The organism is Wenzhouxiangella sp. XN201 (genome assembly GCF_011008905.1).
Classification (GTDB): domain Bacteria; phylum Pseudomonadota; class Gammaproteobacteria; order Xanthomonadales; family Wenzhouxiangellaceae; genus Wenzhouxiangella.
This window is the reverse complement of sequence record NZ_JAAIVI010000020.1, coordinates 115344-173014: the sequence shown is the minus strand read 5'-3', so window position 1 is coordinate 173014 and position 57671 is coordinate 115344. Positions and strand designations below refer to the sequence as shown.

The 57671-nt window shown below is 64.2% G+C and carries 53 protein-coding genes (2 of these 53 cut by a window edge); 29 read left to right on the top strand and 24 right to left on the bottom strand.

From position 1 onward, the window contains the following. The 6 genes from G4Y73_RS10225 to rluD all read right to left on the bottom strand — a co-directional run. Positions 1-1043: the 5' portion of a monovalent cation:proton antiporter-2 (CPA2) family protein gene (locus tag G4Y73_RS10225; RefSeq protein WP_164231541.1), read on the bottom strand. Its footprint begins 775 nt before the window's first position; the window shows 1043 of its 1818 coding nt (coding positions 1-1043); its start codon is at positions 1041-1043; its stop codon lies beyond the left edge, outside the window. 24 nt (positions 1044-1067) lie between these two features. After that, the gene (gene eno / locus G4Y73_RS10220; RefSeq protein WP_164231540.1) at positions 1068-2354 is read right to left on the bottom strand and encodes a phosphopyruvate hydratase; all 1287 of its coding nucleotides are present in this window, start codon (positions 2352-2354) and stop codon (positions 1068-1070) included. A 174-nt stretch (positions 2355-2528) separates the two neighbouring features. Beyond that, the gene (kdsA, locus tag G4Y73_RS10215) at positions 2529-3350 is read right to left on the bottom strand and encodes a 3-deoxy-8-phosphooctulonate synthase (RefSeq protein ID WP_164231539.1); all 822 of its coding nucleotides are present in this window, start codon (positions 3348-3350) and stop codon (positions 2529-2531) included. Further along, positions 3347-5002, bottom strand: coding sequence for a CTP synthase (locus tag G4Y73_RS10210; RefSeq protein ID WP_205596595.1), 1656 nt, complete (start codon positions 5000-5002; stop codon positions 3347-3349). The genes kdsA and G4Y73_RS10210 overlap by 4 nt, the downstream gene beginning before the upstream one ends. A 308-nt stretch (positions 5003-5310) precedes the next feature. Further along, positions 5311-5982: a peptidoglycan editing factor PgeF gene (gene pgeF, locus G4Y73_RS10205; RefSeq protein ID WP_164231538.1), complete on the bottom strand. Its 672-nt coding sequence runs from the start codon at positions 5980-5982 to the stop codon at positions 5311-5313. Beyond that, positions 5969-6919 carry a 23S rRNA pseudouridine(1911/1915/1917) synthase RluD gene (rluD, locus tag G4Y73_RS10200; protein ID WP_164231537.1) on the bottom strand — a complete coding sequence of 317 codons (951 nt, stop codon included), beginning with the start codon at positions 6917-6919 and terminating at the stop codon, positions 5969-5971. The genes pgeF and rluD overlap by 14 nt, the downstream gene beginning before the upstream one ends. Before the next feature lie 84 nt (positions 6920-7003). On the opposite strand from rluD, the gene G4Y73_RS10195 reads away from it, so the two are divergent. Together G4Y73_RS10195 and G4Y73_RS10190 are read left to right on the top strand one after the other, a co-directional pair. Beyond that, entirely contained in the window at positions 7004-7813 is an 810-nt protein-coding gene (locus G4Y73_RS10195; protein WP_164231536.1) for an outer membrane protein assembly factor BamD, read from the top strand. A 36-nt stretch (positions 7814-7849) separates the two neighbouring features. Beyond that, positions 7850-8737: a farnesyl diphosphate synthase gene (locus tag G4Y73_RS10190; RefSeq protein ID WP_164231535.1), complete on the top strand. Its 888-nt coding sequence runs from the start codon at positions 7850-7852 to the stop codon at positions 8735-8737. Here G4Y73_RS10190 and trmB read toward each other — a convergent pair. The 8 genes from trmB to G4Y73_RS10150 form a co-directional block, all read right to left on the bottom strand. Then, on the bottom strand, positions 8721-9404 hold the full coding sequence (trmB, locus tag G4Y73_RS10185) for a tRNA (guanosine(46)-N7)-methyltransferase TrmB (RefSeq protein WP_164231534.1): 684 nt from the start codon (positions 9402-9404) through the stop codon (positions 8721-8723). The genes G4Y73_RS10190 and trmB overlap by 17 nt on opposite strands. 46 nt (positions 9405-9450) lie before the next feature. Then, the gene (locus tag G4Y73_RS10180; RefSeq protein ID WP_164231533.1) at positions 9451-10245 is read right to left on the bottom strand and encodes a thiazole synthase; all 795 of its coding nucleotides are present in this window, start codon (positions 10243-10245) and stop codon (positions 9451-9453) included. A gap of 3 nt (positions 10246-10248) precedes the next feature. Further along, positions 10249-10449 (bottom strand): sulfur carrier protein ThiS, encoded by a 201-nt coding sequence (gene thiS / locus G4Y73_RS10175; protein WP_164231532.1) that lies wholly within the window; start codon positions 10447-10449, stop codon positions 10249-10251. Continuing rightward, positions 10427-11320, bottom strand: a complete 894-nt coding sequence (locus tag G4Y73_RS10170) for an EamA family transporter (protein ID WP_164231531.1) — start codon at positions 11318-11320, stop codon at positions 10427-10429. The genes thiS and G4Y73_RS10170 overlap by 23 nt, the downstream gene beginning before the upstream one ends. Then, positions 11317-12648, bottom strand: coding sequence for an amidohydrolase family protein (locus G4Y73_RS10165; protein ID WP_164231530.1), 1332 nt, complete (start codon positions 12646-12648; stop codon positions 11317-11319). Before G4Y73_RS10165 ends, G4Y73_RS10170 begins: the two co-directional genes overlap by 4 nt. Positions 12649-12776: 128 nt before the next feature. Next, entirely contained in the window at positions 12777-13367 is a 591-nt protein-coding gene (locus tag G4Y73_RS10160; protein ID WP_164231529.1) for a hypothetical protein, read from the bottom strand. Between the two features lie 73 nt (positions 13368-13440). Next, positions 13441-13725, bottom strand: coding sequence for a HigA family addiction module antitoxin (locus G4Y73_RS10155; protein WP_164231528.1), 285 nt, complete (start codon positions 13723-13725; stop codon positions 13441-13443). An 8-nt stretch (positions 13726-13733) separates the two neighbouring features. Further along, positions 13734-14012 (bottom strand): type II toxin-antitoxin system RelE/ParE family toxin, encoded by a 279-nt coding sequence (locus tag G4Y73_RS10150; RefSeq protein WP_164231527.1) that lies wholly within the window; start codon positions 14010-14012, stop codon positions 13734-13736. Positions 14013-14162: 150 nt separating this feature from the next. Here G4Y73_RS10150 and G4Y73_RS10145 point away from each other — a divergent pair, with 150 nt between their 5' ends. The 9 genes from G4Y73_RS10145 to G4Y73_RS10105 all read left to right on the top strand — a co-directional run bounded on the left by G4Y73_RS10145 (position 14163) and on the right by G4Y73_RS10105 (position 28441). Beyond that, complete coding sequence (locus tag G4Y73_RS10145; protein WP_164231526.1) at positions 14163-15101, top strand: magnesium chelatase domain-containing protein; 939 nt, start codon at positions 14163-14165, stop codon at positions 15099-15101. A gap of 222 nt (positions 15102-15323) precedes the next feature. Continuing rightward, the gene (locus G4Y73_RS10140; protein WP_164231525.1) at positions 15324-17300 is read left to right on the top strand and encodes a hypothetical protein; all 1977 of its coding nucleotides are present in this window, start codon (positions 15324-15326) and stop codon (positions 17298-17300) included. A 31-nt stretch (positions 17301-17331) separates the two neighbouring features. Next, complete coding sequence (locus G4Y73_RS10135; RefSeq protein WP_164231524.1) at positions 17332-18798, top strand: S1 family peptidase; 1467 nt, start codon at positions 17332-17334, stop codon at positions 18796-18798. A 390-nt stretch (positions 18799-19188) separates the two neighbouring features. Further along, on the top strand, positions 19189-20697 hold the full coding sequence (locus G4Y73_RS10130) for a YifB family Mg chelatase-like AAA ATPase (protein ID WP_164231523.1): 1509 nt from the start codon (positions 19189-19191) through the stop codon (positions 20695-20697). Between the two features lie 62 nt (positions 20698-20759). Continuing rightward, a complete protein-coding gene (locus G4Y73_RS10125) occupies positions 20760-22667 on the top strand; it encodes a BamA/TamA family outer membrane protein (protein ID WP_164231522.1) in 1908 nt (635 codons plus the stop codon). Then, on the top strand, positions 22664-26494 hold the full coding sequence (locus tag G4Y73_RS10120) for a translocation/assembly module TamB domain-containing protein (protein WP_164231521.1): 3831 nt from the start codon (positions 22664-22666) through the stop codon (positions 26492-26494). Before G4Y73_RS10125 ends, G4Y73_RS10120 begins: the two co-directional genes overlap by 4 nt. Positions 26495-26541: 47 nt before the next feature. Then, positions 26542-27384: a dienelactone hydrolase family protein gene (locus G4Y73_RS10115; protein WP_164231520.1), complete on the top strand. Its 843-nt coding sequence runs from the start codon at positions 26542-26544 to the stop codon at positions 27382-27384. Continuing rightward, positions 27381-27848: a PaaI family thioesterase gene (locus G4Y73_RS10110; protein WP_164231519.1), complete on the top strand. Its 468-nt coding sequence runs from the start codon at positions 27381-27383 to the stop codon at positions 27846-27848. Before G4Y73_RS10115 ends, G4Y73_RS10110 begins: the two co-directional genes overlap by 4 nt. Positions 27849-27922: 74 nt before the next feature. Beyond that, positions 27923-28441 (top strand): hypothetical protein, encoded by a 519-nt coding sequence (locus G4Y73_RS10105; RefSeq protein WP_164231518.1) that lies wholly within the window; start codon positions 27923-27925, stop codon positions 28439-28441. 5 nt (positions 28442-28446) lie between these two features. Here the strand turns inward: G4Y73_RS10105 and G4Y73_RS10100 are convergent, their stop codons facing one another. The 4 genes from G4Y73_RS10100 to G4Y73_RS10085 form a co-directional block, all read right to left on the bottom strand. After that, positions 28447-29043: a Yip1 family protein gene (locus tag G4Y73_RS10100; RefSeq protein ID WP_164231517.1), complete on the bottom strand. Its 597-nt coding sequence runs from the start codon at positions 29041-29043 to the stop codon at positions 28447-28449. A 128-nt stretch (positions 29044-29171) separates the two neighbouring features. Next, positions 29172-29375 (bottom strand): cold-shock protein, encoded by a 204-nt coding sequence (locus tag G4Y73_RS10095; protein WP_164231516.1) that lies wholly within the window; start codon positions 29373-29375, stop codon positions 29172-29174. 116 nt (positions 29376-29491) lie between these two features. Then, the gene (locus tag G4Y73_RS14290; RefSeq protein ID WP_164231515.1) at positions 29492-30895 is read right to left on the bottom strand and encodes a GTPase/DUF3482 domain-containing protein; all 1404 of its coding nucleotides are present in this window, start codon (positions 30893-30895) and stop codon (positions 29492-29494) included. Next, positions 30892-32361, bottom strand: a complete 1470-nt coding sequence (locus G4Y73_RS10085; protein WP_164231514.1) for a DUF2868 domain-containing protein — start codon at positions 32359-32361, stop codon at positions 30892-30894. The genes G4Y73_RS14290 and G4Y73_RS10085 overlap by 4 nt, the downstream gene beginning before the upstream one ends. A gap of 123 nt (positions 32362-32484) precedes the next feature. Between G4Y73_RS10085 and ccoN the strand changes: the two genes are divergently transcribed. The 10 genes from ccoN (at position 32485) to G4Y73_RS10035 (ending at position 41266) form a co-directional block, all read left to right on the top strand. Then, on the top strand, positions 32485-33912 hold the full coding sequence (gene ccoN / locus G4Y73_RS10080) for a cytochrome-c oxidase, cbb3-type subunit I (protein ID WP_164231513.1): 1428 nt from the start codon (positions 32485-32487) through the stop codon (positions 33910-33912). A gap of 29 nt (positions 33913-33941) precedes the next feature. After that, complete coding sequence (gene ccoO / locus G4Y73_RS10075) at positions 33942-34577, top strand: cytochrome-c oxidase, cbb3-type subunit II (protein ID WP_240451276.1); 636 nt, start codon at positions 33942-33944, stop codon at positions 34575-34577. After that, on the top strand, positions 34574-34732 hold the full coding sequence (locus tag G4Y73_RS10070; RefSeq protein WP_164231511.1) for a cbb3-type cytochrome c oxidase subunit 3: 159 nt from the start codon (positions 34574-34576) through the stop codon (positions 34730-34732). The genes ccoO and G4Y73_RS10070 overlap by 4 nt, the downstream gene beginning before the upstream one ends. Beyond that, entirely contained in the window at positions 34729-35637 is a 909-nt protein-coding gene (gene ccoP, locus G4Y73_RS10065) for a cytochrome-c oxidase, cbb3-type subunit III (RefSeq protein WP_164231510.1), read from the top strand. Before G4Y73_RS10070 ends, ccoP begins: the two co-directional genes overlap by 4 nt. Beyond that, a complete protein-coding gene (locus G4Y73_RS10060; protein WP_164231509.1) occupies positions 35624-35914 on the top strand; it encodes a hypothetical protein in 291 nt (96 codons plus the stop codon). The genes ccoP and G4Y73_RS10060 overlap by 14 nt, the downstream gene beginning before the upstream one ends. Further along, complete coding sequence (gene ccoG / locus G4Y73_RS10055; protein ID WP_164231508.1) at positions 35911-37299, top strand: cytochrome c oxidase accessory protein CcoG; 1389 nt, start codon at positions 35911-35913, stop codon at positions 37297-37299. Before G4Y73_RS10060 ends, ccoG begins: the two co-directional genes overlap by 4 nt. Positions 37300-37303: 4 nt before the next feature. Further along, positions 37304-37822: a FixH family protein gene (locus G4Y73_RS10050; protein WP_164231507.1), complete on the top strand. Its 519-nt coding sequence runs from the start codon at positions 37304-37306 to the stop codon at positions 37820-37822. Then, positions 37819-40233, top strand: coding sequence for a heavy metal translocating P-type ATPase (locus G4Y73_RS10045; protein WP_164231506.1), 2415 nt, complete (start codon positions 37819-37821; stop codon positions 40231-40233). The genes G4Y73_RS10050 and G4Y73_RS10045 overlap by 4 nt, the downstream gene beginning before the upstream one ends. Next, entirely contained in the window at positions 40230-40427 is a 198-nt protein-coding gene (ccoS, locus tag G4Y73_RS10040) for a cbb3-type cytochrome oxidase assembly protein CcoS (protein WP_164231505.1), read from the top strand. Before G4Y73_RS10045 ends, ccoS begins: the two co-directional genes overlap by 4 nt. A 125-nt stretch (positions 40428-40552) precedes the next feature. Further along, on the top strand, positions 40553-41266 hold the full coding sequence (locus tag G4Y73_RS10035; protein WP_164231504.1) for a sulfite exporter TauE/SafE family protein: 714 nt from the start codon (positions 40553-40555) through the stop codon (positions 41264-41266). A gap of 12 nt (positions 41267-41278) precedes the next feature. Here the strand turns inward: G4Y73_RS10035 and G4Y73_RS10030 are convergent, their stop codons facing one another. After that, positions 41279-41833: a phosphoribosyltransferase family protein gene (locus tag G4Y73_RS10030; protein WP_164231503.1), complete on the bottom strand. Its 555-nt coding sequence runs from the start codon at positions 41831-41833 to the stop codon at positions 41279-41281. Then, entirely contained in the window at positions 41826-44330 is a 2505-nt protein-coding gene (locus G4Y73_RS14285) for a S9 family peptidase (RefSeq protein WP_164231502.1), read from the bottom strand. Before G4Y73_RS14285 ends, G4Y73_RS10030 begins: the two co-directional genes overlap by 8 nt. Before the next feature lie 176 nt (positions 44331-44506). On the opposite strand from G4Y73_RS14285, the gene hemN reads away from it, so the two are divergent. Beyond that, positions 44507-45901, top strand: coding sequence for an oxygen-independent coproporphyrinogen III oxidase (gene hemN, locus G4Y73_RS10020; RefSeq protein ID WP_164231501.1), 1395 nt, complete (start codon positions 44507-44509; stop codon positions 45899-45901). Between the two features lie 63 nt (positions 45902-45964). Here the strand turns inward: hemN and G4Y73_RS10015 are convergent, their stop codons facing one another. Next, complete coding sequence (locus G4Y73_RS10015) at positions 45965-46990, bottom strand: CPBP family intramembrane glutamic endopeptidase (RefSeq protein WP_164231500.1); 1026 nt, start codon at positions 46988-46990, stop codon at positions 45965-45967. Positions 46991-47102: 112 nt separating this feature from the next. Further along, positions 47103-49655, bottom strand: a complete 2553-nt coding sequence (locus G4Y73_RS10010) for a M14 family zinc carboxypeptidase (RefSeq protein ID WP_164231499.1) — start codon at positions 49653-49655, stop codon at positions 47103-47105. A 75-nt stretch (positions 49656-49730) separates the two neighbouring features. On the opposite strand from G4Y73_RS10010, the gene G4Y73_RS10005 reads away from it, so the two are divergent. From G4Y73_RS10005 to ntrC, 5 genes are all read left to right on the top strand, one after another. Beyond that, positions 49731-50360: a YbhB/YbcL family Raf kinase inhibitor-like protein gene (locus G4Y73_RS10005; RefSeq protein WP_164231498.1), complete on the top strand. Its 630-nt coding sequence runs from the start codon at positions 49731-49733 to the stop codon at positions 50358-50360. A 166-nt stretch (positions 50361-50526) separates the two neighbouring features. Next, positions 50527-51936 (top strand): type I glutamate--ammonia ligase, encoded by a 1410-nt coding sequence (gene glnA / locus G4Y73_RS10000; protein ID WP_164231497.1) that lies wholly within the window; start codon positions 50527-50529, stop codon positions 51934-51936. Positions 51937-52031: 95 nt separating this feature from the next. After that, complete coding sequence (locus G4Y73_RS09995) at positions 52032-52544, top strand: DUF4124 domain-containing protein (RefSeq protein WP_164231496.1); 513 nt, start codon at positions 52032-52034, stop codon at positions 52542-52544. After that, on the top strand, positions 52545-53564 hold the full coding sequence (locus G4Y73_RS09990) for an ATP-binding protein (RefSeq protein WP_164231495.1): 1020 nt from the start codon (positions 52545-52547) through the stop codon (positions 53562-53564). Continuing rightward, entirely contained in the window at positions 53557-54918 is a 1362-nt protein-coding gene (gene ntrC, locus G4Y73_RS09985; protein ID WP_164231494.1) for a nitrogen regulation protein NR(I), read from the top strand. Before G4Y73_RS09990 ends, ntrC begins: the two co-directional genes overlap by 8 nt. 212 nt (positions 54919-55130) lie before the next feature. On the opposite strand, the gene G4Y73_RS09980 is transcribed toward ntrC, so the two are convergent. Together G4Y73_RS09980 and dtd are read right to left on the bottom strand one after the other, a co-directional pair. Further along, positions 55131-56003 (bottom strand): hypothetical protein, encoded by an 873-nt coding sequence (locus tag G4Y73_RS09980; protein WP_164231493.1) that lies wholly within the window; start codon positions 56001-56003, stop codon positions 55131-55133. A 36-nt stretch (positions 56004-56039) separates the two neighbouring features. Next, positions 56040-56480 (bottom strand): D-aminoacyl-tRNA deacylase, encoded by a 441-nt coding sequence (dtd, locus tag G4Y73_RS09975; RefSeq protein ID WP_164231492.1) that lies wholly within the window; start codon positions 56478-56480, stop codon positions 56040-56042. Between the two features lie 75 nt (positions 56481-56555). Here dtd and G4Y73_RS09970 point away from each other — a divergent pair, with 75 nt between their 5' ends. Together G4Y73_RS09970 and G4Y73_RS09965 are read left to right on the top strand one after the other, a co-directional pair. Continuing rightward, positions 56556-57488: a lysophospholipid acyltransferase family protein gene (locus G4Y73_RS09970; protein ID WP_164231491.1), complete on the top strand. Its 933-nt coding sequence runs from the start codon at positions 56556-56558 to the stop codon at positions 57486-57488. A 55-nt stretch (positions 57489-57543) separates the two neighbouring features. Next, positions 57544-57671: the 5' portion of an efflux RND transporter periplasmic adaptor subunit gene (locus tag G4Y73_RS09965; RefSeq protein WP_164231490.1), read on the top strand. It continues 1120 nt past the right edge of the window; only the first 128 of its 1248 coding nucleotides appear in the window; the start codon lies at positions 57544-57546; its stop codon lies beyond the right edge, outside the window.

Sequence of the window (57671 nt, the reverse complement as noted above, 5' to 3'; positions counted from 1 at the left end):
TCGGTCACGGCCACCGCGAACAGGATGAAAGCGAACTCACCGGCCTGGGGCAGCGCCATGGCCAGCGCCGCGGTCGAGGCCCGGTTCAGGCCGGCGATGCGTCCCACCACCAGGAGGGCAAGCACCTTGACGCTCATGATCACGCCCACCAGACCGAGAATCGAAAGGGGTGAAGCCATCACCCGACCGAAATCGATCGACATGCCCACCGCGATAAAGAACAGACCCAGCAACAGGCCCTTGAACGGATCGATTGCGGCTTCGATCTCGTGGCGGTATTCCGAGTCGGCCAGCAGCACGCCCGCCAGGAAGGCACCCAGGGCCATACTCAGACCGGCATAGTCGGCCAGCGCCGCAGTCCCGAGCACCACCAGCAGCGCCATCGCCACGAACACTTCGGGCACGCCGGTGGCGGCGATGGCACGCAGGGTCGGGCGGAGCAGGAAACGACCGGCCAGGATCAGACCGGCAATCACGGCGGCCGCCTGCAGCAGTCCGAAGACAATGGAACCGTCCACCTCGGACCCGAGCTCACCGGCGGCAAACAGCGGAATGATGGCCAGCAGCGGAATGACCGCGATGTCCTGCATCAGCAGGATGCCGAAGGCCTGCCGGCCGTGGGGCGCGGCCAACTGCTTCTTCTCGGCCAGGATCTGCACACCCATCGCCGTCGACGACAGCGACAGGACGACGGCGATCAGCAGGCCGATCCACAAGCTGCCGGACCACCAGGCCGCTAGCGGCCACAGCAGCAGGGTCGTAATCAGAAGCTGCATCGAGCCGACAAAGAAAACGATGCGGCGAAGCACCCGCAGCCTGGAAGGCTTCAGTTCCAGGCCGATCAGGAACAGCAGCAGTACAACGCCGAGCTCGGAAAAATGCAGGATGGTATCGACATTGTCGATCAGGCCCAGCACCCAGGGACCGATCAGTACGCCGGCGGCCAGAAAACCCAGCACCGCACCCAGGCCCGACCAGCGGGCCAGCGGCACCATGACCACCGCGGCAGCCAGGAAGATGATGACCTCGGCCAGCATGCTCATGCCGGTCGAGTTTCCCCAGTTAGGTCAGTCGAGAAAACGCGCAAAGACATACCGGCCATCATAGCGCGCGGCATCTCCCAGGCGCGCGTTGATGCGCAGCAACTGGTTGTACTTGGCCACCCGGTCGGAACGACACAGCGAGCCGGTCTTGATCTGCCCGGCATTGCTGGCTACGGCCAGGTCGGCAATGGTCACGTCCTCGGTCTCGCCGGAGCGGTGCGAGATGATGGTCCCGAAGCCGGCATTGCGCGCCATGGCAATGGCGTCCAGGGTTTCCGACAGGGTGCCGATCTGGTTGGGCTTGATCAGGATAGCGTTGCCGATGTGCTCGTCGATGCCGCGTTTCAGGATGGCGGTGTTGGTCACGAACAGATCGTCGCCGACCAGCTGCACCTTGCCGCCGATGCTCTGCGTCAGTTCGGCCCAACCGTCCCAATCGTCCTCGCTCATGCCGTCCTCGATCGAAATGACCGGGTAGCGGTCGACGATATCGGCCAGGTAATCGACGAACTCGGTGCTGTCGAAGGCACGGCCCTCGGCGTCGAGTACGTACTGTCCGTCGCGGCAGAACTCACTCGAGGCCACGTCCAGGGCTAGGTAGATGTCTTTTCCGGGCTCGTAACCGGCCTCGGTGATGGCGGTCATCAGCAGTTCGAGTGCGGCCTCGTTGGACGACAGGTCCGGGGCGAAACCGCCCTCGTCGCCGACCGCCGTGTTGAGCCCGCGCTGGCGAAGGATCGCCTTGAGGGCATGAAACACCTCGGTACCGGCCTGCAGGGCGGACGGAAAGTCCGGCAGGCCCACCGGCATGATCATGAATTCCTGGATATCGACGCGGTTGTCGGCATGCGCCCCGCCATTGAGGATATTCATCATCGGCACCGGCAGGCTGGCCTGCTGGCCGGAGTTGGCGAGCAGGTATTCCCACAGGGCCTGGTCCTTTGCTGCCGCAGCCGCGTGGGCAACGGCCAGGGACACGCCCAGCAGGGCATTGGCGCCCAGGCGCGACTTGTTGTCGCTGCCGTCGAGATCGATCAGGGTCTTGTCGATGCCGGCCTGGTCGGTCGCATCCATGCCCTTGATTGCCGCGGCGATCTCGCCGTTGACGTGGGATACCGCCTGACGCACACCCTTGCCGCCATAACGCTTGTCCCCGTCGCGCAACTCGACCGCCTCGCGCGCGCCAGTCGAGGCGCCGGAGGGCACCGCCGCCCGACCGACGTGGCCACCCTCGACCGTGACCTCGGCCTCCAGCGTCGGGTTGCCACGAGAATCGAGAATTTCGAGTGCTTGGATGTGCGTGATCTTCATGGCTCTTCCAGTTTTAAGTCTTGTCGTTTTTGAAACCGCAGATTTCGCAGATTCCCGCAGATTCAAGTGAATTGAAGTTGCCAGCAAGGTCGATGCTCAATGACACACGGATCGAGATTCGCCTGTCATAAATCATCTGATTTCAATCTGCGTCAATCTGCGTAATCTGCGGTTTCACAAATTCCCATGCGACTTGACGACCCGATCGATGGCAACCAGCGATTCGAGCAGGCCTTCCATGTCGGACAGCCTCATCGAGTTGGGGCCGTCGCACAGGGCCTCTTCGGGCTTGGGGTGCGTTTCGCAGAACACGCCGGCCACGCCCACGCCGACTGCGGCGCGGGCCAGCACCGGGATGTATTCGCGCATACCGCCGGAGGACTCGCCCTGCCCGCCCGGCAGTTGCACCGAGTGGGTGGCGTCGAAAACTACCGGGCAGCCGGTCTCGCGCATGATCGCCAGCGAGCGCATGTCGACCACCAGGTTGTTGTAGCCGAAGCTGAAGCCGCGCTCGCACACCATCAGCTCGTCGTTACCGGTCTCGCGCGCCTTCTCGACGACCTTGCTCATCTCCCAGGGCGAGAGGAACTGACCCTTCTTGATGTTGACCGGCTTGCCGGCCCGCGCCACGTTCTGGATGAAGTTGGTCTGACGGCACAGAAATGCCGGTGTCTGCAGTACGTCGACCACCGCAGCGACTTCATCGATCGGCGTGTCTTCGTGCACGTCGGTAATCACCGGCACACCAATTTGTGACTGTACCGCCTGCAGAATCTTCAGCCCCTCTTCCAGGCCGGGCCCACGGTAGCTCTTGACCGAAGTGCGGTTGGCCTTGTCGAACGAACCCTTGAACACGTAGGGAATGCCCAGGCGCTGGGTGACTTCCTTGAGATGGCCCGCCACTTCCAGGCACATCGCCTCCGATTCCAGGGTGTCGGGCCCGGCAATCAGGAACAGCGGCTGGTCGAGGCCGACTTCGACTCCGGCGAGTTTCATGCCTCCACTGCCCTGGGTGGCTTGCCGCTCGCCTTGTCCTGCTGCGCCAGCGCTGCACGAATGAAGCCGGCGAACAGCGGATGGCCGTCGCGCGGCGTGGAGGTGAACTCCGGATGGAACTGGCAGGCGACGAACCAGGGGTGGTCAGGCAGTTCGACCATTTCGACCAGCATGTCGTCGACCGAGAAGCCGACCAGCTGCATGCCGCCCTCAACGATGCGCTCACGGTAAGCGTTGTTGAACTCGTAGCGATGGCGATGGCGCTCCACGATCTCGTCGGCGCCGTAGAGCTTGCGCGAGAGCGAACCGGAAACCAGCTTGCAGCGTTGCGCACCCAGGCGCATGGTACCGCCCAGGTCGACGTTCTCGTCGCGCAGCTCGCGCCGGCCCTTCTCGTCGAGCCACTCGGTAATCAGGCCGATGACCGGGTGCTTCGCCTCCAGCTCAAACTCGGTGGAGTTGGCACCCTCGAGGCCGCAGACATTACGGGCGAACTCGACCACCGCCGCCTGCAAGCCCAGGCAAATGCCGAGATAAGGAATGCCGTTCTCGCGCGCATAGCGAATGGCGGATATCTTGCCCTCGAAGCCGCGCTGACCGAACCCGCCCGGCACCAGGATGGCATCGGCATCTTCGAGGATGCCGACGCCGTTGGACTCGATCTCTTCGGATTCGACCGGCTTGATCTTCACCTTGACCCACTCCTCGAAGCCTCCGGCCAGCAGGGCTTCGTTGAGCGACTTGTAGGCGTCGGCGTGCTCGACGTACTTGCCCACCATTGCCACGGTCACTTCATGCTTGGGACGGGTCTGGCGCTCGACCACCTCTTCCCAGTCGGAGAGATCCGGCGGCGGCGCCTTGATACCGAGCCGCTCGAGCACAAATCGATCCAGGCCCTGGCGGTGGTAGAACAGCGGAATCTTGTAGATCGAGTCGACGTCTACAGCCGAGATGACCGCCTCGTAGGAGACGTTGGTGAACAACGCGATCTTCTTGCGCTCCTCGTCGGAAATCATGCGTTCGCAGCGACACAGCAGCACGTCGGGCTGGATGCCGATCGATCGCAGTTCCTTGACCGAGTGCTGGGTCGGCTTGGTCTTGATCTCATTCGCGGCTTTCAGGTACGGCACCAAAGTAAGATGCATAAACAGCGCCTGGCGACCGTACTCGCTGCCGAGCTGGCGAATCGCTTCGAGAAACGGCAGTGATTCGATGTCGCCGACCGTACCGCCGATCTCGATCAGGGCCACGTCGTAGCCCTCGACGGCCTGGTTGACCGAATCCTTGATCTCGTCGGTGATGTGCGGGATGACCTGGACGGTCGAACCGAGGTAATCGCCGCGGCGTTCCTTGGCGATGACGTTGGCGTAGATCTTGCCGGTGGTGAAGTTGTTGCGCTGGGTCATGCGCGTGCGCACAAAGCGCTCGTAATGGCCCAGGTCGAGGTCGGTTTCGGCACCATCCTCGGTGACGAACACCTCGCCGTGCTGGAACGGGCTCATCGTGCCCGGATCGACATTGATATAGGGATCGAGTTTCAGCAGCGTCACGCGCAGTCCGCGCGCTTCCAGAATGGAGCCCAGCGAGGCGGCTGAAATGCCTTTTCCCAGCGATGAAACGACACCGCCGGTAACGAAAATAAGAGAGGTCATGCCCGGACATCCGTGCTGCAGTGAATCCGGGAGAGCATTGTACCCCATATCCGCAAGAAAGCCCCTCCCGGAAGCTGGCTTCGTTGCAGCGGGAACAGCCCTTCGGCGCGGGCAGGCCGTTGCGCTCCCGCGACTTGTCCCGCCGCTTCGCGTCGGGATGCCCTGCGGTACTCGGTTCGGACGGGAGTTTCCTCAACTCGCTCCGGGCCTGACGGCCCTCCGCTCAAACATCGGAAACTCTCTTTCCGTCCGAACCTGCGTTCCTCGGCTGCGTCGAAGTCGCCCAACGGCCAGCCCGCGCCGAAGGGCTATCGAGACTTCCAGATCACCGACGCCATCCGCCCGGTCCCCCCATCCCGCCTGAAGGAATAGAAGGCATCGGACTCCTCGAAGGTGCAGCGGCCACTGTCGAACACCGATACGCCGGCCGCGCGCAACTGGTGGGCGGCGATCCACTTGAGATCGGCGCGCCAGCGATCGGCGTCGGCCTGGAACGCCGCGGCCAGCACCGGGTCGTGATCGACAAAAGCCGCGCGCACTTCGCCGCCGACCTGGTAGCAGCGTCCGCAGATCGCCGGGCCGATCCAGGCGCTCAGTTCCGTGCCGGGCACCGGCAGGGCCGACAGGGTGTTGTCGATAATGCCGGCAGCGAGCGAACGCCAGCCGCCGTGAATCCCGGCGACCACGCTGGCATCTCGGTCGGCCAACAGGATGGGCAGGCAATCGGCGGTCTTGATGACCACAACCTCGCCGTCGCGGTCGGTCCAGGCGGCATCGGCTTGGATGCCCGCCCGCCAGTCGTCCAGTTGGATAACGCGCGAACCGTGTACCTGTTCGAGCCAGCACGGCTCGGCCGGCAGCCTTTGGGCCAGTCCGGCCGGATGGGTGGAGTCGACTTCCGAATCGCCCCCGCCGTCGCGCGTGGTGGTGAAAGCACCGACCCGCTCGCCCAGCGACCAGTCGGGTTCAATGACTTTCATCGCCGGCCAGCAGGTCGATCAGTCGCTGCATGTCCTCGGGCAGTGGCGCTCTGGCGCAGACCCGCTCGCCGGTTTCCGGGTGGGCAAAGCTCAGTTCGCAGGCGTGCAGAGCCTGGCGCGGAAAGCGCTGCCAGGCTGCGCGCTGGGCTTCGCTCAACCCCGCCGGAGCGCCGCGTCTTCCGTAAGCGGGATCCCCGATGATGGGGTAGCGGATATGCGCCATGTGCACGCGGATCTGGTGAGTACGGCCGGTCTCGAGCTCAACGTCGAGCAGGGTTGCGCCCTTGAGCCGTTGCGCCACCCGGTAGTGGGTGACCGCACGTCGCCCATCGTGGCGCACCACCTGGCGCCGCCGATCCACGGGATGACGACCGAGCGGCTCGTCGACCTTGCCGCCGGCAATGATCTCGCCCCAGACCAGGGCACGGTAGCGGCGCTTGATGTCGCGGTGTTTCAGCGCCGCCACCAGCGCGCGATGGCTGGCCGTGGTTCGCGCGATCAGCAGGCAGCCGCTGGTGTCCTTGTCGAGTCGGTGGACCAGCCCGGCGCGCGGCAGCGGCGCCAGGTTGGGGTCGAAGTGCAACAGCGCGTTCACCAGCGTGCCGTCGCGATTGCCCGAGCCGGGATGCACGACCAGCCCGGGCGGCTTGTTGATCACCAGGAAGGCCGGATCGTCGATCAGCACGTCGAGTGCGATCGCCTGGGGTTCGAGTTCGGCGTGGGCGACGAGTTCGGCGTCCAGCAAGACCTGCTCGCCGCCGGCCAGGCGCAGTTTCGGCTTGACCACCGCACCGTCGACCTGCACCCGTCCATCGCGTATCCAGCCTGCGATCCGGCTCCTGGAAAACTCCGGCCACAGTTCAGCCAGCGCCGCATCCAGGCGCTGGCCGGCCCGGGCGGGGTCGATCTGGTCTTGCTTGTTGACTCGCGTATTCATGTAGTCGGCCGCTGACGGACAGGATTGGCGCAGGAATGGCATAATGGCCCGCCGCAGCGTGCCATATTCAAACACGAGATCATTATGCAGAATCCCGCTTCAACTCGCCGCCTGTTTCGTCCGGCCGTGCTGATCGTCGCCGCACTGGCTCTTATGCTTTCGGCATGCAACCGCGAGGAAGTCGACGACACCATCCCGGCCGAACAGCTCTACGAGGAGGCCCATGCTTCCCTGCAGGCCAAGGCCTGGCGGCAGGCGATTGCCCGCTACAAACAGCTGACCACCCGCTATCCGTTCGGTCGCCATGCCGAGCAGGCGCAGCTGGACATGGCCTACGCACAATACAAGGCGGGAGATTCCGAGCAAGCCCTCACCTCTCTGGATCGTTTCATTCGGACCTATCCCACGCATCCGAATGTCGACTACGCCTGGTATCTCAAGGGCCTGGTCAACTACGACCAGTCGATGGGTTTCTTGCGCAAGCTGTTCCCGGGGCAGGTGGTTGACCGCGACCAGACCAGCGCCCGCCAGGCGTTCATGGAGTTCCAGGAACTGATCCGGCGCTTTCCCGAAAGCCGCTACGTGGCCGATGCCCGCCAGCGCATGGTCTTTCTGCGCAACATCATGGCCGAGCAGGACATCGTCATCGGTGAATACTATTTTCGCCGCGGTGCCTACATTGCGGCCATCCACCGGGCCGAACACGTGATCGAAAACTATCCACAGGCGCCAGCCAATATCGACGCGCTCGACCTGATGGCACGCGCCTACGACAAGCTCGAATTGGAGCAACTGGCGGCCGACACGCGCCAGGTGCTCGAGCACAACTACGGCGATGTCGATCGCACAGAGGAAAAACCGAGCTTGTGGCGCCGGCTGTGGCCGTTTGACTGATCGGTTCCCGCACTGTCTGGAAATCAACATCAGCCCATGACCGAGCCCGCATTCGCCGCTCGCGCCGATGAGTTGATCGCGCGCGTCGAGCGGGTGCTGGCCGAGCGCCTGCAGTCGCTGCCGGCGACCGGCTCGAAACTCGCCGAGGCCATGCGCTATGCCGCGCTCGACGGCGGCAAACGGCTGCGCCCCCTGCTGGTCTATGCGACCGGCGAGGCGCTGGACCTGGCGCCGGCGGCGCTCGATGCCCCTTCGGCCGCGGTCGAACTCATTCACTGCTACTCCCTGGTCCATGACGATCTGCCGGCCATGGACAACGATGCGCTGCGTCGCGGCCGGCCCACCGTTCACGTCGCCTTCGACGAGGCCACGGCGATTCTCGCCGGCGATGCCCTGCAGGCGCTGGCCTTCGAGATGCTCAGTGAAGGCGACGGTGCCGAGGCACCCCACAGCATGACCGCGATACTCGCCCGCGCCTGCGGCGTGATCGGCATGGCCGGCGGCCAGGCGCTGGACCTGAAGTTCGAGGGCGAGCGGCCCGACCAGGCCGCCGTGGAAGACATGTTCCGGCGCAAGACCGGCGCCCTGATCCGGGCCGCCGTCATGATGCCCACCGCGCTTCGTCCCGAACTGGCGCCAGCCCGGCGTGAGGCCCTGGCGCGATTCGCCGATGCCGTCGGCCTGGCCTTCCAGATCCGCGACGATCTGCTCGAAATCGAGGGCGATACCGACTCCATCGGCAAATCCTGCGACAGCGATTCGTCTCGGCAGAAAGCGAGCTGGCCGATACTGTTCGGGGTCGACGCCGCCCGGGCGCGCATCGACGAACTGGCCGCCGAAGCGGCCGAGGCGCTGACTCAGTTCGGAGAAAACACGGAGGGCCTGAGCTGGCTCGCCGAACGCCTGCTCAATCGGCGCTCCTGAGCCGGCAGAGAATATCGACGATTTCGTGGCCTTTCTTCTGGCCGCGCTGCTCGAAATGCGTCTGCGGACGCCAGGCCGGCCGCGGCACGAAGGCATCGCCCATCAATTCAAACGCCGGCACCTGCTCGAGCGCTTCCAGCATCCATTCCGCGTAGGGTTTCCAGTCGGTGGCCAGATGCAGCAAGCCACCGGGGCGCAGCTTCGCGGCAAGGCGCTCCAGAACCGGGGGCTGAATCAGGCGCCGCTTGTGATGGCGCTTTTTGGGCCAAGGGTCGGGAAAATAGATCCGGACTTCATCGAGGCTGGCCGGCACAACCTGCTCGTCGAGCACTTCAACAGCATCGCGCATGGCCACACGCACGTTGCCCAGCCCGGCCTCATCGACACTCTTGAGCAAGCGCCCCACCCCCGGCTCGTGCACCTCGATGCCGACAAAGTTTTTCTCGGCCTCGTTAGCCGCCATCCAGGCCAGGGCCTGACCATTGCCGAAACCAATCTCGACCACCAGCGGCGCCTCCCGCTCGAAGGCCGTACGCAGGTCGGTCAGGTCCGGCTCAATGCCGTAGCGCGGCAGCAGTTCATCAAGCGCCCGCTTCTGCCCCGGCGTCAGGCGTCCGGGTCGGCGAACAAAGCTACGGATTCGGCGGAGACGGGGTTGATCATTCATGTCGAAGTCGAACCAGCAAACGAGCTAACCAGCGAACCAGCCAACCTCAAAAGAACGTACCCTCAATCGGCGACGAGGCCGAAGCATAGCGTTTCTTCGGGATGCGCCCGGCCAGGTAGGCCTCGCGGCCGGCTTCGATCGCCAGCTTCATGGCACGGGCCATGCGCACCGGGTCCTTCGCGCCGGCGATGGCGGTGTTCATCAGCACGCCGTCGCAGCCCAGTTCCATGGCAATGGCCGCGTCCGAAGCCGTGCCGACGCCGGCATCGACCAGCACCGGCACGCTCGTGTTCTCCACGATCTCGAGGATGTTCCAGTGGTTCTGGATGCCCAGGCCCGAACCGATCGGGGCGGCCAGCGGCATCACGGCCACGCAGCCCATTTCCTCGAAGCGCCGCGCCAGGATCGGGTCGTCGTTGGTGTAGACCATCACGTCGAAGCCGTCGGCGATCAGGGTCTCGGCGGCCTTGAGTGTCTCGACCACGTCGGGAAAGAGCGTGCGCTTGTCGCCGAGCACCTCGAGCTTGACCAGCGAATGGCCATCCAGCAGCTCGCGCGCCAGGCGGCAGGTACGCACCGCATCGTCGGCCGTGAAGCAGCCGGCCGTGTTGGGCAGGATGGTATAGCGTTCGGTCGGCAGCACCTCGAGCAGATTGGGCTCGTCGGGGTCCTGCCCGATATTGGATCGGCGGATCGCCACGGTGACGATTTCGGCGCCGGCGGCCTCGGTGGCCGCGCGGGTCTCTTCCAGGTCGGCGTACTTGCCGGTGCCGGTCAGCAGGCGTGACTGGTAGGTCCGGCCGGCGATGACCAGCGGCCGGTCTTCAGGGGTACTCGCCATGGCTCAACCGCCTCCGATGGCCTGGACGATTTCGATGCGGTCGCCGTCGTTGACCGTGACCTCCGCATGCAGGGACTTCGGCACCAGCTCGCCGTTACGCTCCACGGCGACACGCTTGTCACCGTAGCCAAGTTCCTCGAGCAGGCCGGTCACCGTCAGGTTATCGGACATTTCCCGGGTTTCACCGTTTACTTGCAGTTCCATGACCCGTATTGTACCGGCCCGCCGGCATCGACGGGCCACGAGAGACCCAGACCGCGGCCACGATGACGGCGCTGCCCAGCAGCAGCCGCAGCCAGTCCGCGTCGCGATTCCAGAACACGACGTTAATCAGAATGCCGGCGGGAATGAGCATGTTGTTCATGGCCGCGAGTACACCGGTATTGACCCGCTTCGCGCCCAGGTTCCAGCCCAGGTAACCGAGGCCGGAGGCGCCCAGCCCCAGCCAGAGCAGGACACCCCATTGCAGGGAAGTCTGCGGCCAGCGGGAATGATCGGCGAACAGCAGCAGGCTCAGGGCGGCCACCAGCGTGGCGCCGAGGAAGAAAAAGCCGAAACTCTGCACCTGAGAGACCGTATCGCCCAGCTCGAGCCGCTTGTAGGCGACCTGTCCGGCGGCAAAACACAGGTTGGCCGCCTGCACCAGCGCCAGACCGAACAGGAAGTCCCCGCCGATCGAGCCGACGCGGATCACCGCCGCCCCGGCCACGGCCAGGGCCGCCGCCAGCCAGAAGCGCCCCGGCAGGTGACGCCGGCCGATCCAGAGCTCGTCGATCAGGGTCACGTACAGCGGGGTAAAGATCGTGAACAGCAAAAGCTCGGGCACGCTCAGATAGCCATAGGCGTGGAACAGGAACAGATACATCAGGCCGATCTGCACCGCACCGATTGCCATCAGGGCCAGGGCCGTTCGACCAGCCACGCGGGTGCGCAGCAATAGCGGCGCGAACACCGCCAGAGCCAGCACCACGCGCAGAAATACCGACACGAAATTGTCGACTTCACCGGACAGGTACACCCCGATCAGCGAAAAGCTGAACGCCCAGCCGAGCGTGACGATCCACAGCAGGGTCATGGACGCGTTCCGGACGCCGGTCGGCGGTGAATGCGACCGTCCACGATCACCCAGCGGATATCGCCCACGGCGGCGATGTCATCGAGGGGATTTGCGCCGAGTACCAGCAGGTCGGCGCGTTTGCCCACCTCGACCGTCCCGACCAGCGCATCCAGACCGGCGGCCCTTGCGCTGTTACGGGTGGCCGCCACCAGCGCTTCGGCCGGCGTCAGGCCGACATCCTCGACCAGGGTGCGCATTTCTATCTGGGTATTGGGCGGCGCGTGGGCATTGACCGGGAAGAAGGCATCGGTACCGACCGACACGGCCACCCCGCGCTCATGCGCCAGGCGCGTAACTGCCACGCCCCATTCAAAGGCCTGCATGGCCCACTCGATCCCCTCGGGCGGTCGATACTTCGTCATGTCGCGAAACATCGCCAGCGTGGCATCCAGCACCACACCCTTTTCGGCCATGGCATCGAGCAACTCGAGAATGCGGGGATGATCCGGCGCCACCTCCTCCCAGCGCCCGCGCGTTCGATAGTCATAGTCGGCCGGCACCTCGTCGGCAGCCGCCCAGACCAGGTAAGGCGCGTGCGAAAGCGATTGGACGCCGGCGGCAACGAGCTCCTGCGGCGATGCCGGAAACACCGTGGCGTGAGCCCAGACCATCATGTCCTGGCGCCGCGCTTCGGCCGCCAGTTCCTCGACCCGTTCGGCATCAAGATCGCCGTAGAGCTTCAGGGCATCGACGCCGGCACCTCGCGCCTGCGCCACGAGCACCGGCAATTCGACCTCACCCGAGGCGGCACGCAGCCAGGGCGCAGTCCCCGGCGCAAAGCCCGGCGCCGACTGGCTCATGGCCGGATGATCGAACAAGGTCTTGCCCCCGAAAATGGCGGAAAAACGAATCCGCGGTCCGGGCACCTGCCCGAGCTCGACGGCCCGCCGGAGTTCGGCCAGCACTCGCGCGTCGCTGCCCAGATCGCGCAGCCCGGTCACGCCGTGATCCAGCGCCCAGTCCAGGCGCTCGACCAGTTCATCCCTGGGGCGCGGCCAATTGGCCAAATGCACGTGCGTATCGATCAGGCCGGGCATCACAAACGCCCCGCCCAGGTCAATGCGGGTCACCGTGTCATCCGGTCCGGCCTGAAGTGCTTCACCATCCCCGTCAATGGCCACGATCTCGCCATCGCGAACGACCAGGCGCTCCACCGCCCTGGCCTCTTCCCCCGTACCGTCGAACAGGGTCAGATCGGTCAGCTCCAGCCACTCGGCCGCGGCTAACGGCCGCATCAGGACGGTCATCGCCGCCAGCAGAATCGCAAGTCGAATATGGATGTTCACCAGTCGTCCCGAAGCGGAAAGTCGTTCGATGATAGCCGCCCGGCAACTTCAGGCAAACTGCTTTGAATTGGCAAACATGCAATTAACGGCGAAGTGCAAGACCAGCGAACCGTTGGTGCCGATCACTATCAATGGCCTTCCAACCGCTCGCGGATTCGGTCGTTCACAAGTTTTTGGTACTTGGGCCCATAGACAAAACCCTTCTGATCACTTACACGTTCCATATTCTCTTTTAGATGCACTCGCGGACCTGTAGCCGAGCTGATAACCACACGATCAAACCTTGGATCAGAACTCACAAGTTGATCCGGATGGATATCGATTAGCACAAAGTAAAATGAGCCCGCTTCAAAATAGGCCACCGAATACTCATAGCTCGGCTGGGAACCCTCGGACCTCTGGTACGTCTTGTTAATAAGATTCTTGTACACGCGCGTCAAGTACTCGCAGGCCTTCCGATGCTCGCTATCAACCAGTGGTTCCAAACTGGTGTTCAGGGGCAGCGCATCTCCTCCGTGATACCGCCGTAACTGATCGCCGAGAACGCCAGAAATCTCCTTTTCGATTCTTGTACGACTGTCAGCGGAAACCGATGGACAAGCCGTTGCAAAGCGTGGGGGCTCATCTTGTCCGGCCCCCGCTCGCTCGGAAGCAAGGCCGCCGAAAGCGATCGAGCAGAGAATGAATGTAGAACCAATTGCAATGAATACTCTGTTCATAAGCGATGCCGAGCCCTGCTAGACACGAATTCATTCGAGTTTCCGCAGAAGTCAGCTCTGTGACTCGCGATCATCAAGCGGCTTCGCGCGGCTCGATGTGGTCAAAGCGTCCTTCTGCTCGGGCACGCGAAAGATCGTGCGCGGTCTGCAGGTTGAGCCAGAACCTGGCCTCCATACCGAAGTAGCGCTCCAGGCGCAGGGCCGTGTCGGCAGTCATGGATCGGCGCCCGGCTACCAGTTCAGAAATCCGGTTGTGGGGAACATCCAGCGCTCGCGCCAGTTCGCGGGCGGACAGACCAAACGGCACCATGAACTCTTCCCGAAGCATCTCACCGGGGTGTGTGGTCACTCTGTTCATATCGCACCTCAATGGTAATCAACGATCTCAACATCTTCGGGGCCATCGTCACTCCAGCGGAAACAAACTCTCCACTGCCTGTTGATCCGGATGCTGAATTGGCCAATTCGATCACCCTTCAGCGCCTCCAGGCAGTTGCCGGGCGGGACAGCCAATGAGCGAAGCTGGGTGACGTTGTCCAACTGATCCAGCTTGCGCAAGGCCACTTTGGCGATGGCCGAAAATCGGCGACTCTTACCCGTTTCGAACAGTTTTCGGGTTTCGTCGCAGCCGAAGCTTCGAATCATGCATGTATTGTGGTACGTATCACGTACCGATGTCAAGATCAGACTGGAGAACGGATAGCAATTTTCCTACAGCACGCTACGCCATACGGCCATCGTCAGAACGACGTGAACTGATCCATTCTGTCGGCAGGCTTTAAACGGAACGGGTTGATGGGACTGGCAACCGTGCTGTCGCGTGCCGCCGTGGGGATCGAGGCGCCGCAGGTACTCTGCGAGGTCAATCTTTCGCCGGGGCTGCCGATGGTGACCATCGTCGGCCTGCCGGAAACCGCCGTGCGCGAGAGCAAGGACCGGGTGCGTGCGGCGATGAAGAATTCGGATTTCGAACTGCCTTCCTGGCGCACCACGATATCGCTGGCCCCGGCTGATCTCCCCAAGGAAGGCGCACGTTTCGACTTGCCGATTGCCGTGGGCGTTCTGGCCGCCTCGGGCCAGGTGCCCGATGAAGAACTCAATGAATGGGAGTTTCTCGGCGAGTTGTCGCTGACCGGCCGGTTGCGCGCGGTCAAGGGCGCGCTGCCGGCCATCCTGCGGGTGCGCGAGAACGGTCGGAAACTGGTCCTGCCCCGGGCCAATGCCGAGGAAGCCGGCCTGGTCGGCGATGCCGAAATCTACCTGGCCGAGTCACTGAGCGAGGTCGCCGCAGCGCTCAACGGCCGGCAAGCGCTGGCGCGCGCGACCAAGAGCACGGAATGCAAAACCTGGAGCGGGCCGGACCTGGCCGACGTGCTGGGCCAGCACCGGGCGCGCCGGGCGCTGGAGATCGCCGCCGCCGGCGGTCACAATCTCCTGCTGATGGGCCCGCCGGGCACCGGCAAGACCCTGCTGGCCTCCCGGCTGGCAGGCATCCTGCCGCCGATGGAAGAGACCGAAGCGCTGGAAGCGGCGGCCATCGCCTCGGTCGCCGGCCGCGAGCTCGATCCGGCCACCTGGCGGCAGCGCAAGTTCCGATCGCCGCACCACACGGCATCGGGCGTGGCCCTGGTCGGCGGCGGCTGTCAATTACAACGATTAACGCTACTTTACAAGAATTTGCGCTACCGCAATCCCTTGCATGTGCCGAAGAGACACCACCAGCTATCGCGCTAATTTTGCACCCCTTTGTTCGTAGCGATCCTTCGCTCGGATTCCAGGTATCGAGTCGTGCTACACCAAGCCGGGCAACGAAAAAGCATGACCTGAGTCACGATGGTTCTCTTCGACAATTCTTGACTTGTCGTTCAAGTCTCGCGTACGTTCGAAAGGGGGGCGAGGTAATAGCAAAAGTGGTGTTGGCGCATCCAAATGAAATCCCGACCCAGGAATCTGACGATGAAGCTTGCGACCTCCGCAGGTGCATTGCGCCGTTGGCTGTGCGCCTTTGCCCTGATCCTGCCTGTTTCACCCGCACTTGCCGAAGAGTTCTCCGTCACCTCCGGCCTGAGCGCCCACTGGTTCAACCCCGATCGCAGCGGCGAGGGTCTGGTATTGGAGATACTCAGCGACGACGCGGCCCTACTCTACTGGTTCACCTACGACGAGGAGGGCAATCAGCGCTGGCTGATCGATGTCGGTGAAATCAGCGGCGACGAGATTATCTTTCCGGAACTGACCGTGACCCGCGGCGGACGATTTGGCCCGAACTTCGATCCCAATGAAGTGGAGTACGAGGTGGTTGGCGAGGCAATACTCAGCTTTTCAGATTGCGATCATGGTGAGTTCAGCTACGCGGCCTTCGACCAGAGCGAAACCATCTCCGTGGTCCGCTTGAGTCAAACCATGGCGGCAGGCTGTCAGCCCATACACGGTGTTCCGGGCCAGCCAGTACGCGAGTATGCCGGCCAGAGCGGTTCCTGGTATGACCCGACTCACAGTGGCGAAGGCTACACCCTGCAGTGGATGTCACGCGACCAGGCAGTACTGATCTGGTTCAGCTACGACCTCGACGGTAACCAGTACTGGATGATTGGCACTGGCACCTTCGAGGATGGAAAGATCGACTTTCCGGTGTTGTATTCGACCGGGGGGACAGGATTCGGCGAGGCATTCAATGCCAATGACATCGAGTACACCGAGTGGGGCTCGTTGACGCTCGATATCGATTGCGGCGGTGGAACAGCGCAGTATGACTCGGAATTCCCCGAATTTGGATTCGGCATGCTGAGCCTTGATCGCCTGACACATTTGAGCCAACCCGCTTGTCCATGGAAACCTCCACAGCTTTCGGACCTATATGAGTTGAGCGTGACCGAGATCCCCGTTGTCTATGACGGTGGGCCAACGAACATTCAGGCTCGTGATATCGCAGATGACGGAACGGTTATCGCAGTACGTGTAGGTGGGGCTGATGGCAACACGGTGTACCGTTGGCGATTTGGCGACCAGACAATGGACCAATTGGGGTCGGACTTGATCAGCACTGACCCGGTGATCGTTCCAGACTCCAGTGCGCTGTTCGCAATGGATAAGGTTTCGAGTGGAGACGTGCGTCTCAAGAGGTGGCGGGATGATACTGGTTGGCAACCACTCCAGGGCCTGATCTTCGAGAGATCGATCCTGGAGGGCGCGTCACAGGATAGAAGTCACCTGGTCGGCCGAGGTAGCGGCCCGGATATTTCTGGCGACGTCCCGTGGATCTGGAGCGCCGACAATGGACAAGTCGCGCTGAACAAGTCCGACGAAACTCCCATCGTGCGGGCATTTGCAGCCTCCAATGACGGCAGCACGGTAGTGGGTGATAGCCTGCATTTCAGTAACGGATCCGCATCAGAATGGACGGCGGGGCTCCGATGGGTTAACGACAACGAGCCGCAATTTTTGTATACCCCGAGCGGGCAACAACTGGGGCCCGCAACAAGTTGCAATTTTGACTGCAGCCTGGTGGCTGGCGGCGATACCCCTTTGGCTTTACCTGATCATCCCCATTTCCGACAGGCCTGGTATTGGAAACCCACTGGGGAATTTGGATTTCTCGGCGAATTGCCTGATACGATAGTGGCCATTCAAGACCCCCCGTACCTTCCACGTGCCATGTCCGGCGATGGCTCAATCATCGTCGGACACTACGCTACAGTGGACTCAGACGACAGGCTGCTAGCCAGGGCCTTCATTTGGACCCAAAACACCGGTATTACGTCGTCACGTTCATTGACGGAGGTTCCAGAACTGAAGGATAGCGAATGGGGCAGCATGAATGCGCGCAGCATTTCGCGCGATGGCTCGATGATACTGATCGAAGGACGGACCCCCAACCGGCCGTTTACTCGTTCAGAAACTCGTGCATACATCCTTCATCTGACACCGAAGTAATCACAAGGGGAAATGGGCTGGGAGAAGTACTGTGAAAAAGTCAATTGATCATTCAAAAATGCTGATAATTATTGCGCTAATTCTATTCGCGCCATTTGCACTTGCTGGAACAATTGGCCAGCAGACAGATATCCTAAAACAGGTGCAGGAATTATATGGCTCTACGGAAGAACAGGCCATTTTACGACTAGCTAAAGAAGCTGAGGCAACAGATTTTGCGCGAAAGATTGAAGCATCTTCGATTGCCAGTTACGCGGGCAGCTGGTTTGATGCTGAGTCGCTTTCACTTAAGGTTGCTATTTCCGATCGAAATGATGAGGACTTCGTCGAGAGAATGGGCGGTGATCCGGTTTTGGTGCAACGGAGCCTGGATGATCTTGTGAGAGCGCGAACGGCGCTCAAGTCACTGCTAGCCTCCGACACTAGGCTAGCTCACGCAATAGTTCGTATCGCTGTAAATCCTCGGATCAATGCAGTTGAAGTCGATTTCAAGGATGAAAATTCTGCTTTCATTGAAGCAGCGATGGTCGGTTTACAGATTCGCGATAGTGTACATGTAAGGGAAGTCTCAAGTTTGCCCGTATTCTCATCCGGCGCACTTCGAGGGGCGGTTCCGACTAGAAACTCAACGTGGGGAGCAAGCGACCCAGATAAGACTTTTGAGGACTTCAAATGTTCCGCCGGTTTTGCCGTTGAAGGGGGCTATGTCACGGCAGGACACTGCGGTTACGTTGGAAACGATATAGTTACTCCGACTGAAGTAGCTCTAGGAACCGTGCAGCAGTCGGATTGGGGTCCAGAGGACAGAGGCTGGGTCGATACTACGTCTGCCTGGAACCCCGTTCCGGAGGTTCAAGGTTACGGATCTGGTGTCTTTTCGATACCTGCGGAATGGGCGGGATTAGACCGAGCGCTGATCGGTAATACCGTCTGTCGATATGGTGGGACGAGCGGAGGTCCGCACTGCGGAACTATAAACGCTTGGGACGCAGAGCAGGCATTTGATTTACCGTACTATCCTTACTCCATTACCATAGACGGAGTAACTGAAGTGAATGGATCCTGCTCTGAACCTGGGGATTCCGGCGGTTCTTGGGTGGGGGCTGGCACACTACAAGCACAAGGAACTAATGTAGGAGTGGATCCAGCCGGGAGCACGTGTGAGACCGGAGCGGATAGAACATTTTTTTGGCCAGCTGATGACAGCACTGACGCATTTTCATTGACTATGCTAACCTCACATGGGGTGAACCCGCCAGTGAACACTTCTATCTGCCCTGACACGACACTCCATGCGCCAGAAAATTTTTTCTGCGCGCTGGATAACATACATTCACAAGGGTGGCCGGAAATAAGCTGGACATCGAGTACTGGTCACTCTTCGACTTCGGTGGTCTTAACGGGAACTTGCTCCTCCGGACAGCCAGTACAAGTGAATCTCGCAACAACCAACCCGTACGGAACGACACTTGATCAGTATTCCTTTACTTGCCCGTAACCCATTCCCTTGAAATCATCAGCAACCTCATATCCCCTGCCTTGAATTGGGCAGGGGATTTTTGGCTGGAGCATTACCGGCTTTCCATGGGCTAGCTGCGGGGCAGATCCCAGGTGCAGTTGTCAAGTCGCAACAATTAACGCTACTTTTCAAGAAGGAGCGCGACTAACAGACTTCACCTTCCGGGCATTACGCCCACTCATAACCCTTTGATGTAGCGGAATCGGGAAGCGGAATCGGGACACCCAGCGAATGGCGCCGAATTGCCGCCGCAGTCGCGCGATCTGCTGGCGGAATAGCAAATTTCCTACAAGCCGTCACGCGAAGCGGCTATTTCGCGGCCGCAGGTGCTTGGAGCAAGCTGTCCCCAGTCTCAACAGCGGAGTCACCATGGGCTTGGCAACCGTGCTTTCACGCGCCGCCGTCGGGATCGAGGCGCCGCAGGTGCTCTGCGAGGTCAATCTTTCGCCGGGGCTGCCGATGGTGACCATCGTCGGTCTGCCGGAAACGGCCGTGCGCGAGAGCAAGGACCGTGTGCGCGCGGCGATGAAGAACTCGGATTTTGAGCTGCCTTCCTGGCGCACCACGATATCGCTGGCCCCGGCTGATCTGCCCAAGGAAGGCGCGCGCTTCGACTTGCCGATTGCCGTCGGCGTACTGGCCGCCTCCGGCCAGGTGCCCGATGAAGAACTCCATGAATGGGAGTTTCTCGGCGAGCTGTCGCTGACCGGCCGGTTGCGCGCGGTCAAGGGTGCGCTGCCGGCCATCCTGCGGGTGCGCGAGAACGGCCGCAAACTGGTCCTGCCCCGAGCCAATGCCGAGGAAGCCGGCCTGGTCGAGGATGCCGAGATCTACCTGGCCGAATCACTGAGCGAGGTCGCCGCGGCGCTCAACGGTCGGCAGGCGCTGGCGCGCGCCACCAAGAGCACGGAATGCAGAACCTGGAGCGGCCCGGACCTGGCCGACGTGCTGGGACAACACCGCGCACGCCGGGCGCTGGAGATCGCTGCCGCCGGCGGCCACAACCTGCTTTTGATGGGTCCGCCGGGCACCGGCAAGACCCTGCTGGCCTCGCGCCTGGCCGGCATCCTGCCGCCGATGGAAGAGACCGAGGCGCTGGAAGCGGCGGCCATCGCCTCGGTCGCCGGCCGCGAGCTCGACCCGGCCACCTGGCGGCAGCGCAAGTTCCGCTCTCCGCACCACACGGCTTCGGGCGTGGCCCTGGTCGGTGGCGGCTCGAAACCGCGGCCGGGTGAAATCTCGCTGGCCCACGGCGGCGTCCTGTTCCTGGACGAACTGCCGGAGTTTTCCCGGCACGTGCTGGAGGTGCTGCGCGAACCGCTCGAATCCGGCCGCGTGGTGATCTCGCGCGCGGCGGTGCAGGCTGAATTTCCAGCCGCCTTTCAATTGGTCGCGGCGATGAATCCCTGCCCCTGCGGCTACGAGGGCGATCCCTCGGGGCGCTGCAACTGCACGCCCGACCAGATCCGCCGCTACCGCGACCGCATTTCCGGGCCGCTGCTCGATCGCATCGACCTGCACGTGGACGTGCCGCACCAGTCCCTCAAAGACCTGCCGCAGGGCGAACCATCGGCGACCGTGCGCGAGCGGGTGCTCTTTGCACGCAAACGTCAGTCGGCACGTGGCCGCATCAACGCCCGCCTGGATATCAACGGCATCCGCGAGCACTGCGCGCTCGATGAGCGCTGTGCCGGGCTGCTCGAAACGGCCTGCGAGCGGTTGCGCCTGTCGGCCCGGGCGCACCATCGCATCCTGCGCGTGGCGCGCACCATTGCCGATCTCGACGGCGCCGCCGACATCGATGCGCGCCATCTGAGCGAGGCGGTCGGCTACCGGCAACTCGATCGGCGCCAGGACGTCCTGGCACACACCGCCTGAACATCACGCCGGCCGGACTGTCCGAGCGTTACCATACTCATTGGTTTTGGCCCGGACTCCTCATGGCGCTGGCTCGTCGATTGTTGCTGATCGCACTGCTGATTTCGCCTGCCCTGCAGGCCGCTTCGGTGCGAACCGAGATCAGCGGCGTCGACGGTGAGCTGCTGGCCAACCTGCGCGCCTCGCTGTCGCTGGTGCGGGCGGAACGATTCGAAGACCTGTCGCTGTGGCGCTTGCGTCAGATGGCCGACGACGCCCGCGAGGAAGCCCGGCAGGCCCTCAGGCCTTTCGGCTATTACCGCCCCCGCATCCAGGTGCGCCTGATCGAACCCGATACCGAAGGCGAGCACTGGCAGGCAAACATCGAGGTCAATCCCGGCCGCGCCGTTACCGTCACAGAACTGCGGCTGGAGATTCTCGGCGGCGGGGCCGAGGACCCGGAATTCGACGAATGGCAGGAAGAATGGCCGTTGCCGACCGGCCAGGTGCTCGATCACCGGATCTGGCGCTCCGGCCTGCAGTCGCTCGAGCGGCTGGCCGAGGCGCGCGGCTACTTCGATGCGCATTTCGACGAGCGGCGGGTGATCGTCGACCCGGACCAGCGCGAGGCCGAAATCCGGCTCAAGTACGACACCGGCGAGCGCTACCGATTCGGCCACTACGAAGTCTCGGAAACGCCGTTCGGCACCCGCCTGATGAATCGGCTGCACACCCTCGAGGCCGACGATCCCTACGACATCGAGGAACTCGACCGGCAGCGCGAAGTGCTGGTGCGATCGGGCCTGTTCGAACGCGTGGTCGTGGAACCCGAGCGCGACACGGAGCAGCGGCGGGTCAACCTGCACTACCAATTGCGGGAACGCCCGCCCAACACCTGGCGCAGCACGGTCGGTTTCGGCACGGATACCGGCGCGCGGCTGCAGCTGGGCTGGACCCGGCACTACCTTTCGTCACGCGGCAATCGCCTGGACACCGCCTTCGGCGCCCAGCAGCGGCGCGAGGAGTTCGTGCTCAGAAGCGAATACCAGCATCCTCGCGGCGACCGGCCCTCCGAGTTTCTCACCGCCGGTGCCGTGCTGCGCAGCGAACAGGACAACTTCCGCTTCTACGACGAGAACCGGGTCGAACCGGTGTTCGAAGCCTTCAGCGGCCGCCGCGAGCAGGCCGAGCTGACTTTCGGCCGACTGCAGGAACGCCGGCTCCTGACCGAACATTTCCAGCCCCTGGAAGAACGATTGTTCCTGTCGCTACTCGATGAGAGCTTCGACGCCTTCCGCGAAGGATCCTTCAGCAGCGAAAACGAGGCCCTGCTCGAGGCCAATCCCGAACTGGCACCCTTTCTCCAGACCGACACGACCGCCGTCGCCCTGGGCGCGCGCTGGCGCCTGCCCTCGATTCGCGGCACCGGATTCAACACCCGCGGCCTGGTGTTGCAGGCACAGTTACTGGGCGCGCACGAGTCGATCGGCTCCGACGTCAGTTTTGCCCAGGCCTGGGGCAGCGGCCGCTGGCACTTGCGCTTCGGCGAGCGCCACAAGCTGCTGCTGCGAGGCGAAATCGGCTACACCGAGGCCGATACCCGCCGCCTGGACATCGAACTCGACGATCGCATTCTGGATCTGGCCATCACCGACTTGCCCGAACGCTATCGCTTCAAGACCGGCGGCGATCGCACCGTGCGCGGCTACGGCTACGAGAATCTGAGCACCAACCGCAACGGTGCCAATCACCTGTTGGTCGGCTCGGTCGAATATGAATTCCGGGTCGGCGAGAACTGGTCGCTGGCGGCCTTCGCCGACATCGGCAACGCCTTCAACGATCTCGACCAGCGCAAGCTCAAGCGCGGTGTGGGCGTTGGCTTTCGCTGGTATACGATGATCGGGCCGCTGCAGATCGATATCGCCCAGGCCCTGGACGATGTCGACCAACCCTGGCGGCTGCATTTCACCATCGGCACGCAACTGCTATGAAGAAGTGGCTGATCATTGCCGGCATCGCCGTCCTCGTCATCCTGCTGCTGGCCGGTTCGGCCTGGCTGTGGCTGACGCGCAGCGAAAGCGGCGCACGCTGGGCGCTGGCTCGTGCGGCCGGAACTGTCGAGCAACTCGAGTACGACGCGCTCTCCGGCGGCCTGGCCTCGGGCATCACCCTGGAAGGTCTGCGCTTCGCCCATGCCGGCACACGCGTGAACGCCGAATCGATCGAACTGGCCGCGCGTATCGAACTGTTCGCCGGACCGCGCGTGGTCGTGCGCCACCTGCGCGGTCGCGGCATCGACGTCCACCTGCCCCGGGAAGACGCCCCAGACGAGCCCGCCGCCGAGCCTTTCGACCTGTCCGCCCTGGCCAGCCCGGTGGAAGTCATCGTCGAGCAGGTCGAACTGCGACAGATCACCGTCCACGGCAGTGAGGAACCGCTGGAAATCGAGCGTGTGGCCCTGGCCGGCCGCTACGGCGATCGACTCGAACTCGAACGCTTCGAAATCGTGGCCGATCCCGGGCAGGCCACGGCACAGGGCGAGTGGGCGTTGACGCAGCGCGGCAGCGGCCACTTGAGCGTGAACGCAACAATGCGGCTGGACGACGACAGCGAACAGACGGCCCGGCTCGATCTTGAAGGCCGCCTCGACGCACTCGATTTCGTACTGACCAGCAGCGGCCCGTCAGCCACCGTGGAAGGACGCGGTCGATTGCGCGGCCTGCCGGGGACGCCCTCGGTCGAGGCCGAGATCACCGGCGGGCTGGCCGGCTGGCCCGGGCTGCCGCTGCGAATCGAGGACCTGGTACTCACGCTCGACGGCAATCCGAATGACTGGCGCGCTCAATCGAGTGCGCGGGTGACCGGGCCCGACATCCCGCCGGGCGAGTGGTCGATGGCCCTGTCCGGCAGCATGCAGGCCCTGACGATCGAAACGCTCGAGGCCGACATCCTCGACGGACAAATCACCGGCAGCGGGGAGCTGGACTGGAGCGAATCCGCCCCGGCCAGCCAGGCCCGGGTGCAATTCGAGAACCTGGACCTCACGCCGCTCTATCCGGAATGGCCCAACCAGGGACGCATCAGCGGCGAGTTGGCAGCATCGACCCGCGAGGGCGTGATCGAACTCGAAAGCCTGGCACTACGGGCCGACCCGGGTGACCTGAGCGTCAGCGGCCAGGGGCTGATCGATCCGGCCAACGACCGGATCGACGTGAGCCTGGAGTGGCAGCAGTTCGCCTGGCCGCCGGTGACCGACGACGCCGAACCCATCGTTTCCAGTGACTCCGGCCGGCTCGAGCTGGAGGGGCGCATCAGCGAGTGGCGCCTGCAGCTCGACGCTCTGTTGCAGACCCCGAATGCGCCCGACTCGCGCGTTCAGGGGCGGATCAGCGGCAATGACTCGCAGGCAAGCATCGAGGAACTTTCGATAAGCAGCGAAGGCGGATCGATGCGCATCGACGGTCAGGTCGGCTGGGCGCCTTCGCCGCGGGGCGAACTGGCCCTGGCATTCAACGAATTCGACCCGGCGATCTTCCGCGCCGACCTGCCCGGCCGCCTGGACGGGCGGGCCCGGATTTCGTTCGAGCGAGATCAGCTCTGGCAGGCCCGGGTGAATCTCGAGAGCCTGGCCGGCCAGCTGCGTGGCCAGTCGGTTTCCGGCAGCGGCAACTTCGCCCTGTCCGGACAGACCGCGCAAAGCGCCGATCTTGACCTGACGGTCGGCGACAATCGCCTGAGCCTGAGCGGAGAGGCCGAAGCGCCCTGGCAATTCACGCTGGACGCGGGTGCGCTCGAGCAACTCTGGCCGGACCTGGGCGGTCGCGCCCGGCTGAGCGGTCAGGTCGAACCGTCCGAAGGGCGCACCGCATTCGAAGGCGAGTTCGAAGACCTGAGCTGGCAGGAGTACCGCCTGGCCGAGGCGGGGCTCGAGGCCGAGCTGAGCTGGATGGCTTCACCGACCGTCGCCCTGCATTTTCTGGCCTCCGATATCGATGTTCGGCCCTGGGAACGCCTTGAGCAGTTCGAGCTGTCGCTCGACGGCGACTGCGACCAGCACGAATTGGTGCTGACTACCACGGGATCGCGCGGCAGCATCGACCTGGCCGGCAGCGGCGCCCTGCCCGGCTGCCTGGAACAGCCCGGCAACTGGCAGGGCCAGCTCGAGCGGCTCTACCTGGGCGAGACCATCGCCGGCGACTGGCGGCTGGATGAACCGCTGCCGATCGCTCTCGAAGCCGGCACGACCCGGATCGGTGCCGGTTGCCTGGTCACGGCAGCCGCCGGCAACGCCGCCCTGTGCCTGGATCAACTGTCGACGAACGGCACGGGCCGGGTCGGCCTGCGTCTGGTCGACGTCCCCATGGACCTGTTCCTGCTGCCACTCGATCCGGTCGTTTCCCTGACCTCACCGCTGTCCGGCCAGATCGAAGCCGGCTGGAACGAAACCGGTCTCACGCAGCTCGAAGGTCATCTCGAGCTCGCCAGCGGTGCACTCCGGCCGCTTGAAAGCGAGCGCGACCTGCTGGCCGTCGACGGCATTGAAATAAGTTTCACGCCCGAGTCGGACAACGGAGTGCGTGTGGATCTGGCGGCCCGACTCGAAGGCCGCACGGAACTGACCGGGCAAGCCCAGGTGGCCGACCTGCAGCGCCTGGCCGAATCGCGCATCGAGGCCGACGCGCAACTGGATCTGCCCGATATCGGCGCATTCGCTCACCTGCTCACCGAGTTCGACCGGATCGAGGGCCGCGCCAGCGGGCGCATGCAAGTCGGCGGTGTTCTGGGCCAGCCCACCATCGAGGGCCAGCTGTCCATCGTGGATGGTCGGGTCGTTCATGCCCCCCTGGGCCTGGATGTTGGACAAGTTCAGGTCGAACTGGCCGGTGATGTCGATCGGGCCCGTCTCACGGGTAGCGCACGATCGGGCGAAGGCCGGCTGGAACTGACGGCCAACGCGCAGTCGGTGGCCGAAGGCTGGCAGATCGAAGGCCAGGTCGAAGGCGAGCGCTTCACCTTCGCCGATGCCGGCTGGCTGCAGCTCGAAGCCAGTCCGCAAGTCAGTCTGCGCGCCGATCCGCGGCAGCTCACGATCGACGGCGATGTCCTCATCGACCGGCTGCAAGCTGGCATGCCACCGGGCACAGCCGAGCGCGTCGACCCGTCACCGGATGTCGAAGTTCTCGGCGAGATCGAGGACGAGGAAGACCCGCTGCCGGCGGCGACCCGACGCATCAGCGGCCGGCTCGGTATCGACCTGGGCGATGACGCCAGCCTGGTCGCAGCCGGCCTGGATACCCGCCTGGCCGGCAAACTGGAGCTGCTGTGGGACAAGAGCGTGATGCCCAATGGCCGCGGCACCATCCGTCTGCCCCAGGGCAACTACCAGACCTACGGCCAGAACCTGGAGATCAGCGACGGCGAGGTGATCTTTACCGGACGGCCGATCGACAATCCTCGCCTCGACATCCGCGCGGTGCGCGACATCTTCGGCGATGCCGAAGTCGAAGCGGCCGGCGTACACATTTCCGGCACCGCCCGCAATCCCGAAATCGAGCTCTACACCGACCCGCCGACCAGTCAGGAGAAGGCCCTGGCCTACGTCGTGACCGGCTCGGACTTCGACCACGCCGGCGGCCAGGGCGCGCTCAACGTCGGCTTCTACCTGCTGCCGAAACTGTTCGTCAGTTACGGGGTGGGCCTGTTCGAGACCGGCAACGTCCTGTCCGGCCGTTACGAACTGTCGCGGCGCTGGGGCGTGCGGGTGGTCTCGGGTGAACGCGATACCGGTGTTGATCTAAGCTATACCGTGAACAACTGACGCGACCGGAGGGTTCGACTTCGAGCCGATCCGGCAGGAGGCAGACCATGTACGGCAAGTTGATGCAAACGATGATCGGACTGGTGATCTTTACGCTCGCGCTGAGTGCCGCTGCCGGCGAGCGACCGGCCGAGGACGTAATGATGCGCGCCATCTCCGGCCAGGCCGGCGAGCCGGGTGGACGCGACATCGCCTACTTCTCCGAAGACGAGGCCACGCGCGGCTACCTCGCCGTCCCCGAGGGCGACGGCCCCTTCCCGGCCGTGATCCTCATTCACGAGTGGAACGGCCTGGTCGATCGCATCCGCCAGACCGCCGACGCCTTCGCCGAACACGGCTACATCGCGCTGGCCGCCGATCTCTACCGTGGCCGTACGGGTTCGAACCGCGAGGAAAACATCGCGCTGATGCGCGAGGCGCGCGCCGACGAGCAACGCATCATCGACAACCTCGATGCCGCCGTCGACTGGCTGAAAGCCAATACGCCGACGACCGGGCGCATCGCCACCATCGGCTGGTGCTTTGGCGGCGGCGTGGCGCTGTCCTACGCGCTCGGCGGAGATGAACACGACGGTACCGCCATCTTCTACGGCTCACTGATCGACGACCCCGAACAAATGCGTCACATTGACCACGAGGTCTACGGCACGTTCGCCGAGGAGGACACGGGTATTCCCGTCGACGAGGTCGAGGCTTTCGTCACCGCGTTGCGCGCGGCCGACATCGACAACGACGTCCATATCTATGATGCCGTCGACCACGGCTTCTGGCTGTATACCGAACGCGATCCGCACGATGCGCGCCCGGCCGCCGCCCATGCCTGGGAGCGCCTGCGCGCCTATCTCGATCGCACCATCGGCCCCGACACGAACGATGCGGAGGAAGAATGAACGAACCTTGCCTTCAGGAACGCTACGCCCCGCACAACGCCTGCTTCGGCTGCGGACCGTCCAATGAAAAAGGCCTGCGCATTCGCTCCTTCGCGCAGGGCGAGCGCGTGGTCGCCGACTGGCAACCCGAGCCGCACCACGAAGCCTTTCCCGGCGTGATCAACGGCGGCATCATCGGCTCGCTGCTCGACTGCCACATGAACTGGACCGCGGCCTGGCACCTGATGCAATCACAGGACCTGGACAAGCCACCGTGCACGGTGACGATGGAATACGCCGTCAAGCTCAGAAGGCCGACCCCTTCGGACGGCCCGCTGCACCTGGAAGCCTGGGTGACCGACACCGACGAGAAGGGCATCGTCAGTGTCGAAGCCGAGCTCAGCGCCGGCGGCGAAGTCTGCGACCGGGCGACGGGGCGGTTCGTGGCCGTCAAGCCGGGGCACCCGGCCTATCACCGTTGGTGATCAAAGCGGGTCGAGATGCAGGCCTGGCGTCACGATGCCATAATCAGGCCGGTCTGAAAACTTGGAGTCGAACCATGCGCAGCACATTGCAGATCCTCCTGGTGGCCGGCGCGTTGCTTGTGCTCGCAGCCTGTCAGAACGATTCGGCGGAAGATACGATTGAGGTGCCCGACGAGCCCGTTGCAAGCGCCGGTGAATCAGCCGAAGCGCCAGAGGAGCCAGCAACCGATGAGCCCGCCCCCGCCGATCCGTCGCAATCTCCGGAGGATGACATGAATGCGTCGAATGGAAATCCGCTCGACCTGGCCGAGGCCATCAAAGCGGCCCGTAGCGACCTGGCCGAACGTTCAGGCGTAGCACCCGATGCCATCACCATCGCCCAGGCGCGCAAGGTCACCTGGCGCAGCGGCGCCCTGGGCTGCCCCGAAGAAGGCGCGATGTATACCCAGGCCCTGGTCGAGGGCTTCTACATCCGGCTCAAGGCCGGCGAGCGCGAGTACGCCTATCACGCCGGCCGCGACGGCCAGCCCTTTCACTGCCCGCAAGCGCGCAGCCAGCCACCCCTGGACGACGACGAGAAGCCGACGTCCTGAACCTTCTACATCCGGCCCATTCCAGCGCTACCGGCCATCGTCCCGGCACCGAGTATCAGACCGATGATCAGCTGCACGACGATGGCCGCGATGATAACCACCACGAAATGCACGACGCGCTTGTCCTCGGGCACGCGCACGGCCAGCGGGATGATCTTGTAGAGAAAGACCAGACCGATGATCGTGCCGGCCAGTTGCAACAGCGGGCCGAGGAACGGTATGCCGCTCAGGGCAGCGCCGATCCAGCCGGGGATGATGGCCAGAGAGACGCCGGCAAAGGCGCGATCGAAATCCGACTCGCCGCCGAACTTGTCGGCGAAAAAACTCACCAGGAAACTGAGCACGGTCACACTGATCGCCGCGCTGAGCAGCCCGAAGATGAGTCCGAGGATGACGCCGCGGCCGTAACCGAAATAGAAGTAGCCGCCGAAAATCAATGACAGCAGCCAGCCGATCACGATGGCGGCCACCACCAGCGGTACGGTCAGTTCCATGGCCGTGCGCTGCCAGCCCGGGTCTTCGCCCAGGTACGACTGCCAGGTTTCAGCAGGCTCTGTCAGACTGCCCCTGACCAGCTCGATGGTCTTGCCCGGATTGAACATCGGATTCTCCTCGCTCGAATGCCCGTTCGATTATCCACGAGATTCGCGCCGTCTGCATGCCGCACCGTGCGGGCAAAAAAAACCCCGCCGCAGCGGGGTTTTGCCAATCTTGGGTGAAGCGGTTCGCTTCAGGCCGGCTGCACGTTGGCTGCCTGGGGACCCTTGGGGCCGTCCTGGATGTCGAAGGACACCTTCTGTCCCTCGGCCAGCGTCTTGAAGCCGGAGCCCTGGATGGCGGAGAAGTGCACGAAGACGTCCTTGCCACCGTCATCCTGACTGATGAAACCGAAGCCCTTGGCTTCGTTGAACCACTTGACTGAACCTGTTGCCATGATACTTGCTACCTATGTAATCAAAAAACGAAATATACCCAGGGTAGATGAGGATGGGATTTTCGCAGGCTGCCTACCAAAAACGGGAGGGATCCAACTGAATTCGCATTCGCCATTTACCACAGGCGACTTTCATTGTACGCCGTCGAACCGATAAAAACCAGCGCATCCAGTGAGTTGACTAATTCGGTCAGGGCGGCATCGCGGGCAGAGGCGGCGCCTTGATTCAGGCCCGACCATTCAGGATGGAAGCGCGCGCGGCGAAGCATGCGCGGCAGGCCCTTTCGTTCCAGTCGTTTTCCCAGTGCCAGCCGAATCCTTTCCGGGTGGCCATGGCCGCGATGCAGCAGGGACTCGAGCAGGGAGATCGAACGCGCCATCAGCAGCTTGAGCACGACATCGTCGACCTGCAGTCTCTCCCGACCGCGCCAGCGGCTGATCAGGCGCGAGCCGCCTGAGCGTACCAGGCCCGTACCGGCGCCCAACGCGGCCCCGGTCAACGTGCCCAGGCCGAGCGACAGTCCGCCGGTTCCGACATCGACCACGGCACCGGCACCCGCGCCAACGGCCGCGTAACCCGAGGCGCTAAGGCCATAGTGCCGCAGGGCTTCCGGATCAAAGGGGTCGGCCTTCCATTGCGCATCGTCGATAACTAACTCGCTGTCCTCGAAGTCAACCTGGCCGAAGCGGTAGAGTTCGAGAATCGTCTCCAGGCAAGCCCGTTCACGCTGGCGAATGGCATCGCGAACGGAGCGCCGGGCACTTTCCCGCTCGGCCTCGTCGCCGCGGCGAATCTCGCGTACACAGGCTGCGGCATCGAGCAGCATGGCGGCGATGGCCTCGAGCGCGGCGTGCCGACGCTGTCGTTCTTCCTTGTCACGCTGCGCCAGCCAGGCATCGATCACCACGGCGTGCGCATCGAGCTGGCTCTTGAGCTTTTCGAACAAGCGACGCTCGGTGGCCGCATCGCGCACCGCCGCGTCGAAAGCCAGCACAGTGTGCAGGCCAACCCGGGCCAGCGCCTCGCGCCACTCGGCTTCACGGCTTTCGGCTGCCGCGACGAAATTGAGCACGGCCACGATCGGCCGCGCACACAGCCCCAGCACGGCCAGTTCGTCCTGGTACTTTTCCAGCACCGGTTCGCGCGCGTCGATGACGTACAGGGCGATGTCGACCTCGAGCATCAGTTCGAGCACGCGGGCTTCGTGATCGAACTGCCGGCGAGCGTCGTCATCGGCGAGCAACCGCCGTACGCGCTGCGGGCCATCGTGACGATCACCGGACCCTTCATCATCAAGGCGTTCAATCAGCTCAGGCGCATTTTCAAGACCGGGGGAGTCGAACAGCACGATGCGCGAACCGTCGGCCGCCACCAGGTCGCCGGCCATGACGCGGCGCGTGGTACCGCCGCGATCCTGCACGTCACCGAAGGCGCGGTTGTGGGTCAGCGTGCGCACCAGCGAAGTCTTGCCGGTGTTGGTGTGGCCGACCACCGCGATGCTGAGCGACCGGTCCGTCACGACGAATTCTCCTCTTCACTGATAGCCCGGTGCAGCTCCGCCACCGCGCCAGCCTCGGGCGCATCCAGATCGAGCACGATCACGGCCGCTCCGATACGCCCGGCCAGCGCTTCCCAGTCGGCCCGGCGCTCGGCCAGCGGTCCGCCGCGCGCCTTCAGTTTCCCGCCCTCGTCGAGCACCAGCCACAACGGCGCATCGGCGGCATCGGCCAGGCGTTCGAGAAAACCGCCCGTGCCCGCATCGGGGGTGCGCAACATCGAGCAGACCGCAAGCACGGCCGAGGCCGGACGACTCAGGCGCCCGGCCGAGGCCAGGGCAGCCCGGCGACCCGCACGGTCGTCGGCGCGGCCCAGATCGAGCAACTCGACGCCGGGCACCAGGTCGGCCAGGTTGCCGGGTGCGTCTTCGAGCTCGATCGCCACGATCAGACCAGCGCCGGCATCAGGCCGGCGACTGCGGCGCGGCCTGGAAGGACTGTCCGGAACGGGCGGGCCCGACGGCTCCGGCACGCGCTCGTCGGCCATCAGTTCAGCGGCCAGGCGCAGGTGCCCGGGATGGGTGGTCTCCAGCGGCAGGCGCCGGGCCGAATGCCATGCCAGGGCTGTGCAGATAAACCAGGCCAGCAGGCGCGGCAGCAGGGAGTAGGCGACGATCATGGCCAGCAGGAAACGCGACCACTCGGCGCGCGCCGCCAGCTCCCCGGCACCCTCACGGCCTGCCACGATCCAGGCCGGATCGGCCGGCGGCATGAGCCCCAGTAGCGACGGCCATGCCGCCAGCGCCTCGACCAGGCGCACCACACGGGCATCATTGAGCAAGGTTGTGCCCCAGGTCAGGTCATACTGAACCACGCTGAAAATCACGATCAGCGTGACCCAGGCTGCAGCCGAATACGCCAGCCAGAACACATGGCTGATGGCGCCGAGCTTCCAGCGTCCCCAGGGCGTGGCGAGCGCGCCGGCGAAGGCCGCCATCAGATCGCCCGCCTGCGGCGAAGCCAGCAGACGTGGCCCAAGCCGCCGCAGACCGGCCGCCACCAGCCCGCCGAGCGCGCTGCCCGAGCCGGACTGTCGCCAGCCGGCCAGCATCAGCACCAGCCAGCCCAGCAGCATCAGCGTTGGCACGATCAGCAGTGCGGCTGCGGCCAGCAGTACGTCGACCTGGCGATCGGCGATCACCGAGCGAGCGGCGACGACCCCGGAGACCAGACCGAGAAAGGCCAGCCCGTAGGCCGCCCCCCCGAAAAAGCCGAGCAGGCGCTGGATATCGCGCTTTAGCGACGCTGCCGGCGGCAGGGCGCGCGAGCGCGCCACCAGGCGCTGTTCGAGCGATCCGCCACGCCGGCGCCCAACCGCCATCGCCGCCTCGTCGGGCAGGCGGCCGGAACGCTCCTCTCGGTGGCGGATGCTTTCGACCAGCAGCCAGTCATCCAGAAGAATCCGGCTCACGGGGCGGTGAGTATGCATTCAAACATGGCGCCAATCATACCCGGGCACCGGCAATGATTGATCCTGATCAAGTAAGCTGTCGCAGGCCGCGCCGATAATGCGCGCCGATGGCGCCGTACCCATAACGACCAAGGAAGCATGATGTCGCAATCGATCACCTACAACGACCGAGTGGTCCGACAGTTCGCCTGGACGACCGTGCTCTGGGGCATCGTCGGCATGCTCGTCGGCGTGCTCATCGCCGCTCAGCTGATCTGGCCCGAACTGGGCGGGGGCATTTCCTGGCTGAGCTACGGCCGGCTGCGTCCGCTGCACACCAACGCCGTGATTTTTGCCTTCGGCGGATCGGCCCTGTTCGCAACCAGTTATTACGTGGTTCAGCGCACCTGCCACGCGCGGCTGTTTTCCGACCGCCTGGCGGCCTTCACCTTCTGGGGCTGGCAGGCGGTGATCATCGGCGCGGTCATCACGCTGCCGATGGGCTTCACCATGAGCAAGGAGTACGCCGAGCTGGCCTGGCCGCTGTCGGTGCTGGTCGCCCTGGTCTGGGTCGCCTACGCCATCGTCTTCTTCGGCACCCTGGTCAAGCGCAAAGTGCGCCACATCTACGTGGCCAACTGGTTCTACGGCGCCTACATCCTGACCATCGCCGTGCTGCACATCGTCAACAACCTGGCCATACCGACCGACTGGTGGCACTCCTACCCGGTCTATTCCGGCGCCGTCGATGCCATGGTGCAGTGGTGGTACGGTCACAACGCCGTCGGCTTCTTCCTCACCGCCGGCTTCCTCGGCATGATGTATTACTTCGTGCCCAAGCAGGCCGGACGGCCCGTATATTCGTACCGGCTGTCGATCGTGCACTTCTGGTCGCTGATCGCCATCTACATGTGGGCCGGCCCGCATCACCTGCACTACACCTCGCTGCCCGACTGGGTGCAGTCGCTCGGTATGGTGTTCTCGGTGATGCTGCTGGCGCCGAGCTGGGGCGGCATGATCAACGGCATCATGACCCTGTCGGGGGTCTGGTACAAACTCCGGACCGACCCGACCCTTCGCTTCATGATCGTCGCGCTCAGCTTCTACGGCATGTCGACCTTCGAGGGGCCGATGATGTCGATCAAGACGGTCAACGCCCTGTCGCACTACACCGACTGGACCATCGGCCACGTTCATGCCGGCGCCCTGGGCTGGGTTGCGATGATCTCCATCGGCGCGCTCTATTCGCTGTTCCCGCGCCTGTTCGGCGTCGAGAAGATGTACTCGACCAAGCTGGTTGAATGGCACTTCTGGGTGTCGACCATCGGCACCGTGCTCTACATCGTGGCGATGTGGATCGCCGGTGTGATGCAGGGCCTGATGTGGCGCACATTCAATGACGACGGCACGCTCACCTATACCTTCATCGAAGTGCTGCGCATGACCGAGCCCTATTACCTGATGCGCCTGCTCGGCGGACTGGTGTTCCTGTCGGGCATGTTCATGATGGCCTGGAATGTCTGGAAGACCTGGCAGATGCGCACTAGCGACAACCTGGACGTGCCGGTCAAGGCACCCGCTCACGCCTGATCGCACGGGAGATATGAGTCATGGCTAGCATGCACGACAAAATCGAGAAACACGCCGGTCTGATGGCCGTACTGATCGTGGTTGCCATTTCCTTCGGCGGGCTGGTCGAGATCGTGCCCCTGATGTTCAAGGCCACCGTGGTCGAGCCGTCCGAGGGCGTCGAGCCTTACAGTCCGCTCAGACTGGCCGGCCGCGACGTCTACGTGTCGGAGGGCTGTTACAACTGCCACAGTCAGCAGATCCGGCCCTTCCGTTCCGAGACCGAGCGCTACGGCCACTATTCGGTGGCTGGCGAGTTCGTCTACGACCGGCCCTTCCAGTGGGGCTCGAAACGCACCGGGCCCGACCTGGCCCGCGTCGGCGGCCGCTACAGCGACGACTGGCACGAGCTGCATCTGATCGACCCGCGCGCCGTGGTGCCGGAATCAAACATGCCGGCCTATCCCTGGCTGGCCGAACGCTTCGTCGATCCGGACAAGATCCAGGCCCGCATGCGCGTCCTCCAGACCCTGGGCGACCCCTACAGCGACGAGGACATCGAGGAAGCGGCCGATGCCGTTGCCGGCCGCACCGAGCTGGAGGCCGTCATCGCCTACCTGCAGGGCCTGGGCACGGAATGGACCGGTCAGCGCGTTGCGCCTCGCGCTGGAGGAGACGACTCATGAGCAGCGGCATCATCACGGGACTGGCCATGCTCGCCTTCGTCGCCATCGTCATCTGGGTATTCGTTATCAAGCGCAAGGAAGACTTCGACGAGCAGGCCAATCTGCCCCTCGACGAGGACGACAAGACCGAACAGGACAAGGAGCATCGATCATGAGCGCATTCTGGCACTGGTTCGTGGTCCTCATCACCCTGGGCTTTACCGCCGCCATGGTGTGGCTGTTCATCGTCACCGGCCGGGCGCAGGTCAAGGCCGAACCGCACGACGAGGGTGGCGACACCACTGGTCACGTCTGGGACGAGGACCTGCGCGAATACAACAACCCGATGCCGCGCTGGTGGCTGTGGCTGTTCTACGGCACGGTGATCTGGTCGCTGCTCTACCTGGTGCTCTATCCCGGCCTCGGACGCTTCGAAGGCACGCTGGGCTGGAGCCAGGAAGGCCAGTACGAAGAACAGATGGCGCGCGCCGCCGCCGCCTTCGAGGAACGCTTCGCGGAATTGACCGAGCAGCCCCTCGAGGCCCTGGTCGACGACGCCGATGCGCAACGCATGGGGCGCAACATCTTCGCCCATAACTGTTCGACCTGCCATGGGTCGGATGCCCGTGGCGCCGAAGGTTATCCCAATCTCACCGATCAGCACTGGATCTGGGGCGGCGCACCCGAGCGCGTGCTCGAGTCGATCCAGTCGGGACGCCAGGCCGTCATGCCGCCGCTGGGCGATGCGCTGGGCGAACAGGGCGTCACCCGCGTGGCCACCTATGCGCAGAAGCTGGCCGGCAAGTCGGTCGACGCCACCATGGCGGCCGCCGGGGAGCGCCTGTTCCAGCAGAATTGCGCCGCCTGCCACGGCCCCGAAGGCACCGGCAACATCCATCTCGGCGCACCCGACCTGACGGCCGGCATCTATACCTACGGCGGCGATCTCGACAGCCTGCGTGAGACCATCCGCCAGGGTCGCAATGGCATCATGCCGGCGCAGGAACCGCTGATCGGAGAGGCTCGCAGTCGGCTGGTCGCCGCCTATGTCCTCGGGCTGAGCCGGGATGACGACGAGTAATCGCCCAACCGATCCGCCACCACGACCCCTGGCCCAGCGCCTGGGCGCAATCCTGTGGCCGTCGTTCTTTGCTGCCGGCGTGGCGACCATGCTGTTCTTTGCACTGATCGACCCGCTGGAGCTCCGAGACATCACCTTCCCGGAACTGGAACTGAGCCGGATGGCGGGCTACACCATCGGCTTTTTCCTGTTCTGGGCCGCCACCGCCGCCTCGAGCCTGTTTACCTGGCTGCTGCTACGGCCGGCCAGCCGCTTCAATCGCAATCCACCGCAATGAACCAGACACCCACCGGCGAGACCATTCCGCTCTACGTCAAGCAGGAAAAAGTCTACCCGCGCGAGATCAAGGGCCGCTTTGCCCGGCTGCGGGTGATCGCCGCCTGGGTTCTACTGGGGCTTTACTACGTGCTGCCCTGGATCAACTTCAACGGCCACCAGATCGTGCTGTTCGACCTGGTCAATCGCCAGTTCCACATCCTCGGCCTGACGCTGTGGCCGCAGGACCTGATCATTCTGTCGCTGCTGCTGGCGATGGCAGCGCTGAGCCTGTTCTTCTTCACCGCCCTGGCCGGGCGCCTGTGGTGCGGTTATGCCTGCCCACAGACGGTCTGGACCGAAGTCTTCCTGTGGATGGAGCGGGTGACCGAGGGCCGCCGCAACAAGCGCATCAAGCTCGACAAGGGGCCCTGGACGCGGGAGAAGATCGCGCGCAAGTCGGCCAAGCAGTTCCTGTGGATCACTTTCGCGCTGTGGACCGGCTTCACCTTCGTCGGCTTCTTCGTGCCGATCCGCGATCTCGGCTTGCGCCTGTTCGAGTTCAACCTGGGCGGCTGGGAAACTTTCTGGCTGTTCTTCTACGCCTTTGCGACCTATGGCAATGCCGGCTACTTGCGTGAGCAGGTGTGCAAGTACATGTGCCCCTATGCGCGCTTCCAGTCGGCCATGTTCGACGACGATTCCCTGGTCATTTCCTATGACGAGGCCCGCGGCGAGCCACGCGGGCCGCGCAGCAAGTCGGCCGACCGCGCCGAACTGGGCCTGGGTGACTGCATCGACTGTTATGGCTGCGTGCAGGTCTGCCCCACCGGCATCGACATTCGCGACGGCCTGCAGATCGAATGCATCGCCTGCGCTGCCTGTATCGACGTCTGCGACGAGGTCATGGACAAGATGGGCTACCCGCGCGGCCTGATCCGCTATTCCACCGAGAACGCCATGGCCGGAAAGCCGACCCGCATTCTCCGGCCGCGCATCTTCATCTACCTGTTTGCCCTACTGATCCTTGCGACCCTGGTCGGCGTTGTCATTACCGGCCGCGACCCCTTGCTGGTCGACGTGTTGCGCGATCGCACCGCCCTGCACCGCGTCACCGAGAGCGTCATAGAAAACCCTTACTCGCTCAAACTCACCAATCGCACCGAGCGGGATGTGGCGGTCAGTCTCGAGGTACGGGGCTTGAGCGGCCTGCGGATCATCGAACCGACCGAACCGGTGGTGGTCGCACCCTCCGAGGTGGCCAACCAGCCGATGACCATCGGCCTGCCGCTCGAGCAGGCGCGACCGGGCATGCACGAGATCACCATCATCACCACCGATGCCGAGGGGCAGCGGCTCAACGAAACCGAGACGCGCTTCTTCATCCCGGCGCGCGCACTGGAGTGACGGCATGGCGGCGAACATGAACGACACCATCGTGCGGCCCTGGTACCGGGAATTCTGGGTCTGGTTCATCCTCGCCATCCTGAGTATGGGCGTGGCCTCGGGCACCGGCGTGCTGATCATCGGGCTCAAGCGGGCACCGCAGATGGTCACCGGCGACTACCAGCCCCTGGGCAAGGCCTTGGTGGACACTCACCATCGTGCCGACCGGGCGCTGAGCCTGGGACTGAGTGCCTGGCTGTCGGTCGACGGCGACCAGGTCGAGCTCGTGCTCAGCGCGCACCGCCCCGACCAACTGCCCGACCAGCTGCTGCTCCGCTTCGAGCACCCCACCAATACCGAACGCGATATCTCGGCCGTGGCCCGGCGCGTCGATGCCGGACGATGGCAGGCCGTCATGGGCGAGCTCCGGGCCCCCGAACGGGCGCGCGTCATCCTGAGCGACCTCGAACAGACCTGGTGGCTGGCCGGTCGCTTCTCCGGCGAAGTCGCCGGCCGGATCGGGCTCGAACCGGAGCGACTGTGAGCCGCGCGGCGGCGGCGACAGTCTGCTGGCACTGCGGCGAACCGGTGCCGCCGGGCACCGACCTGACGACCACGGTCTCCGGAAAACCACGGCCGATGTGCTGCCACGGCTGTCTTGCGGTGGCCACGCTGATCGATCAGGCCGGCCTGAACCGCTACTACGAATTCCGCGACGCCCTGCCCGAGCGTCCCGAGGCTGCCGCGCGGATCGACGACTACAGTGCCTGGGATCGCGACGCCATTCGGCGCCATTACGCCCATATCGACGGCGACGGCCAGGCCGTGATCAGCCTGGTGCTCGAGAACGTCCACTGCGCCGCCTGTGCCTGGCTGATACGACGCTTCCTCGGCGAACTCGACGGCGTGGCCGAAATCCAGGTCGATATCGGCGACGGGCGAGCCCGGGTCCATTTCGACCCCGAGCGTACGGCCCTGAGCGAAGTGGCGGCTCGCCTGGCCGCACTCGGCTACCGCCCCCACCTCGACTCGCCGCAGGCCGGCGAGCAGCGCGACCGCATTGAACGTCGCCGCCTGCTCAAGGCCATCGTCGTAGCGGGACTCGGCATGATGCAGGTCATGAGCTACGCCCTGGCGGGCTACATCGGCGCCTTTCAGGACATCGACCCGACCAGCGAACGCTTCTTTCAGGTGATCAGCATGATCGTGGCCGTGCCGGTCGCGCTCTATGCGGGCAGGATCTTCTACCAATCCGCCTGGCGGACGCTGCGGCAAAGACGCATGGGGATGGACGTGCCCGTGGCCGCGGCCATGCTGCTGGCATTGACCGCCAGCATCGTCATCACCCTGCTCGACGCCGGCAAGGCCTACTTCGACTCCGTGGTGATGTTCATCTTCTTTCTGTTGCTGGGCCGCTACGCCGTGCTGGTCACGCGCCAACGCGCCGGTTCGGTTCACTCGGCCCTGGCGCGCTCGCTGCCGGCCGCCGCACGCCGCCTGGCCGCGGACGGTACTCCCGAGGCGGTCTCGCTGATCGAACTCGAAGCAGGCGATCGGGTCCAGATCGGTGCCGGCGAGACCGTGCCGGCCGACAGCCGCATCGTCTCGGGGCAGGCCCTGGTCGACGAATCCTTGCTGTCGGGCGAGGCCAGCCCGCGGCGACGTGGCGCGGGCGAATCGGTGCTGGCCGGCTCGCTGTTGCGCGACGGCCAATTGGTAGTCGAAGTCGGCCAACTCGGCCAGTCGACGGTGCTGGCCGGCATCGTGCAGCTGCTCGAACAGGCCCGCGACCACAAGCCGCGCCTGGCCCAGGTTGCCGACCGCATGGCCGGCTGGTTCGTGGCCTTCGTGCTGACCGGAGCGGCGGTCACGGCGATTGCGTGGTGGCAAGTCGACCCTTCCCGGGTGCTGCCGGTGGTGATTTCGCTGCTGGTGGTCTCCTGCCCCTGCGCCCTGGCCCTGGGCACACCGGCGGCGCTGGCCTCGGCATCGCGCGGCTTCGCCCGCCACGGCATGCTCGTCAGCGGCAGCGAAGTGCTCGAGAATCTGCCGAAAATCACCCACGTGGTGCTGGACAAGACCGGCACGCTGACACAAGGTCAGATGCGCGTGGCCGAAGTCCGCATCGAGGATGCCGGATTGTCGCGTGACGAGATCCTGGTCCTGGCCGCAAGACTCGAGCGTATCAGCCGTCATCCGGTGGCCAGCGCTTTCGAAACCCATGACGACGGTGGCCGGGTCGAGCGGGCCGAGGCGGTGATGGCCGCCGGAGTGCGCGGCCAAATCGACGACCGGGCATTGGCGCTGGGCAAGCCCGCATGGATCGCCGAACGCACCGGCCTTGAACTCACCCCGCCCGGCCCGGGCCAGTGGATCGCCCTGGCTGACAGCGACCATGTTCTCGCGTGGATCCGGCTCGACAGCCCGCTACGCGAGGGCGTCGATGCCCTGGTCGCGCAGCTGAAGGCCCGCAACATCGAAGTACTGCTCGCCTCCGGTGACCGGTCCGAAAACGTTGCTCAAATGGCCGAGCGCTTGGGCATCGACCGATTCAAGGGCGATCTTCAGCCGGCCGACAAGCTGGCATGGGTGCGCGCGCTGCAGGCCGAAGGCGCGCGCGTGGCCATGGTCGGTGACGGCATCAACGATGCGCCGGTGCTGGCCGGCGCCGACGTCTCGCTGGCCCTGGCCGAAGGTGCCGACATCGCCCGAACCCAGGCTGATCTGGTGTTGACCGGCCACAGTCTGAACGCCGTCGCTCGCGCCTTCGAGCTGGGCCCGCGCGTAGTCGGCGTGATCCGACAGAACCTCGCCTGGGCCTTCGCCTACAACCTGGCCGCCCTGCCCCTGGCCGCCACCGGCTTCGTCCCGCCCTGGGCGGCCGCCATCGGCATGTCCCTATCAAGCCTGCTGGTCGTCGCCAATGGCCGAAGAGCCGGCCGAGTCAATCGATGAACATCATCTACGTCCTCATTCCCCTGTCGGTGCTCCTGATGCTCCTGGCCATCGGCGCGTTCTTCTGGGCAATGCGCAACGACCAGTTCGAAGACCTCGACACCCCGGCTTTGGATATCCTCGACGAAGATGACGAGCCTCAAGAAAAGCGAAAGGAGCGTGGAACCACGGAACGCACGGAAGACACGGATTGAAAGAGTTGATCAGTTCGACAATCAGGATGCCATGCATGAAAACCCTTGCACGATGACTGCTGCCGGCGCCATGAACACACAACCGTTTTCCGTGTCTTCCGTGCCTTCTGTGGTTCCAATCATCAATGAATGCTGAGACTGCACTGCTGACAGGCCTGCTCGCCGGATTGTTCGGGTCGACGCACTGCCTGGGCATGTGCGGCGGGATCGTCGGCTTGCTGCATGCCCAGATACCCGCTGGCCGCGGCGCGCTGGCGATCGGTTTTCATGTCGGAAGGATTTCGAGCTACCTGGCCATCGGGCTGATCGCCACCGGCCTCGGCATGTTGCCGGCCGCCGCCATACCCGAAGCGGCGCCGCAAATCATGCGCTGGCTGCTCGGCGCCATCATCGTGCTGATGGCCGTCTACATTGCCCTGCCCGGCCGCTTCCGCGACGTCGCCGGGCAATTCGCCGCGCCGCTGACTCGACGCATGATGCCGGTCTTTTCGAAGTTCCTGCCGGTGCGCTCGCTCGACAACGCCATCGGCCTGGGCCTGCTCTGGGGCCTGCTGCCCTGCGGCCTGCTCTATACGGTCATCGCCACCGCGGTAATGCTGGCCGACCCGATGGCCACCACCGCCATGATCCTGGCCTTCGGCATCGGCACTGTGCCCCTGCTGCTCGGCGGCGGCCTCGTGATGCTGAAATTCCGCTCAGCCATCAACCGCCCGGGCCTTCGCTGGCTGGCCGCCGCCCTGCTGGCGCTGACCGGGCTGCTGATCGCGGCCGGGCCGTGGCTGGCCCATGCCGTCGACCATCCGTGGATGCAGTTCCTGGTCGAGTGTGTCGGCGGTTGAACTGGGCGGCGATCAATCCGAAGCGATCGTCGAGTGGTGCTTGATCGCAATGCCCAGCTCGGATTCGTAAGGCGGCACCGAACATTCGATTACCCAGCCCTCCCCGACGTCGATCCGGCGGCCGACGAATTCGGCATGCACCGGCATGAATTGCTCGTCGCGGGCGCACAGCACTGCGATTTGCAGCCGGCTGGCACCTGCAGCACGCAGAAAACCGGCCGCGCGAAATGCGGATTCACCGGTGTAGAGCACGTCGTCGACCAGGATCAGGTGGCGTCCGGTAACGTCGATGTCCAGCGAGTCCTCGTCCAGGGCGGGCCGATCGTGCAGCAGCGTCAGATCATCACCGTAGCGCTTGAGCAGGAGCTCGCCCACCTCCGGCGCCCTACCATTGATGCGCTCGAGACGTTCGGCCAGCATCCGGGCCAGGGGCGCTCCGCGCCTGAGCAGGCCGACCAGCGCAGTCTCGGGTTCCAACTGCGGGGCCATGACCCGGGCCACTTCATCGAGCAAGGCCTCGACCCCCTGCCGATCGACCAGGGCGAGCGTTCGGTCCGGTTCATTCATCAGTCGCTTCCGGATACAGGTACTGCCACCACTGCGGCTCATCCTTGAGCCACTTGTCGTACCAGGCCAGCATCGTGTCCCACCAGACGTAGCGCTTTTCGCGATCGAGAATCCAGTGGTCCTCGCCGGGGAACTCGACCATTTCGACCTCGCGGCCGAGCAGCTTGAGCGCGGTGTACATGTTGTGACTCTCGCCCGGTGGAACGTTGGTGTCGGAATCGCCGTGCAGTAGCAGCATGGGCGTGGTGATCTTGTCGGCGTTGTAAACCGGGCTTTGTTCGACGTAGAGCTCGCGGTTGTTCCAGGGGAAGCTGCCGCGGCTGGCGATGCCGGAATAGCCGTAGCCCCACCAGCCTTCACCCCAGTAGCTGGTCAGCGCACTGATGCCGGCATGCGAGATCGAGGCTGCGAAGAGGTCCGTCTTCGTGGCCAGGTACATGGTCATGAAACCGCCGTAGCTGGCGCCGATGTTGCCGATCCTCTCGCCGTCGACAAATTCGTGCGCCGCGACGAACTTCTGCGTGCCCTCGATGATGTCGTCAGCGGTGTACTCGCCCCAGGCGTTGACGTGTCTGGCCGAGAAATCCTGGCCATAGCCGATCGTGCCGCGCGGCTGCAGCACGTAGATCACGTAGCCGTTGGCCGCCCACAGGTTGAAGGGATAACGGCCGGTGAACTGACGATTCACCGGCATGGTGCCGCCGTAGTAGTAGACGATCAGCGGATACTCGTTTTCGGGGTCGAAGTCCGGCGGCAGGTAATAGCGACCCTCGATGGCCTCGCCGTCGGCATTGGTGAATGACCAGTCGCGCACCTCACCGAACACCACATCGGCATAGGACGATGCGCGCGAATTGAACAGGATTTCGATGCCGCCGTCGATGCCGACCCGATGGACACGCTGCGGTGCCGTGGCATCGCTGCCGCGAACGACCACCGTCGGCGGTGAGGTACGCGAGGCGACGAAGCCTTCCATAACTTCCACGCCGATATCAACCCGGGTCAGTACTTGGTCGACGCCGTCGAAATGCACCAGCGCGGAACGCTCGCCATCGACGGCCGAGAGCAGCAGGTCGCCGTCGGCCAGGCGCTCGATGCCACTGAAGGCCGGATCGAAGTCACGGCTGACGCTGGTCGCCGACGCCCCATCGGCAGCCAGCAGGTAGAGCTGGGTGTCGTACTCGTTGGCGGCACGTTCCTCGCCCAGGGTCTTGCCGTCGCCCATCGGCAGGCCCGGACCGGCCAGCAGCCAGTAGCCATCCTCGGCAAAGCGGATATCGTCGAACTGGCGCAACTCGACGACGTCGCGCTCTTCCAGTCCATCGAGGTTCAGCTCGAAGATGCGAAACAGACTGTGCGGTGGCTCGGCGTAGTCGATGCTGCGCTGCGACAGTAACAGGCGATCGCCTTCCACATCGTGCAGGGTGACCGAACGATCGGCGGCGGTCAGTGGCCGGACGAGGCCACTTTCGATATCGACCTGGTGAATCTGGCTATTGTCGCGAAAACCGGCCCAGCGGTCCTCGAGCGCGCGCAGACGCCGGCGCTTGTCGGTTTCGCTGTCGTCCTTGTCGGTCCAGCTGAAAATGATCGAATCGGAATCCGGGTGCCAGCGCCAGCTGCCGAGACCCTCGTGCTCGAGCAGCAGGGCGCGTGCCCGGCCGCTTTCGCGGTCGAGCAGCCACAGGCTGTCACCCTGCTGAATGGCCAGGCTGCGGCCGTCAGGGCTCCAGGCCAGGGCAGCGGGACGCTCGCCGGTCCAGTGCCGCACGATGCGGTCGGTCTGCAGGTCGCGGATTTCAAGGCGTTGGATATCGGCATCGGCCGGCTCGTCACGGCGTTCGAAGGCCAGCGCCAGGTAGCGACCATCCGGCGAGATGGCCATGTCGCCGACCGTTTCGGCGTTGGTCAGAAGCTGCGCCGAAACACGGCGCTCGGGGCGCAGGGAGACCGATACCCGGTCCTGCGCCTCCCGCCCGGTCCATCGCAGTGCTGGATCGCCTTCGGCCGAAGCACCGGCGTGCACGATCCAGATGCCGTGGCTGCCGTTGCGAAGATCCAGGGCGTAACCGTCGTCGCCGGATTCGATCAGTCGGCCATCGACGTACACAACCGGCTTCTCGAAGCCCTCGATTTTCAGGTGCCCGCGCACGAAGCGATCGGCTTCGAGCTGAAACCACCAGAGCATCAGCGCCGATTCTTCCGCAAATTCCGCCGGTTCGATTTCGCCCCAGCTCGCGGACTGGCCGAAGATCGACAATTCGCCCCCAGCGGCGGGCAGCTCACCCTCGTCGAGCTGGCCGACCAGCGCCCGCTGCATGGCACCAGCATGGCCGGACCGGGACAGGCGATCGGTATCGACCGGCAGCGGTCCGAGCGACAGCACTCGCCCGATTTCAATCGTGGGCGGGTTGTTCTCGCCCTCGTTCCCGTTGTCCTGGGCAGAAAGGGGCAGACTGAAAAGTGCGATGGCGACAAGCAGCGTTATGCGGAACACGGGCGTTTTCCTCCGTCAGAAGATCTCGGCCCCGCAATGTAGCAGAAAGCCCTGGCCGGGCGGGCCGCGGACATTCAGGGACCTGAAATGCACTTTTTTGACAGGAATCAAGTCGAGGCGCCCGCGGCAGCACTACGCTGGGCCCCGAATCAACGAAAACATGCGGCAGAGCCACCATGTCAGAACTCATGCGACCCGTATTCGACGCCGACCTGATTGAAAAGTACGGCGGCGAAGGCCCCCGCTACACTTCCTATCCGACCGCGGTCCAGTTCAGCGAGGACTTTGGTCCGGCCGAATACGAGGCGGCCATTGCCGAGAGCAACCGGCTGCCGATGCCGGCCGGCCTGTCGCTGTACGTGCACGTGCCGTTTTGCGCCAGCCCGTGCTTCTACTGCGCCTGCAATCGGGTGATCACTCGCTCGACCACCGCCGGGCAGGAATTCCTGGTCAACCTGGAAAAGGAACTCCGCCTGGTCGCGCCGCGCTTCGATCGCGACCGGCCGGTGCGCCAGCTCCATCTCGGCGGCGGCACGCCCACGTTTCTGAGCACCGAGCAGATCCGTCAGCTCATGGCGCTACTTCGAACACACTTCAGGTTTGCACCCGATGCCGAACTGGGCCTGGAAATCGACCCGCGTACAGTCGATCCGGCCGGCATTCGCGAACTCAGGAAGATCGGCTTCAACCGTCTGTCCATCGGCGTACAGGATCTCGATCCCGAGGTGCAGAAGGCGGTCAACCGCGTTCACGACACCGCCATGGTCGCCTCCGTTCTTGGCGCCGCCCGCGGCGTGGGCTTCGAATCGATCAGCGTCGACCTGATCTACGGCCTGCCCCTGCAGACGACGACGGGCTTTTCGCGCACGGTCGAGTCGATCATCCACATGAACCCCGACCGCATCTCGCTGTTCAACTACGCCCACCTGCCGCACCTGTTCAAGGCTCAGCGCCAGATCCAGGACGACCAGATGCCCAGCCCGGCCACCAAGCTGGCGATCTTCCGCAACACGCTCGCGCGCCTGCTCGACGCCGGCTACGAGTTCATCGGCATGGATCACTTCGCCCGGCCCGACGATTCGCTGGTCAAGGCCAAGCGCGACGGCAGCATGGTGCGCAACTTCCAGGGCTATTCCACGCACGGCGGGCTCGACCTGGTCAGCTTCGGCCCCAGCGCCATCAGCCAGGTCGGCGACAGCTTCGCCCAGAATCACCGCAAGCTCGAGGACTGGACCGTATCGCTGATCGAGGACCGCCTGCCGACCGCACGCGGTCTGACCCGCTCGTCCGATGACCACATCCGCGCCGACATCATCGAGCGCATCATGTGCAACGGAGCGCTCGACTTCCCGGCCGTCGGCCGCGCCCACGGCCTGGATTTCGAACAATGCTTCGCCGCCGAAATCCAGCGGCTTCAGCCCCTGGCCGACGACCGCCTGATCGAGCTCCAAGAGCACGGCTTCAAAGTGACCGAAAACGGCCTGCTGTTCCTGCGCGCCATCGCCAAGACCTTCGATGCCTACCTGGCGCCAGCCGGCCAGTCGCAGGGGCGTTTTTCGCGCATTGTCTGAACTGTCAGCATATTCAGGGAGCATCTGAACCACGCTGAACGGGCGCGACGGATCTGTGCGCAATCAGCTGGTAAGCAGCAAGTAGACGGCGACCAGAGTAGCGCCGTTGTAGAAGGCATGAAGGAAGATGCAGAGACTCAATGAGTCATACCGGTGCCTGACCCAGAAAAAAAGCAAGCCCACGAAGAACCAGACCGGAATAACCACAGCAGAAGATTGAACCGGATTGCCGACCACACCAAACACCCAACCCAACCCTGCGACCGCGATGTGCGCAAGCATGAAGAACCAGGCGTTCACCAGCGCATGAATCCAGACGCGGCGATGTGCGGCAAGTCGTCGATAAGCAACCTGGCGGAACACGGTCTCTTCCAGCAAGGGAGCCAGCACGGTGGCCAGCAGGATGTGCCAGGGCGTAAGCATCACGGCCATCCCTGATCGGAATGCCGACTCGAGATCCCGTTCGCCAACAATGGGTTCACTGGCCAACGGTAATGGCACGGAATCGCCGAAGAGCATGGCCATTACACCAAAACTGACATTTGCAACTACGAACCAGACCCCCAACGGAGCAAGTGGCAGCCACGGACGAGATCGCAAAGCCTGAGCACCAGACGCAAGATCCTGACCAACATCAAGGTGCCGAGTCATGAACACTACAAGGACAAAATAGAGGACGGCAACAACAGCGATGGACCACAACGGAATATCGTTGGACGCCAGGCGGGTTGCCATTTCCCAACCATATATCTCGACATCATCAACAGGAAATTCCTGCTGGAGCAATTCGAAGGCATCGAAGAACGCGTCCACATCGGCCGCTGTGACGGTACAGGAGAAGACCGGGTGTTCATTTCCGGAGGAAGCAGAAGCAATGCCACATTCCTCCGCTTGAAGCAGCTCCTGGCTGTGAAACCAGCGGGAAAGCCCTGCTTCGACCTCCAGCCAAGTCGAGTCGCCGGAAGACTGGAGGACAAGATCGAGATCCACCTTGAGCGGCGTTGTGGACTCGATAAACAAGCTGGTGAGTAAAGCGACTACCGCAATGCCGGCAGCCGCCGTACCGTACACCCTTGTCAGTTCAAGCAAGCCTCCCAGCCTTCCAAACATCCCGACAGCGACTTCCTGACCAAGCGCAGAGACGCGCCGCTCTTAATTCTTTGCGCTCTTCGCGTCTTTGCGGTTTGCTTATCTTCCGCCCTCAGTCCTCGTCGGGCAGTTTCGTCGGCGAAACCAACTGGCTGAAGAACAGCGCATTGGCGAAAAGTTTTTCTCCGCCGCGCCAATAACCGCGGAACAGGGGTTCGTCGGCGATGCGGATCACCGTGCCGCTGCCGTGGCGGATGACGCTGACCGCCGCCGTGCCGGCCAGGCGCTCACGGTTGTCTTCCGACAGATAGCCGGCCGCCAACGGTTCGTCGGCATAGACCGCGACCTGGGCGTAGGGATTGTCGACGGCTTTTAGTACATGCCGGCCCTGGCGGAACAGCACCAGTTCGTCGTCGGCATAGCCCCAGCCCAATGGGTGGGTGCGGTCGATGTCGACGCGCAGGGCGCTGCCACCAATCAGTTCGCGTGCGGAATCCTGGCGGAAGTCGCCATAGGGCCGGCGTTCGAGCTCCTCTTCGTCCGCTTCCTCCTCATCTTTCTCGTCGTCCTCGACCATCGACCACTTGAGATCCAGCGACTCGACCATGGTTGCCGCGCCACCGAAGGCCAGGACCGTGCCACCGTCACGCACGAAGCCGGCCAATGTCTTTTTCAGTCCGTCGTCGGATGAGCCGTACCAGCCCGGCGGCACGATCAGATGCGTGTAATCCGACAGGTCGGTCCGGCCGATGTCGCTCGTGTCGAGCTGCGTGACCGGCTGGCCCAGGCGGGTATCGAACCAGTGCCAGGTCGCCCCGGCCGCATAGGGGCTCACACCGTGCCCGGTCAGCAATGCCGGTCGAACCGGTTCGAGCACCGGTGCCGAGGGCGAGCCGAGGTCGATGCCCGATCGCGCCAGGCCCGACTCCACGGCCACGACCTCGACGCCGTGCGCCGCCGACAGCTCGGCCAGGCGGTCCGCAACCGGATCACTTTCGTCCGGCTGGATGCCGGCATGAATGATCAGGGTGCCGCGTTCAAAATCGCGTTCGCCGCGATCGGTAGCCGTCGTCAACGGTTCCGAGACGACCTGAACCCGGTAGTCGTCGGCCAGCAATTCGGCCAGCACCGAGTCGGCCCGGTACTGGTTCCATGGGATCATCCAGGCCACGGCCTCACTGGCCGGTGCGGCCACGGAATGAACGGGCGGCTCGTTCAGGGCATCACCCGCCGCCGGCAGGCGCCGGACTGGGGTGAGCGGCAGATCGTGCGCCAGGTGCATCGGCCAGGCGGACACGTCGTAGAAGGTCTCGACCTCCATCTCGGTGACCGGCTCGAAGATCGACTTGAGCAGCAGGAAGTGGTCCTGATCGGCCGGGATGACCCAGGCCGAACCCGCGCCGTGGCGCTGTTCATCGATCGTCACGGCCTCATCGACCGGCCGCACCTCGACGCCATGGATCAACAGCATGTCGATCAGGGCGCGCGCACGCGCGGGGTCGCCGCCATCGCCGAGCAGCCAGCCGGACTGCTCCCAGCTGCCGGCCTGGTCGCGGACGTCGGCGAAAAAATCGCGCTGATAATCAATCAGATCATCGGCGTGCGTTACCGCTGCATCCAGGGTCGACAGACTGGTCCGCACCTGGTTGGCCACGGTGGCGTCGAATTGCTTCAGGCCGTAGTCGCTTTCCTGGACCACGCCGCGGCTCGAACTCTGTTCGAACAGGATGCCGATGCCGCCGGTAACGTCCGGATAGGTCGAGCCCTTGCCGATGTAGAAATCGTCGAAGGATTCACGCGCGTAGAAGGGCTCACCAGCGGCGTCGAGCTCACGACCGTGGAACTCGGCAATCGTGCCGGTCAGCTCCTGGTTGGCCGCGGGAATGAGCGGGTTGGCACGCTCGGGAATCCCCGGCTGGAAAAAGAAGGTGCTGTTGCGCCCCATCTCGTGGTGATCGGTGATCACATGCGGGCGCCACTGCCGGTACTGACGGATGCGGTTCTGCGACTCGGGGTGGATCAGCGGCAGCCAGTCGCGGTTGAGATCGAACCAGTAGTAGTTGGTGCGGCCGTTGGGCCAGCCTTCGGCATGTTCGCGGTCGTTCGGGTCGGCGGAGGGATGATTGCCGCGATGCATGTTGATCCAGTGCGCGAAACGGTCGATGCCGTCGGGATTGATCGCCGGCTCCATCACGATCACCAGCTCGTCGAGCCAGCGCCGCACGCGCTCGTCCTGCCCGGCGGCCAGGTACCAGGCCATGACCAGTGCCGCGCTGACGCCGGAAGACTCGTTGCCGTGCACCGAGTAACCCAACCAGATCACCGGCGGTCCGTCGCCCTCGCGCGCTGCCCGGGTGCGGTCGGCGCGCAGTTCGTCGATGTTGGCCAGGCGCTCGGGCGAGGCGAAGGTCAGCATCACCTGCGGCCGGTGGCCGTGGGTGCTGCCGATTTCCTCGATCAGGACCCGGTCGGAGGCCTCGGCCAAACGATGCAGGTAGCGCACGATCTGATCGTGCCGCGGATGACGCTCGCCGGGCTCGAATCCAAGCACTTCGGCCGGAGCCGGAATCGAGGCGTCAACCTCGATGCTTTCGGACAGGCCGGGCGCCGCCAGAGCGGTCAGGGGGAAGAGCAGCACGGCTGCCAGCAGCAGTCTTTTCGTCATCGGTTCAGGCACAGGGTTGAAGTCAGGCTGGTAAGCTTAAACGAGATGGAATGTCGATATCGAGAAGGAGTTCACATGCAACTGGAGTCGAACGATCTGCGCGAGGGCGCACCCATCGACGAACGCTTCGCATTCGGCAAGCCCGATCCGGACGAGCACATGGCGTTGGCCGACAATATCAGCCCGCATCTGAATTGGTCCGGCGCGCCGGCCGGCACCCGCTCCTTCGTGATCGTATGCATGGACCCCGACGTGCCGGCCTCTGCCGACGACGTCAACCAGGAAGGCAAGACCCTGCCGGCTGACATGGAGCGGGTCGATTTCTGCCACTGGGCGATGGTCGACGTTGCACCCGAAGTGACCGAGCTGGCCACGGGCGCATGCAGCGATGGCGTCACCCTCAAGGGCAAGCAGGATCCGCCCGGCCCGGCCGGCGCGCGCCAGGGCCTGAACGACTACACCAATTTCCTGGCCGGCGCCGAAGACATGGCCGGCAACTACTACGGCTACGACGGTCCCTGCCCGCCATGGAACGACGAGCGTGTGCATCACTACGAGTTTACCGTCTATGCGCTCGACATCGATCGGCTCGAAGTCTCCGGGGATTTCACCGGTCATGACGTGGTCGAAGCCCTCAAGGGGCACGTGCTTGACCAGGCTAGCCTGACCGGAACGTACACGCTCAATCCGGCCCTGCGCGATTGATCTGCATGCCGCTCAATATTTAAGCATAATGACTTGGAATTGCTCACAATCTGCGCAAATGTGAATCACGAAGCGCCGCAAGACGGGCCTTCCGAGGCTGGCACGCCGCATGCACTGTAAGGCATCAGACATCCACTCAAACACCCTAATGAGGTAGCAAGACGACATGGCCGCAAAGGACATCATCAAGAAAATCGCCGACGAGGAAATCGAGTTCGTCGATCTGCGCTTCTCCGACACGCTGGGCAAGGAACAGCACGTCACCCTGCCGGCGCACACCGTCGACGATGACTTTTTCGAGGAAGGCAAGATGTTCGACGGTTCGTCGATTGTCGGATGGAAAGGCATCAGCGAGTCCGACATGGTGCTCATGCCGGATACCGCGACCGCTTTTATCGATCCGTTCTCGGAATTCAAGACGCTCAATCTGACCTGCGACATTCTCGAACCGGACACCATGCAGGGCTACAGCCGCTGCCCGCGTTCCCTGGCCAAGCGTGCCGAGGCATTCCTGCAGTCGAGCGGCATCGCCGACGAGGCGTACTTCGGCCCCGAACCCGAGTTTTTCGTATTCGACGACGTACGCTGGAAGAACGACATTTCCGGCTGCTCGTTCGAAATTGACTCCGAGGAAGCGGCCTGGAACACCAACAAGACCTACGAAGACGGCAACTACGGACATCGCCCGCGCGTCAAGGGCGGCTACTTCCCGGTACCGCCGGTCGATGGCCTGGCCGACCTGAGAAGCCTGATGTGCGCGACGCTGGAAGCGATCGGTATCCCGGTCGAAGTTCACCACCACGAAGTCGGCACCGCGGGCCAGTGCGAGATCGGTACACGCTTCAACACCCTGGTGCGCAAAGCCGATGAAATGATGATATTCAAGTACGTGGTCCACAACGTGGCGCACCGTCAGGGCCAGACGGCCACGTTCATGCCCAAGCCGCTCGTGGGCGACAACGGCTCGGGCATGCACGTCCACCAGAGCTTCTCCAAGGACGGCACGAACATGTTCGCCGGCGACGGCTACGGTGGTCTGAGTGAAACGGCACTGCACTACATCGGTGGCATCTTCAAGCACGCCCGTGCCATCAACGCCTTCGCCAACTCCACCACCAACAGCTACAAGCGCCTGGTGCCAGGTTTCGAGGCGCCGGTCCTGCTGGCCTACTCGGCCCGCAACCGCTCGGCCTCCTGCCGGGTGCCCTGGGTCGGAACCGACAAGGCCCGCCGCATCGAGATTCGTTTCGGCGACGCCGCCGGGAACCCGTATCTCACCTTCGCCGCCATGCTGATGGCCGGCCTCGACGGGGTGATCAACAAGATCGATCCGGGCGCGCCGATGGACAAGGATCTCTACGACCTGCCGCCGGAAGAGGAACGCGACATCCCGCGCGTGTGCCACGCCCTCGACCAGGCCCTGGATGCGCTCGACAACGACCGCGATTTCCTCAAGGCCGGGGATGTGTTCACCGACGACCTGATCGACGCCTATATCAACCTCAAGATGAAGGAAGTCACGCGTTTCCGGATGTCGACCCATCCGGTGGAGTTCGACATGTACTACTCGAGTTGAGTACCTGGTGGCCCGGCGCGCGCCGGGCCACCGTTCCCCAGCCAGCCGGCGAGGGGTAGAATGATCAGCGGGCCCCACTCCGCATCACAATCGTTATGAACAGACTCCTGACAGGCCTGACCGTCGCACTGCTCGCCCTCACTCCGGCCCTTGCCCAGGACAAGGTCTATCGCGTCGTCGACAAGGACGGCAACGTCACCTACACCGACGAAAAGCCGGACGACAATGCCGAACCGATGGAACTGCCCGAGCTCAACGTGCTCGAGGGCGAGGAAGAGGAACTGCCGCTGGAAGTGACCGGCCAGCCGCCGGAAGGACCGGCCGAACTCGACTTCCGCATCGAGCAGCCGGCCGACGGCGAAACAATCGTCGGCGACATCGTGGAAATCATCATGGACATCGCAATCGATATCCCGCCGACGGCCGAGATCGCGCTGGTTCTCGACGGTGAGCCGATGGAGCCCCCGGTTCGATCCCTGACTACAACCATCCCGGCCCCGCCGCCGGGCGAGCACCGACTGTTCGCCCGTCTGCAGACGCCGTCCGGCCGCGTGCTCGGAACCACTGCTGCGATCAGCTTCAGCATCGCTGATGACGACAACGGCTGAATGGAAAAGATTGATCCGGACGAACTGGCCACCGGCCTGATCCGGGTCGCCGAAAACGGCCGTATCCAGTGGCTGAACCGGGCCGCCACCACTCTGCTGGGGCCGGCCGGGGCGTCGCTGCGTAACCAGCCCATCGACCGGGTCTCGCCCGCGCTGGCCGAATGGCTGGCCAGGGTCCTGGCCCAGGGACGCACGCTGCAGGCGCCCGAGGCCTCGCTCGAAGGGGACGACCGCATCTTCGATGTCTGCCTGCAGCCCGACGGGGATTCGGTCGTCATCGAGTTACATCCGGTCTCCGAGCGTGTCCGCCAGCGGGAACTGGCCGAACAGGCAGATCGCCGCCAGGCCCTGTCGCTGATGGCCCGGCAACTGGCGCACGAATTGCGCAACCCGCTGGCTGGCGTGCGCGGTGCCGCCCAGCTTATCGCCGCCCGCAAGCTCGATGAGACCAGCGGCCGGCACGCAGCCATGATCCAGCGTGAAGTCGACCGCATCACGGCGCTGATCGATCGCTTCGCCCAAAGTGATCGCCGGGCCAGCGAGCCGGTCAACCTGCACCGCACACTGACCGAGGCTGCCGAACTGGTCATCGCCGAGCAGCACGGGAGACTGTCCCTGGAACAGGATTTCGATCCGAGCATTCCCGAAATGAGCGCCGACGGCGGCCAGCTTCACCAGCTGTTTCTCAACCTGATGCGCAACAGCGCCCAGGCCGGCGCCACCACCATCCGCGCCAGCACCCGGATTGAACACCATTCACCACTCATCGACCGGCCCGGCGGCCACGCGGTGCGCGTCGACATCGAGGACGACGGCCAGGGGGTTCCGGAGGAACTGCGCGAGCGCCTGTTCCTGCCCCTGGCCACCGGCCGCGATCAGGGCAGCGGCTTCGGCCTGGCCATCGTCCAGCAGATCGCCCGCGCCCATGGCGGCCTGGTCGAATACCAGCCGCTCGAGCACGGTAGCCGGTTCTGCCTGCGCCTGCCGCTGAAGACCGCTGTGGAGCCATCGCGTGACTGAATCGATCTGGATCATCGACGACGACGAGGCCGTGCGCTACGTGCTGGCCGAGTATTTCGCCAGCCAGAATCTGCAGGCGCGCACTTTCGCCGACGGCGCCGGGCTGATGCGTGCTCTCAACGAGGGCGCGCCGGATCTGGTCATGGCCGACGTGCGCCTGCAGGGCGAGAACGGGCTCGATCTGATGCAGCGCCTGCGCCGCCAGCTGCCCAACCTGCCGGTGATCGTCATGACCGCCTATTCGGATCTCGATTCGGCGGTGCGCGCCTTCCAGGGCGGAGCCTTCGAGTTCCTGGCCAAACCCTTCGATCTCGACGAGGTCGGCCGCCTGGTGGCCAAGGCCCTGCGCCGGGCACCCGAGCGTGGCGAAGCGCAGAACCAAAGCGAAGGCCTGATCGGCGCCTCGCCGGCCTTCCAGCACCTGGTCCGCATGATCGGCCGCCTGTCGGCCAGCGACGTGCCGGTGCTGATCACCGGCGAGACCGGCACCGGCAAGGAACTGGTTGCCCGCGCCCTGCACCGCCACTCGCCGCGCGCCAGCCGGGCCTTTGTCGCCATCAACACCGCCGCCATTCCCCAGGAATTGCTCGAGTCCGAGCTGTTCGGCCACGAAAAGGGCGCCTTTACCGGCGCGGAAGGACGACGCGCCGGGCGCTTCGAGCAGGCCGAGGGCGGCACCCTGTTCCTCGACGAAATCGGCGACATGCCGCTCGAACTCCAGTCGCGGCTGCTGCGCGTTCTGGCCGAGGGGGAGTACTACCGCCTCGGTGGCCACGACCTGATCCGAACCGATGTGCGCGTGATCACCGCCACCCATCGCGACCTGGCCGAGTTGGTGGCGCAAGGGCGATTCCGCGCCGACCTGTACCATCGCCTCAAGGTCATCGAACTGGAAGTGCCGCCGTTACGTCGTCGCCGCGAGGACATCGAGGCCCTGACCCGGCATTTCCTGCGCGAGGCGGCGGCCGAGTTCAACCTGCCCCGGCGCAGCCCCGACCCGGCCCTGATCGCGCACCTGGAATCGCTGGACTGGCCCGGCAACGTGCGCGAGCTCAAGCACCTGTGCCAGTCCCTGGCCGCGCTGGCGCCGGGCGAGATCGTCGGCCCGGACGACCTGCCCGCCGACTATCGCCGAATCGATTCCGCACCCCAGGCAGACTGGACACAACTTCTGGCCGAGGAACTCGAGCGCCGCGTGGCTGCCGGCGAGCGCGACCTGCACGCCCGCCTGAACAAGCAGTTCGAAAGCCGCCTGGCCGAAACCGCACTCACGGCCTGCGACGGCAACCAGTCCAGGGCCGCCCGCCGCCTGGGCATCAGCCGCAACACCCTGGCGCGGATGTTGAAGGGGTAGTTTCGGGACTCGGAACTCGGAACTCGGAACTCGGAACTCGGAACTCGGAACTCGGAACTCGGAACTCGGAACTCGGAACTCGGAACTCGGAACTCGGAACTCGGGACTCGGGACTCGCGGCATCGTAGGTCGGGGTTACATCGCCGACGGACAACGTTTAAACCGTGTTCACACTTGGCTACGCGTGTTCAGACCTTCAGCGTCGCCTGGGGTCATTCCGCGCGTTGGCAGGTCACCCGAACTCGGCCGTTGTCTGCCGACTCCCCATCGCAGTCCAGCACCGGGTTCGACTGCGCGTTCAGCCATTCAAGCATTTTCTTCACCCCTGATCCGGAGCCGAACAGGAATTCCCGGGCGACGAAGCCCGCTGCATCCACCGGTGCATGACCCGTTGAATCCGGACCATACACCGGCATCTCATTGCCGTCGGCATCTTCGATATGTAGCAGGCTCCAGGTCAGTGCATCGGCAGAGAGCGTAATTGCCAGCAGGCTGCCGTCCGGGTAATCGACCTGGATGCTCAGGGGCCACCACCTGACGCTATCCCTGTCATGGAACCAGAACACCCGCGAGATGGGCGTTCCCACCGCCTCGCTCGCCTCGTAGGCGTCGGGGAATAGTCCCTGTCGGTAGAGCGCGATTCGCAACCCGGAGAGCAGTGAGGCCGACAGCACACCCCAGTGCAGGTCGTCGGCGACCGATTGGGCTTCTTTTTCGAATGCCTCACTCAGCAGGTCCGCGCGGTCGATTTCGATCTGCAGGATCCGTGCCGAATCGATCATGGCTGCAAATCCCTCCGCCTCGTCGCCGGCCAGGCGCAGATCTTCAACGTGCGTGGTCTGCACCACACCGCCGCTGACTTCTTCCAGGGCAGAGCGCTTCTCGAACTTGCGCGACTCGCCCGTTTCGGGATTGGAGACGAAGTACACGCGGTCGCCGCCGGGTGCTGCAAGCACAGCTTCGCGGAAGTCCATATCGGACTCACAAATGCCGCAGAAGACCCACCAGGCATCGTTTGATGCCTGTGCGACAGGCATCGCGAAAAGCGCCAGCAGTAAGGCGGCGCCGATCATGACTCTGTTCATCGCCGGTTCTCCCTGTAACACCTAAATCCTAGAACCCTAGTCGACTTCAATCCAAAACGTCACTGGCCCGTCATTGACCAGAGTTACCTGCATGTCCGCACCGAAGCACCCGAAAGCGCTATCGGACCAGTCGCGTTTCACCTGCTCGACCAGGGCTTCGAACAAGGACTCGCCTTCGGACGGCGAGGCCGCGGGGGTGAAGCTCGGCCGGTTACCCGAGTTGGTATCGGCGGCCAGGGTGAACTGCGGCACCACAAGCAGGCCGCCGCCCGTATCGCGCAGGCTGCGATTCATGCGGCCTTGCTCATCGGCAAACACGCGATAGTTGAGTACTCGCTCGACCAAGCGTGGAATACGCTCGGCCCGATCCCCGCTTCGAAAGCCGGCCAGCATCAACAGGCCCGGTCCGATTTCACCGATGGTCTCACCCTCGATCCTTACTGACGCCGAACTGACGCGCTGCAGCAGTCCGATCACCCGCTCACTCCCGTGCTGGCCAAGCCGCTATCCTACACATTCACCCAGGCAGTCGACAGCCAAGGCCGACACGACATGAAAGTTCGAATCATCCTCGCATTGCTGCGGTTGCTGTCCTGGATGCCGCTACGCTTGCTGCACGGGCTGGCCGTGCCGCTGGCCTGGCTGGCGCGCTGGACGCCCTGGCGCGGTCATGATGTTGCGCGCACCAACCTGGCCCTCTGCTTTCCGGATTTATCTTCCAGCGAACGCGAGCGGCTCTACCGGCAGCATCTGCGCGAAATGATGCGGCTGGTGCTGGAATCGGGTGCCATCTGGTACTGGCCCGGTGATCGGTTGCAGCGCCATGTCCGTCAGGTCGATGGCTGGGAAGCCGTAGTTCGTGCCGCCAATAACGGCCGCGGCGTGCTGCTGGTCGGCGCCCATTTCGGCAACTGGGAGATCATGCCGCTGTGGGTTTCGCTGCAGCGGGAATTCACCGCGCTGTACAAGGCCCCGCGCCAGGCCGAATACGACCGGCAGATCACCCGCAGCCGCGAGCGTTTCGGTGCGCAGTTGGTGGCCAGTGGCAGCCCAGCCATGCGCCGGCTGCTGGCCGGGCTGCGCCGGGGCGAGCTCATCGGCCTGCTGGCCGATCAGCAGCCCAAGCAGGGCGAGGGCGTCTTCGTCGACTTCTTCGGACAGCCCGCCCTGACCATGACCCTGGTCAATCGCCTGGCCCGGCGCACCGGCTGCGCCGTGCTGTTCGCCAGCGCCGAACGGCTGCCCGGCCGCGGCTGGCATATGCGCTTCGAGCCGGCCCCAGCCGCCATCGCCGACGAGGACCCGGCCCTTGCAATGGCGGCCATGCATGCCTGGCTGGAAGCAGAAGTCCAGCGCAACCCAGCCCAGTACCTGTGGAACTACAAGCGTTTCAGCCGCCAGCCGGATGACCAGCCCTCGCCCTATCCGGCCCGAGACAAGGGAACCCGCAAGAAGGAAGTTGATCAGATGGACTTGAACAGGTAGTTTCATCGGGCCGGTCCTTTGGCTCGGCGAACGTTCAGGCAAGGCAGCGAAATCCATGGATGTAAAGCGTTCCCCGTCGCGCAAGCGGCGATGGCTGAAACGGGCCCCGGCACTGCTTCTCTTCGTCACGGTGGTGGCACTCACGGCGATGGCTTTCGCCGTGCTCGATCGCCCACCGGCCGT

Bases quoted from the DNA above. Each gene is read 5' to 3' on its own strand.
- eno (WP_164231540.1), bottom strand. From the start codon at position 2,354: ATGAAGATCACGCACATCCAAGCACTCGAAATTCTCGATTCTCGTGGC.
- kdsA (WP_164231539.1), bottom strand. From the start codon at position 3,350: ATGAAACTCGCCGGAGTCGAAGTCGGCCTCGACCAGCCGCTGTTCCTG.
- G4Y73_RS10210 (WP_205596595.1), bottom strand. From the start codon at position 5,002: ATGACCTCTCTTATTTTCGTTACCGGCGGTGTCGTTTCATCGCTGGGA.
- pgeF (WP_164231538.1), bottom strand. From the start codon at position 5,982: ATGAAAGTCATTGAACCCGACTGGTCGCTGGGCGAGCGGGTCGGTGCT.
- rluD (WP_164231537.1), bottom strand. From the start codon at position 6,919: ATGAATACGCGAGTCAACAAGCAAGACCAGATCGACCCCGCCCGGGCC.
- G4Y73_RS10195 (WP_164231536.1), top strand. From the start codon at position 7,004: ATGCAGAATCCCGCTTCAACTCGCCGCCTGTTTCGTCCGGCCGTGCTG.
- G4Y73_RS10190 (WP_164231535.1), top strand. From the start codon at position 7,850: ATGACCGAGCCCGCATTCGCCGCTCGCGCCGATGAGTTGATCGCGCGC.
- trmB (WP_164231534.1), bottom strand. From the start codon at position 9,404: ATGAATGATCAACCCCGTCTCCGCCGAATCCGTAGCTTTGTTCGCCGA.
- G4Y73_RS10180 (WP_164231533.1), bottom strand. From the start codon at position 10,245: ATGGCGAGTACCCCTGAAGACCGGCCGCTGGTCATCGCCGGCCGGACC.
- thiS (WP_164231532.1), bottom strand. From the start codon at position 10,449: ATGGAACTGCAAGTAAACGGTGAAACCCGGGAAATGTCCGATAACCTG.
- G4Y73_RS10170 (WP_164231531.1), bottom strand. From the start codon at position 11,320: ATGACCCTGCTGTGGATCGTCACGCTCGGCTGGGCGTTCAGCTTTTCG.
- G4Y73_RS10160 (WP_164231529.1), bottom strand. From the start codon at position 13,367: ATGAACAGAGTATTCATTGCAATTGGTTCTACATTCATTCTCTGCTCG.
- G4Y73_RS10155 (WP_164231528.1), bottom strand. From the start codon at position 13,725: ATGAACAGAGTGACCACACACCCCGGTGAGATGCTTCGGGAAGAGTTC.
- G4Y73_RS10150 (WP_164231527.1), bottom strand. From the start codon at position 14,012: ATGATTCGAAGCTTCGGCTGCGACGAAACCCGAAAACTGTTCGAAACG.
- G4Y73_RS10145 (WP_164231526.1), top strand. From the start codon at position 14,163: ATGGGACTGGCAACCGTGCTGTCGCGTGCCGCCGTGGGGATCGAGGCG.
- G4Y73_RS10140 (WP_164231525.1), top strand. From the start codon at position 15,324: ATGAAGCTTGCGACCTCCGCAGGTGCATTGCGCCGTTGGCTGTGCGCC.
- G4Y73_RS10130 (WP_164231523.1), top strand. From the start codon at position 19,189: ATGGGCTTGGCAACCGTGCTTTCACGCGCCGCCGTCGGGATCGAGGCG.
- G4Y73_RS10125 (WP_164231522.1), top strand. From the start codon at position 20,760: ATGGCGCTGGCTCGTCGATTGTTGCTGATCGCACTGCTGATTTCGCCT.
- G4Y73_RS10120 (WP_164231521.1), top strand. From the start codon at position 22,664: ATGAAGAAGTGGCTGATCATTGCCGGCATCGCCGTCCTCGTCATCCTG.
- G4Y73_RS10115 (WP_164231520.1), top strand. From the start codon at position 26,542: ATGTACGGCAAGTTGATGCAAACGATGATCGGACTGGTGATCTTTACG.
- G4Y73_RS10110 (WP_164231519.1), top strand. From the start codon at position 27,381: ATGAACGAACCTTGCCTTCAGGAACGCTACGCCCCGCACAACGCCTGC.
- G4Y73_RS10105 (WP_164231518.1), top strand. From the start codon at position 27,923: ATGCGCAGCACATTGCAGATCCTCCTGGTGGCCGGCGCGTTGCTTGTG.
- G4Y73_RS10100 (WP_164231517.1), bottom strand. From the start codon at position 29,043: ATGTTCAATCCGGGCAAGACCATCGAGCTGGTCAGGGGCAGTCTGACA.
- G4Y73_RS10095 (WP_164231516.1), bottom strand. From the start codon at position 29,375: ATGGCAACAGGTTCAGTCAAGTGGTTCAACGAAGCCAAGGGCTTCGGT.
- G4Y73_RS10085 (WP_164231514.1), bottom strand. From the start codon at position 32,361: ATGCATACTCACCGCCCCGTGAGCCGGATTCTTCTGGATGACTGGCTG.
- ccoN (WP_164231513.1), top strand. From the start codon at position 32,485: ATGTCGCAATCGATCACCTACAACGACCGAGTGGTCCGACAGTTCGCC.
- ccoO (WP_240451276.1), top strand. From the start codon at position 33,942: ATGCACGACAAAATCGAGAAACACGCCGGTCTGATGGCCGTACTGATC.
- G4Y73_RS10070 (WP_164231511.1), top strand. From the start codon at position 34,574: ATGAGCAGCGGCATCATCACGGGACTGGCCATGCTCGCCTTCGTCGCC.
- ccoP (WP_164231510.1), top strand. From the start codon at position 34,729: ATGAGCGCATTCTGGCACTGGTTCGTGGTCCTCATCACCCTGGGCTTT.
- G4Y73_RS10060 (WP_164231509.1), top strand. From the start codon at position 35,624: ATGACGACGAGTAATCGCCCAACCGATCCGCCACCACGACCCCTGGCC.
- ccoG (WP_164231508.1), top strand. From the start codon at position 35,911: ATGAACCAGACACCCACCGGCGAGACCATTCCGCTCTACGTCAAGCAG.
- G4Y73_RS10050 (WP_164231507.1), top strand. From the start codon at position 37,304: ATGGCGGCGAACATGAACGACACCATCGTGCGGCCCTGGTACCGGGAA.
- ccoS (WP_164231505.1), top strand. From the start codon at position 40,230: ATGAACATCATCTACGTCCTCATTCCCCTGTCGGTGCTCCTGATGCTC.
- G4Y73_RS10035 (WP_164231504.1), top strand. From the start codon at position 40,553: ATGAATGCTGAGACTGCACTGCTGACAGGCCTGCTCGCCGGATTGTTC.
- G4Y73_RS10030 (WP_164231503.1), bottom strand. From the start codon at position 41,833: ATGAATGAACCGGACCGAACGCTCGCCCTGGTCGATCGGCAGGGGGTC.
- hemN (WP_164231501.1), top strand. From the start codon at position 44,507: ATGTCAGAACTCATGCGACCCGTATTCGACGCCGACCTGATTGAAAAG.
- G4Y73_RS10010 (WP_164231499.1), bottom strand. From the start codon at position 49,655: ATGACGAAAAGACTGCTGCTGGCAGCCGTGCTGCTCTTCCCCCTGACC.
- G4Y73_RS10005 (WP_164231498.1), top strand. From the start codon at position 49,731: ATGCAACTGGAGTCGAACGATCTGCGCGAGGGCGCACCCATCGACGAA.
- glnA (WP_164231497.1), top strand. From the start codon at position 50,527: ATGGCCGCAAAGGACATCATCAAGAAAATCGCCGACGAGGAAATCGAG.
- G4Y73_RS09995 (WP_164231496.1), top strand. From the start codon at position 52,032: ATGAACAGACTCCTGACAGGCCTGACCGTCGCACTGCTCGCCCTCACT.
- G4Y73_RS09990 (WP_164231495.1), top strand. From the start codon at position 52,545: ATGGAAAAGATTGATCCGGACGAACTGGCCACCGGCCTGATCCGGGTC.
- G4Y73_RS09980 (WP_164231493.1), bottom strand. From the start codon at position 56,003: ATGAACAGAGTCATGATCGGCGCCGCCTTACTGCTGGCGCTTTTCGCG.
- G4Y73_RS09970 (WP_164231491.1), top strand. From the start codon at position 56,556: ATGAAAGTTCGAATCATCCTCGCATTGCTGCGGTTGCTGTCCTGGATG.